The organism is Clostridium sp. FS41 (genome assembly GCF_000954015.1).
Lineage (GTDB): Bacteria > Bacillota > Clostridia > Lachnospirales > Lachnospiraceae > Enterocloster > Enterocloster citroniae.
Genome location: NZ_JYHN01000034.1, coordinates 1 through 43014 on the forward strand (window position 1 = coordinate 1; position 43014 = coordinate 43014).

40 protein-coding genes are annotated in these 43014 nt (G+C 46.8%); 32 read left to right on the forward strand and 8 right to left on the reverse strand.

Annotated elements, in window-relative coordinates; all coding sequences use genetic code 11:
- Window positions 1–166: 166 nt before the first annotated feature.
- From CLFS41_RS04765 to CLFS41_RS04780, 4 genes are all read left to right on the forward strand, one after another.
- Window positions 167–1072 (forward strand): AAA family ATPase, encoded by a 906-nt coding sequence (locus CLFS41_RS04765; RefSeq protein ID WP_330376853.1) that lies wholly within the window; start codon window positions 167–169, stop codon window positions 1070–1072.
- 98 nt (window positions 1073–1170) lie between these two features.
- Complete coding sequence (locus CLFS41_RS04770) at window positions 1171–1425, forward strand: hypothetical protein (protein ID WP_045091625.1); 255 nt, start codon at window positions 1171–1173, stop codon at window positions 1423–1425.
- A gap of 361 nt (window positions 1426–1786) precedes the next feature.
- Window positions 1787–3016, forward strand: coding sequence for a plasmid recombination protein (locus CLFS41_RS04775; protein ID WP_045091626.1), 1230 nt, complete (start codon window positions 1787–1789; stop codon window positions 3014–3016).
- A gap of 177 nt (window positions 3017–3193) precedes the next feature.
- The gene (locus CLFS41_RS04780; protein WP_045091627.1) at window positions 3194–3469 is read left to right on the forward strand and encodes a hypothetical protein; all 276 of its coding nucleotides are present in this window, start codon (window positions 3194–3196) and stop codon (window positions 3467–3469) included.
- Window positions 3470–3476: 7 nt separating this feature from the next.
- Here the strand turns inward: CLFS41_RS04780 and CLFS41_RS04785 are convergent, their stop codons facing one another.
- Together CLFS41_RS04785 and CLFS41_RS04790 are read right to left on the reverse strand one after the other, a co-directional pair.
- A complete protein-coding gene (locus CLFS41_RS04785) occupies window positions 3477–4628 on the reverse strand; it encodes a HAMP domain-containing sensor histidine kinase (RefSeq protein WP_045091628.1) in 1152 nt (383 codons plus the stop codon).
- A complete protein-coding gene (locus tag CLFS41_RS04790) occupies window positions 4625–5302 on the reverse strand; it encodes a response regulator transcription factor (protein WP_045091629.1) in 678 nt (225 codons plus the stop codon). The genes CLFS41_RS04785 and CLFS41_RS04790 overlap by 4 nt, the downstream gene beginning before the upstream one ends.
- 142 nt (window positions 5303–5444) lie before the next feature.
- Here CLFS41_RS04790 and CLFS41_RS30975 point away from each other — a divergent pair, with 142 nt between their 5' ends.
- Both CLFS41_RS30975 and CLFS41_RS04795 read left to right on the forward strand, forming a co-directional pair.
- The gene (locus CLFS41_RS30975; RefSeq protein WP_252208481.1) at window positions 5445–5597 is read left to right on the forward strand and encodes a CD1871A family CXXC motif-containing protein; all 153 of its coding nucleotides are present in this window, start codon (window positions 5445–5447) and stop codon (window positions 5595–5597) included.
- A gap of 25 nt (window positions 5598–5622) precedes the next feature.
- Window positions 5623–6531, forward strand: a complete 909-nt coding sequence (locus CLFS41_RS04795) for a 4Fe-4S binding protein (protein WP_118020222.1) — start codon at window positions 5623–5625, stop codon at window positions 6529–6531.
- A gap of 98 nt (window positions 6532–6629) precedes the next feature.
- Here the strand turns inward: CLFS41_RS04795 and CLFS41_RS04800 are convergent, their stop codons facing one another.
- Window positions 6630–7844 carry an IS110 family transposase gene (locus CLFS41_RS04800; protein WP_200895079.1) on the reverse strand — a complete coding sequence of 405 codons (1215 nt, stop codon included), beginning with the start codon at window positions 7842–7844 and terminating at the stop codon, window positions 6630–6632.
- 310 nt (window positions 7845–8154) lie between these two features.
- On the opposite strand from CLFS41_RS04800, the gene CLFS41_RS04805 reads away from it, so the two are divergent.
- Window positions 8155–9105, forward strand: a complete 951-nt coding sequence (locus CLFS41_RS04805; RefSeq protein WP_045091647.1) for a TlpA disulfide reductase family protein — start codon at window positions 8155–8157, stop codon at window positions 9103–9105.
- Between the two features lie 40 nt (window positions 9106–9145).
- Window positions 9146–10249: a peptide-methionine (R)-S-oxide reductase MsrB gene (gene msrB / locus CLFS41_RS04810; protein WP_045091632.1), complete on the forward strand. Its 1104-nt coding sequence runs from the start codon at window positions 9146–9148 to the stop codon at window positions 10247–10249.
- Window positions 10250–10328: 79 nt separating this feature from the next.
- Here msrB and CLFS41_RS04815 read toward each other — a convergent pair whose 3' ends face one another.
- Entirely contained in the window at window positions 10329–10547 is a 219-nt protein-coding gene (locus CLFS41_RS04815) for a DUF6061 family protein (RefSeq protein ID WP_045091633.1), read from the reverse strand.
- Window positions 10548–11330: 783 nt separating this feature from the next.
- Between CLFS41_RS04815 and CLFS41_RS04820 the strand changes: the two genes are divergently transcribed.
- Window positions 11331–11630: a hypothetical protein gene (locus CLFS41_RS04820; RefSeq protein WP_045091634.1), complete on the forward strand. Its 300-nt coding sequence runs from the start codon at window positions 11331–11333 to the stop codon at window positions 11628–11630.
- A 71-nt stretch (window positions 11631–11701) separates the two neighbouring features.
- Here CLFS41_RS04820 and CLFS41_RS04825 read toward each other — a convergent pair whose 3' ends face one another.
- Window positions 11702–12868 (reverse strand): IS110 family transposase, encoded by a 1167-nt coding sequence (locus CLFS41_RS04825; protein ID WP_045091635.1) that lies wholly within the window; start codon window positions 12866–12868, stop codon window positions 11702–11704.
- Window positions 12869–13219: 351 nt separating this feature from the next.
- On the opposite strand from CLFS41_RS04825, the gene CLFS41_RS04830 reads away from it, so the two are divergent.
- Complete coding sequence (locus CLFS41_RS04830; RefSeq protein WP_045091636.1) at window positions 13220–13459, forward strand: hypothetical protein; 240 nt, start codon at window positions 13220–13222, stop codon at window positions 13457–13459.
- A 359-nt stretch (window positions 13460–13818) separates the two neighbouring features.
- On the opposite strand, the gene bsh is transcribed toward CLFS41_RS04830, so the two are convergent.
- Window positions 13819–14793, reverse strand: a complete 975-nt coding sequence (bsh, locus tag CLFS41_RS04835; protein WP_045091637.1) for a choloylglycine hydrolase — start codon at window positions 14791–14793, stop codon at window positions 13819–13821.
- 394 nt (window positions 14794–15187) lie between these two features.
- Complete coding sequence (locus CLFS41_RS31115) at window positions 15188–15478, reverse strand: hypothetical protein (RefSeq protein WP_319638389.1); 291 nt, start codon at window positions 15476–15478, stop codon at window positions 15188–15190.
- A gap of 430 nt (window positions 15479–15908) precedes the next feature.
- Between CLFS41_RS31115 and CLFS41_RS04845 the strand changes: the two genes are divergently transcribed.
- Window positions 15909–16349, forward strand: a complete 441-nt coding sequence (locus tag CLFS41_RS04845) for a DNA starvation/stationary phase protection protein (protein ID WP_082082497.1) — start codon at window positions 15909–15911, stop codon at window positions 16347–16349.
- A gap of 291 nt (window positions 16350–16640) precedes the next feature.
- On the opposite strand, the gene CLFS41_RS04850 is transcribed toward CLFS41_RS04845, so the two are convergent.
- Complete coding sequence (locus CLFS41_RS04850; protein WP_045091639.1) at window positions 16641–17855, reverse strand: IS110 family transposase; 1215 nt, start codon at window positions 17853–17855, stop codon at window positions 16641–16643.
- Between the two features lie 285 nt (window positions 17856–18140).
- On the opposite strand from CLFS41_RS04850, the gene CLFS41_RS04855 reads away from it, so the two are divergent.
- The 21 genes from CLFS41_RS04855 (at window position 18141) to CLFS41_RS04945 (ending at window position 42789) form a co-directional block, all read left to right on the forward strand.
- Window positions 18141–19886: an ABC transporter ATP-binding protein gene (locus CLFS41_RS04855; protein WP_045091640.1), complete on the forward strand. Its 1746-nt coding sequence runs from the start codon at window positions 18141–18143 to the stop codon at window positions 19884–19886.
- Window positions 19883–21604 (forward strand): ABC transporter ATP-binding protein, encoded by a 1722-nt coding sequence (locus tag CLFS41_RS04860; RefSeq protein WP_045091641.1) that lies wholly within the window; start codon window positions 19883–19885, stop codon window positions 21602–21604. Before CLFS41_RS04855 ends, CLFS41_RS04860 begins: the two co-directional genes overlap by 4 nt.
- A gap of 58 nt (window positions 21605–21662) precedes the next feature.
- Window positions 21663–21938 (forward strand): MptD family putative ECF transporter S component, encoded by a 276-nt coding sequence (locus CLFS41_RS29310; protein ID WP_321010104.1) that lies wholly within the window; start codon window positions 21663–21665, stop codon window positions 21936–21938.
- 24 nt (window positions 21939–21962) lie between these two features.
- Window positions 21963–22523 (forward strand): DUF6176 family protein, encoded by a 561-nt coding sequence (locus CLFS41_RS30670; protein ID WP_242849324.1) that lies wholly within the window; start codon window positions 21963–21965, stop codon window positions 22521–22523.
- A 1489-nt stretch (window positions 22524–24012) separates the two neighbouring features.
- Window positions 24013–25134: an ABC transporter substrate-binding protein gene (locus CLFS41_RS04875; RefSeq protein ID WP_002565661.1), complete on the forward strand. Its 1122-nt coding sequence runs from the start codon at window positions 24013–24015 to the stop codon at window positions 25132–25134.
- Window positions 25135–25174: 40 nt separating this feature from the next.
- Complete coding sequence (locus tag CLFS41_RS04880) at window positions 25175–25951, forward strand: AAA family ATPase (protein ID WP_002565660.1); 777 nt, start codon at window positions 25175–25177, stop codon at window positions 25949–25951.
- Window positions 25948–27273 (forward strand): nitrogenase component 1, encoded by a 1326-nt coding sequence (locus tag CLFS41_RS04885; RefSeq protein WP_002571340.1) that lies wholly within the window; start codon window positions 25948–25950, stop codon window positions 27271–27273. Before CLFS41_RS04880 ends, CLFS41_RS04885 begins: the two co-directional genes overlap by 4 nt.
- 39 nt (window positions 27274–27312) lie before the next feature.
- Window positions 27313–28497 (forward strand): nitrogenase component 1, encoded by a 1185-nt coding sequence (locus tag CLFS41_RS04890; protein ID WP_002565658.1) that lies wholly within the window; start codon window positions 27313–27315, stop codon window positions 28495–28497.
- The gene (locus tag CLFS41_RS04895) at window positions 28497–29543 is read left to right on the forward strand and encodes an iron ABC transporter permease (RefSeq protein ID WP_002565657.1); all 1047 of its coding nucleotides are present in this window, start codon (window positions 28497–28499) and stop codon (window positions 29541–29543) included. The genes CLFS41_RS04890 and CLFS41_RS04895 overlap by 1 nt, the downstream gene beginning before the upstream one ends.
- On the forward strand, window positions 29540–30352 hold the full coding sequence (locus CLFS41_RS04900) for an ABC transporter ATP-binding protein (RefSeq protein WP_002571339.1): 813 nt from the start codon (window positions 29540–29542) through the stop codon (window positions 30350–30352). The genes CLFS41_RS04895 and CLFS41_RS04900 overlap by 4 nt, the downstream gene beginning before the upstream one ends.
- A complete protein-coding gene (locus CLFS41_RS04905) occupies window positions 30349–30942 on the forward strand; it encodes a class I SAM-dependent methyltransferase (protein WP_002571338.1) in 594 nt (197 codons plus the stop codon). Before CLFS41_RS04900 ends, CLFS41_RS04905 begins: the two co-directional genes overlap by 4 nt.
- The gene (locus tag CLFS41_RS29320; RefSeq protein WP_002571337.1) at window positions 30918–31208 is read left to right on the forward strand and encodes a hypothetical protein; all 291 of its coding nucleotides are present in this window, start codon (window positions 30918–30920) and stop codon (window positions 31206–31208) included. The genes CLFS41_RS04905 and CLFS41_RS29320 overlap by 25 nt, the downstream gene beginning before the upstream one ends.
- A 2639-nt stretch (window positions 31209–33847) precedes the next feature.
- Window positions 33848–34258 (forward strand): sigma-70 family RNA polymerase sigma factor, encoded by a 411-nt coding sequence (locus CLFS41_RS04910; RefSeq protein ID WP_002571334.1) that lies wholly within the window; start codon window positions 33848–33850, stop codon window positions 34256–34258.
- 944 nt (window positions 34259–35202) lie between these two features.
- Window positions 35203–35592, forward strand: a complete 390-nt coding sequence (locus CLFS41_RS04915) for a type II toxin-antitoxin system PemK/MazF family toxin (RefSeq protein ID WP_002571332.1) — start codon at window positions 35203–35205, stop codon at window positions 35590–35592.
- A gap of 51 nt (window positions 35593–35643) precedes the next feature.
- Entirely contained in the window at window positions 35644–36054 is a 411-nt protein-coding gene (locus CLFS41_RS04920; RefSeq protein ID WP_002571331.1) for a recombinase family protein, read from the forward strand.
- Between the two features lie 11 nt (window positions 36055–36065).
- The gene (locus tag CLFS41_RS30395; protein ID WP_002571330.1) at window positions 36066–36227 is read left to right on the forward strand and encodes an SHOCT domain-containing protein; all 162 of its coding nucleotides are present in this window, start codon (window positions 36066–36068) and stop codon (window positions 36225–36227) included.
- Window positions 36228–36304: 77 nt separating this feature from the next.
- Complete coding sequence (locus CLFS41_RS04925; RefSeq protein WP_045091643.1) at window positions 36305–37918, forward strand: recombinase family protein; 1614 nt, start codon at window positions 36305–36307, stop codon at window positions 37916–37918.
- A complete protein-coding gene (locus tag CLFS41_RS04930; RefSeq protein ID WP_002571328.1) occupies window positions 37915–38916 on the forward strand; it encodes a recombinase family protein in 1002 nt (333 codons plus the stop codon). Before CLFS41_RS04925 ends, CLFS41_RS04930 begins: the two co-directional genes overlap by 4 nt.
- The gene (locus CLFS41_RS04935; RefSeq protein ID WP_045091644.1) at window positions 38840–40495 is read left to right on the forward strand and encodes a recombinase family protein; all 1656 of its coding nucleotides are present in this window, start codon (window positions 38840–38842) and stop codon (window positions 40493–40495) included. Before CLFS41_RS04930 ends, CLFS41_RS04935 begins: the two co-directional genes overlap by 77 nt.
- Before the next feature lie 156 nt (window positions 40496–40651).
- The gene (locus tag CLFS41_RS04940) at window positions 40652–41113 is read left to right on the forward strand and encodes a hypothetical protein (RefSeq protein WP_002571326.1); all 462 of its coding nucleotides are present in this window, start codon (window positions 40652–40654) and stop codon (window positions 41111–41113) included.
- A gap of 53 nt (window positions 41114–41166) precedes the next feature.
- Entirely contained in the window at window positions 41167–42789 is a 1623-nt protein-coding gene (locus CLFS41_RS04945; protein ID WP_045091645.1) for an antirestriction protein ArdA, read from the forward strand.
- The last annotated feature ends 225 nt before the right edge of the window (window positions 42790–43014 follow it).

Sequence of the window (43014 nt, forward strand, 5' to 3'; positions counted from 1 at the left end):
CAAACAAGGGTGTTTTGCGCCCTGAAATAGGAGCAAGAAAAAGGAAGAGACAGTCACGTAGAGAATTTTGCCTTAGAAAAGGCCCGAATTCTCTGGGATTGTCTCTTTCTATCATGTTAGGGGTTAAAAGTCGGTATTAACCGATACCCCCTACTCCGGGGCATATATCCTCGCAGGAGCGCCCAAAATCGGAAAATCATTTCTGGTAGCGCAGCTTGCCTACCATGTCAGCACAGGGCAAAGGCTGTGGGGTTATGAAGTCCATCAGGGTACGGTTCTGTACCTTGCACTGGAGGATGATTTCCAGAGAATCCAGAGCCGAATGTTTATGATGTACGGCGTGGCGGATACCGCCAGCCTGCATTTTGCAACGGCAGCAAACAAAATCGGAAACGGTCTTGACGAGCAGCTTGAGAATTTCATAAAGGAACATCCCGACACGAAGCTGGTTATCATTGACACCATGCAGAAGATCAGAGAAGCTGGCGGCGAGGCTTACAGCTACGCCAGCGACTATGAGATCATCGGAAAGCTCAAGCGTTTTGCGGACAGACACAGCATTTGCATCGTTACCGTCCATCACACAAGAAAGCAGCCAGCCGGGGACAGCTTTGAAACGATCTCCGGCACAACAGGACTTCTCGGTTGTGCAGACGGAGCACTCCTGATGCAGAAGAAGAAACGGACAGCATTGGAGGCCACGGTCGATGCTGTGGGGCGAGATCAACAGGATCAGATTCTATATCTGAAAAAAGATGCCGACACGCAGATATGGAGCCTTGAACGGACAGAGAACGAGCCGTATCAGGAGCCGCCCGACCCGGTATTGGATACGGTTTCCCAGCTTGTTTCCTCCGAAAGCAGAGAATGGACAGGCAGCCCGACCGAGCTTGCGGAGACGGTCAATACAGGCATGGCGGCAAACGCTCTCACCAAATACCTGAACGTTAAATCCGGCAGGCTACTGGACGAGTATCATGTGAAGTACGAGAACAGAGCAAAACACTCCGGGCGGCAGGTGAAACTCACCTATATGGTAATCGACAATGTAGAGTACGAAGTAATCGACTGAGGACGGCGCGATGGCTGCAACGGTTGCAACGGTGAAAATGATGCCATCAGAGCAACCATCGCTATCGTTGCGACCATCGCGGAAAGGAGCGAAACAGAATGAAAACTGTACAAATTCCCTATGACCTGTTTCTCGACCTCGCCATATATCACCTGCGGGGTGAGGATGACTACGAAGAAGAAATCTGTCAGGGCTTGGAACAGAAGCTCGATGCCATACTGAACCGACAGCTCTATTCCAGCTATAAGACTGCCCCTACCGAGGAAGAACGGGGGCAGGCGCGGCAGGAATACCTTGACCGGCGCGGCGTTCCGCAGAGCTATCGCTGGACTGTTCCTCCTTGGGAGCTGTGACAGGAGCGTGCCACGCTCCTGTGGCTGGCAGACAAGGCAATGCATTGGCTGCTGTCTCCTCGCGTTTCCCGTCCCCATCGAAAAATCCGCAGAGTTTGAGATGGACGTGGGCAGAAAATTATGCGCAGAGGTTGTCTGCAAATAAGCTGCTGACCACGCCGGTTTTTGCGGTTTGTATCCACACTGCAGACTGCAAAACCGGCAGAGGCTTCCGCAGAAGCCGCATACCCCCTCGGAGAGCCCACGATACTTTGCAGCCGCAGGATGAAAGTATCATAGTGGGTTTATTACACTTCCGCAGAAGTGCCTCCCCGAAAGCTGCCCCGTCCTGCACAATCTGAAATCAGGAGGTAAACTGCCTATGGCAAGAGGCGATGGTATTCACCGTACCAACGCAAGAAATATGAGGCTGACGGCTGCCAGAATCGGCAATGCGCAGCAGCACAACGAACGGGAAAAAGAATCCTATGTCAATCAGGATATTGTCCCGGAGAGAACACGGCTCAATGTTCATTTCAAGAAACCGACCGCTGGATATGCGGAGATGTTTGAGCAGATGAAAAAGGACGGGATCATCTCCACCCGTGGACTGAAAGAGGACGCCTTTCTCTACGGCGAACTGATTTTTGACGTAAACACCGCCTACTTTCACAACCACGGCGGATATGACTTTGCAAAACAATTTTACACCGATGCCTACAAAGCTGCAATAGAAATTGTAGGCGGCGAGCAATATATTCTGTCTGCGGTCATGCACGCCAACGAGCGCAACCGCGCCATGTCCGATGCGCTGGGGCAGGACGTGTACCACTATCACCTTCATGTGGTCTATATCCCCGTTGTGGAAAAACAGATTCTATGGACGAAACGCTGCAAGGATAAATCGCTGGTGGGGACGGTCAAGGAAACGATACAGCAGGTCAGTATGAGCAAAAAGTGGGATTCCAAGCCCGCACTGGACGAGCATGGGAAACCGCTGCTGAACGCAAACGGGAAAACCGTGCTCCGAAAATCCTATTCCGTTCTGCAAGATGATTTCTTCGCCACCATGCGAAAGGCAGGGTATGACGATGTGGAGCGAGGCGAACGCGGCAGCTCCGAGGATCACCTGACCGTGACGCAGTTCAAAGTGCAGCAGGAGCAGGCGCGGCTGGAATCGATCGAGGATAAGATTGATAAGAAGAAGCAAACGATGGAAAAGTACAATGAGAAGATCAGGGAGCAGAAGGGAGCGGCAGCTTCCTTCCACGAGATCGACAGCATTGGGAAAAAGACCATCTCCGGCAACATCTCCATGACGCCGCAGGACGCGCAGTTTCTCAAGGAGCTTGCCAAGGAGGGCATCGCTTCTCGCGGGCTGATCGGAGATTTGAAGAATAAAGTGGAAACGCTCAAGCGCGATGTCAGCGTATGGAAACGCAAATATGAAAAGCTGCAAGAGCAGACAAAGGATTTCATGGAGGCACTCAAACGAGCGCCCCGCAAGGTCAAGGAGTTCATACAATTCATGCTCCACACCGAGCCAGAGAAGCCGGAGCAGTCCAGAAACCGTGATATGCCGCGCTGCAAGAAGTGTGACATGGAACTGTGAGCAACTACGGTGTAGAGCCGTAAAAATACGAAAATAGCCAACAGGAGCGCGTCGGACGAACCGGGCCTTGTCCGGCGTGCTCCTGTCTGAAAATCTCCGTTTTCCCCAAGTCAAGAGCCGGAGAAAACACCCGAAAAACACCCCTATTGCGTAACAGAGGCGCAGAAAGGAGCTTGCATGAGAACAGGGCTTACCAAGCAGGAAAAAACCACCGATATATGGTTTGACGAGAAAGAGCCGCTGATCTATATCCGCACACACAACACCGACCTCAAGAACAGGCTGACCGCCTACGCCGCAGTTCACCCCGGCGAGTGCCGCCAGACCAACGCAGACCCGGATACGGGCTGCATGGAGTTTGAAATACGCAAGGGGCGGTTCTCCTTTCGGCTGACTGCCCCATACAGCGCAGAACGCCGCAGGGCGGCAAGCGAAGCAGCGAAAAACGAATAAAAGGGTTTTAGGGCTTCGTTGATTGTTGCGTTGGCAACCCCACCGCAATGGTAGTGCCCTTCTCCGAACTTTTCTCTACCCAAACGGAGCCGCCGTGGAGGTCGGCGATCTCCCATACCAGTGAGAGCCCCAGTCCTGCGCCACCGTATTCCCGGCTGCGAGACTTGTCCACCCGGAAGAAGGGCTGGAAGATACTGCGCTGATACACCTCCGGGATGCCGCAGCCGGTGTCGGAGACGCGGAGCAGGAGCTTTTCCAGCTCCTGAGTGACAGAAACCCGTACCGAGCCGCCCGGCCAGTTGTACTTGACAGCATTCTCCGTCAGGTTGAAGATCAGCCGGTAGATCAGTGTATCGCTGCCAGTCATAATGCCGTCACCCTCCGCCTCCAGCGTGATGCCGTTTTTCTCCGCCAGCGGGGCGAGGTCCGTGAAGATCTCCTCGATCATGGGGGCGAGCTGGATTTGCTCGTTCCGCGCCACCTGCCGCAGATTGCTCATTTCCAGCAGCGTTCTGGTCATTTGGGTCAGCCGCTCCGTCTGCTCCCGCAGAAGGGTGAGAAACTCCGCCGTCTCTGGCCGCACATCGGGATGCTCCGCGGAAAACAGCTCCAGCCGCGCCTGCATCAGCGCCAGCGGCGTGCGCAGCTCGTGGGCGGCGTTGCCGGTGAACTGCCGTTGGGCGGCAAAGGCGTTGTTCAGCCGCTCCAGCATCTGGTTGAAGGAGCGGCTGAGCCGCCGGAACTCCGGCAGCGCGTCCTCATCGATCCTCATATCCGCCAGATTGTTCATCTGCACCTTTTCCACCTGCGAAGCAAAGCTGCGCAGGGACTTGAGAGCGCGTCCACTGACGAAGTAGGCAAGAATGCCGCTGAGCAGTGTTACCGCAGCCGTGATGTACCAGTTGGTGGTACGGAAGCGCCCTTGCGCCCCAACAACGATGATGGTCAGCTCCTCGTTGTGTGCTATGAGCTGCGGGTCGAAGCTCGCCGTGCCTTCCTCATTCAGGATCACATTGCCGCTGCCCTGCAAAGCGTCCGCAATTTTGTCCATATAGTACACACCGGATGAACAGAGCAACAGATTCATAGCCACGCAGGTGACGCCGATAAGCAGAACAGTCATCAGCGTGATGCGCCACTGTAGGGAAATCTTTCTCACGCCTCATCGCCTCCCATCAGATAGCCTTCGCCGATGCGGTTGCGGATGGGATCGTAGCCCTGCGCGGCGCGCAGCTTTTTGCGCAGGGCGGAGATATGCACCCGGATGGAGTTGCTGAAGCTGTCCACGCTGTTGTCCCAGACGTGATCCATCAGCTCCTCCTGACTCACCGGCCGCCCCTGATGTACCATTAAATATTCCAATATCCCCGTCTCCTTGCGGGTGAGCGTCAGGGGCTGTCCGCCAACGGCGGCAGAGCGGGAGCGGGTGTCAAAGGTCAGTGCCCCGCAGGTCAATATCACATCCTGCTGGGTGAACTGCCGCAGGGTCAGACTGCGGATGCGGGCCTCCAATTCAGCTAAGTGGAAGGGCTTGGCCAGATAGTCGTTGGCTCCCGCGTCCAGTCCCTCCACCTTGTCCTCCACCTCGCTGCGGGCGGAGAGGATCAGCACCCGCGTCTCACGGTCGGTCTGCCGCAGGGTACGCAGCACCGTCATGCCGTCCTTCCCCGGCAGGTTCAGATCCAGCAGGATGAGATCGTATTTCTCAACGGCGATCAGCTCCAGTGCTTTTTCTCCATCGTAGCAGTAGTCCACGCTGTAGGCCAGCCGCCGCAGACTGCGGACGATGGTCTCGCACAGAGCGCACTCGTCTTCTATGACCAAAAGGTGCATAAGAACCCTCCTTTTTTATTTCTTCATTTTCACGTTGTTCTTAATTATAGCAAAAACAGATAAGGTTTACGTTAAATTTTCGTTCTTAACAAGGACTTTAACTCTCCCGCGCTATGATGATGGCAGAAAAAATGAAGGGGTGATGGAATTGAGCCATGTGAAAAAGTCAACAGCGCAGGCCGTGCTGCTGATAGTGGGAGTCGTCATGCTGTGCTTCGGCGTCTGGCGAGGCGAGGCGTTGACGGTACTGAGCAAGGCCATTAAATTGTGTCTGGAGTGTGTGGGTATTGGGTAAGAATTTTTCAGGCGTTTCACAGACCATGTCCCGCTTCCGAGGATGGATACAGGCGGGGGCAGCTTTACTTACCAATTTGCACCTGCCCAACTTCCTCAAGGGCGGACTGTATCAGGGTGCGGGAAAGACCGTCTGCGTGCCGGGACTGAACTGCTATTCCTGCCCGGCAGCCTCCGGCGCCTGTCCTATCGGTGCATTTCAGGCGGTGGTGGGCTCGTCAAAGTTCAGCTTCTCCTATTATATCACAGGTTTCCTCATTTTGCTGGGAGTCCTGTTGGGACGCTTCATCTGCGGTTTTCTGTGCCCCTTTGGCTGGTTTCAGGAGCTGCTGCACAAAATCCCCACGAAGAAGCTTTCCACAAAGAGGCTGAAGCCGCTGCGATACCTCAAGTACGCCATTCTGTTGGTGATGGTCTTCTTGCTGCCGGCGTTCCTTGTGAACGATGTAGGCATGGGTGACCCGTTCTTCTGTAAATACCTCTGCCCACAGGGCGTGCTGGAGGGGGCCATCCCGCTGTCCCTTGCCAATTCAGGCATCCGGGCGGCGCTGGGGAGCCTGTTTACATGGAAATTCGGCATCTTGCTGGCGGTGATCGTGCTGAGCGTGCTGTTTTACCGACCCTTTTGTAAGTGGCTCTGCCCGCTGGGCGCGTTCTGCGCCCTGCTGAATAAGGCGTCCCTCTTCCAGATGAAGGTGGACAAAAACAAATGTGTCTCCTGCGGGAAATGCGCCAGAGCCTGCAAGATGGATGTGGATGTGACAAAGACGCCCAACCACACCGAGTGCATCCGCTGTGGGATGTGCATACGCGCCTGTCCCACAAACGCCGTGTGTTTCCGCTACGGCTTTGGAGACGGTAAAGATAAGGCAAAAGCAGCGGAAACGCTGCAGACAAATAACAATAACAAGCCTGCAAATAAAAAGTCAAGCTAAATTTTAAAGAACATTGAAAAATTTATACAGGTTGAAAAGTGGGTATCAAAATAAGACCGCCAGGATATGCCGGTCTAAAAACAGGTTTTACGTGTTGGTTATTCCGATGCCGGAAGAGAAGCAAGATATTCTTTCACTCGCCCATAGTAAATACGTAAAAATTTATTGGCACCTGCGGTCATGTAAACATAGTAAGGTTTACCTTGTGCGCGCTTCTTGTCCATGAATAGATAAACGGGATCATCCGGTTTGGTTTTAATTAGAACATCCATGACCTGGTACAGTGTTTTGCGTAAAGCGGGTGAGCCATGCTTGGAAACATGCACACTCTTCTGAGAATAATCCCCGGAATCGTTCACACCGGGGTCTACTTCGGCAAATGCCGTGATAGCGCCCTTGTGGGTGAAACGTGCGACATCTCCGATCTCAGCCATAAGCTGGGGACCGAGAGAGGGGCCTACCCCCTTCATTGCCATAACAATCGGATATTCCGGCAGTTTAGCAGCGGTTTCATTCATCAGTATACGCAGTTGTTCCACGGTCTGTGAAGCGGCGTTTAATTGTTGTATTGCCTGTTTGATGATGCGTTTGGTAAAGTCATCCTTTGGAAGTACGGGAATCAGTTCCTTTGCTGTCTCGTAGATTTCTTCAGCTTTTAAACGGCTAAAGTTGTACTTCTTACGGCAACACCATTTTTGATAGTGCAGGGTAAAGGCATTGCAGGACATTTTGCGGACGCAATCGACATGCCAGTAAGTATCAAGGAAATCCACCCATTTCTGGCTGCCGTCCTCACGGGCGGGGCTGTCGAAGTAGGTGTTAGCTCCCGGATAGGCCAGATCGATCAGACCGATCAGGTTATTTTTCATGGCAGTCTTATGTTTCATGTAAAAATCGAACTGGCGGTTCATAGTTTTAAGCTGTGTGCGTAGTTCATCCATAAGAGTATACTGTTTCAAATTCGCCCAGTTGTCAAGAGTGTAGCGTGCGATTTTTATGGAATCTGCTTTATCGGTTTTTACTCTTCGAAGGGGATTGTCCTGGCCTTGAAAGCCATGGATGATCTGTGGATTAACAGCGCAGACGAAGAATCCGGCTTGAGAGAGTTGGCGGGCAACAGGTTCGTAGTAACGGCCCGTACATTCCATAACGATGCGTGTTTGGCCGTTTAAGGCTCTGATGTGTTGAATAAGAGGCTGGAAACAGCCTGATAGATGGGGAACATCAAAGGGACTGGCGACAACTTCACCGCCGGGACGTAGGATAGCCACGGTGCTCTTTCGTTTGGAAACATCAATACCTACTGCGTTCATGCTCATAAAAATGTCACTCCTTTATCTTAGGTAGCAATTGGTCAATACCAGTTTTACTCATTGCCCATTCAATCTACTGTGGTGTGACACGAACGCATTCCAAAGGACGGCTCAACCTGCATAAAACGAATGCTGCGAATGAAGAGCTGGTTAGCAGACTTATTTACGGGCGCAAAGCCCAAGGAGGAATCCGCTATACCGATTGCTCTTACATTCTAACAGCTTAAGCAACAAGATGGATAATTCCTTACTGGATGTAAGGGATATTAACCATAAATATATTGTAGTAGGAGGAATAAAACGAATGAAGATGAATAGGACGAATACTACCAGCAGATTACTGGCACTGCTGCTTATTGCACTGATGGTGCTCTCTCTGGCGGCCTGCGGCACAAAGGGCGGAGACAAAATGGACGGAATGAGCAGCGAACCGAAGAATGCTGAGGAAGCGGCTGCCATGCACAAGGAGCTGATGGCGCAAGAAAATGCCATTCTCTCGGAGAACACAGCGCTTTGGGAAAAGGTTTTCATGGCGGCCGACAAGGGCATGACCATGCAGGAGGACGGCAAAAACTACGGTGATTTCCTGCTCAGTACAATTGAATCCGCCAAGGATCAGTTTACGGCGGATGAGCTGAAACTGATTCAGGGAGAGGCGGAGAAGATTCGCGACATCGAAGATAAGCTGACCATGATTGAGAAAAAGTATCCCGCAGCGGCACAGGAGTCCTTGGACGGCAACATGAGCATGCCTGCGGGCAACGATATGACCACGCCGCCGGACGATGGCAGCATGCAGAAGTTCCCTGCCTTTGAGGGCAAGGATCTGGACGGAAACACGGTGAAAAGCGATGAGCTGTTCTCCGGCAACGCCGTCACCGTAGTGAATTTCTGGTTCACCACCTGCAATCCCTGCGTGGGTGAGCTTGCCGAACTGGACGCGCTGAACAAGGAGCTTGCGGAGAAGGGCGGCGAGATCATCGGCATCAACGCCTTCACGCTGGACGGCAACGAAGCGGCAATTTCCGAGGCGAAGGATGTGCTGTCCAAGAAGGGCGCGACCTATAGGAACGTGTATTTTCCCTCCGGCGGCGAGGCGGGAAGATTTACCACGAACGTCTTTGCCTATCCCACCACCTATGTGGTAGACCGTAACGGCAACATCGTGGGCGACCCCATCGTAGGCGCCATCACCGGCAAGGCGCAGGCGGAGGCGCTGCAAGCTCAAATCGACAAGGCACTGTCCGCCGATATGGGCTGAGCGAGAACCCTTTTTACCTGTTGGAAAGGAGGACGACACCATGTATCGGAGAGTATTGCCGCTTCTTCTAACTGCGGTACTGATGCTGAGCGGCTGCACCGCGGGGCAGATGGGTATGCCGCAGAAAACGGAAAGGACCGGACAATCCACTGGTATGTCCGGTGAGGAGGGTATGTATATGGATACCACGGAGAATGTCATCTATCTGGCGGGCGGCTGCTTCTGGGGAATGGAACAGCTGATGCAGTCTATTCCCGGCGTCATCGATGCTCAGAGCGGCTACGCCAACGGCACCTGTGAGGAGGATGCCGACTACCAGACCGTATGCAAGGGCAACACCGGCTTTCGGGAAACGATTCGGGTGGAGTACGACCCGGAACAGGTGAGCCTTGACGCTCTGCTGCTGGCCTACTTCTATGTAATCGACCCCACGGTGGAGAACCGGCAGGGCAACGATGTGGGCAGCCAGTATCAGACCGGCGTCTACTACACCAACGAAAGCGCGAAGGAGACGGTGGAGCGCATCGCGGAGATCGAGCGGGGACGCAGAGAGAAGTTCTTCGTGGAGATCGGCCCGCTGAAAAACTACTATCCCGCCGAGGAGTACCACCAGGACTATCTGGAGAAGAATCCAAACGGCTACTGCCATATTCCAAAAGCGGAGATGGAGCTGTTCTCCAGGCTGCGCATCGACCCAGGCGACTACCAAAAGCCCGCAGCAGAGTCCATTCGGGACAAACTGACGGAGGAGCAGTACCGCGTCACCCAGGAGAACGGCACGGAACGTCCATTCAGCAATGAGTTCTGGGATCAGCTCGAGAAGGGCATCTATGTGGATATCGTCACCGGCGAGCCGCTGTTTTCCTCCACGGATAAGTTTGAGAGCGGCTGCGGCTGGCCGGCTTTCACAAAGCCCATTGAAGAGCCCGCCGTGGTGGAACTGGAGGACCTGAGCCACGGCATGCGCCGCACAGAGGTCAGAAGCCGTGCCGGAGATTCTCACCTTGGTCATTTGTTCACCGGCGATCCGGAGTCCCCCAATGGCGTGCGCTACTGCATCAACAGCACGTCCCTCCGCTTTGTGCCTTACGCAAAGATGAAAGCAGAGGGTTACGGATATCTTCTGTATCTGTTCGAGGAATGAGTTCGCAAAATACAATGATATAATAAGCAGCGTCCCAATCATTATGAACCGGGACGCTGTCGTTTATGCTCATGTCGGTTTATTCAAACAGGACGTTCAGCTTGCTGTTCAGAATCAGATCGGCATAGGCAAGCGGGTCCTTGTAGATCAGATAGTTCAGCTCTGACCGCTGGAAGCGGTTGTCGGCAACTTCGTTTTCAACGGCTGTGCAGTCAATGGAAATCCGGCTTCCATCGTCAGAAACCAGTTCTACGCTGGCTGTGTCGATGTTGAATTGACAGAAAATAAGTTTACTCATAGTCATATCTCCAAGATGTTTTTTTAGGTGAATCAGGTGGTCAATTTTGTCTGATGATTGGCGGGAATCATATTGAAACCCACCGCAGATTATTCAAATCAAGTCGTTGCGAACGGTTAGTACGTATAAAATAGCTGGCTACAAAACGGCTACAAAATTCGTAAGGAACCTATGTACAGCCCGAAATACGTGGATTATTTGGACGAAAAGCGTATCGAGAGTGCATTTTATAACCCTAAATCAAAGCCCAAGACTTGAGTGGGAATGCGATTGTGGTCATACTGAGCGATCAGAAGTAGCTGCAACAGGGCATCAGTGGGATGAAGGCAAGGTAACGAAAGAAGCGACAAAGAATTCTTATGGTGTCAGAACATTCACTTGCACGGTATGTAAAAAGACAAGGATAGAAGTAATCAAAGCGGATGCGGCGGTCAGTGAACCATCTGACCATGTAGATACATCGGAGGTCACTCAAAGCAAAAGCTTGCCCGAAAAAAATGAATCAACCTGGAATACAGATTCACGGGAGGACATCAAAAATCCGAGTTTGCCCGAAAAAGGTGAATCCGCAGGAGAACTGTAGTCCTCAAATACGGAGCAGTTTTTTAGGCTCTCCTGGTGGATAATAGCTGCAATTGCGCTAATTCTTATTGTCGGAGTTTTCGTTGGAACAATAATTCTTAGGAGAAGGAAAAAGTCTTGTTAATACTGACTCCTAAGAAAACTCTGATGTTACTGCCTATCCGTATGAAAAAGATCTTGGGACGGAAGGAGTGAGGTGATTTGAAAAAGGGACATAAGGCCATGTTTCTTGCCTTTGTTCTCCTGCTTACCACCTTGTGCGCCTGCGGACAGCAAGCGGAACAGGCGGGGCAGTCGGAGGGCAGTAGCGGGGAACCCACCAAGGGCTTTGTAACACGGGAACCGGAAAAACCTTCATCTAAACAATCGAAGGAGATTGCCGTCACCGAGCTTTACAACGAGGAAGGAGAGGGCGATTGCGGTGATGGCTTCTCATACAAGACCAGCTATGAAAAGTCAAGTATAAATCAGCAAAAAATTCCGTTTCTATATCGATGGTAAAAAAGGGTAACTTTAATAGAAACTCCCTAAAGGTGCTTTTTCAAAATCTATCGATATTAGTATACAGGCCTCTATTCGAGGTTGAATTCCACTTCATCAGTGAGCATCTTCCAGATGACCCTGACAAGTTTTCCGGCGCAATGTCCAAGGGCATTGTAGTGTGTCCGGCCTTCGGCTCTCTTGGTGTCGTAATAAGCCTTGAAAGTCGCATTGTTCTTTACAACATTATGAGCTGCGTTCATAAGGGCGTAACGAAGTACACGTGACCCCCGCTTGGACATATGGGTTCTTTTAGCCTGAAAGTTTCCAGACTGGTATACAGTTGGATCCAGTCCAGCGAATGCAAGCAGTTTACCTAGTGTTGAGAAACGGTGAATATCACCGATCTCACCCAGTATCATCCCGCCATTTACGGTTCCAATGCCGGGAATGGTCATGAGTACAGAGTGCAGGCAGGTGACAAGATTCGCCATTTCAAGCTCTGTCTCGAATAACTGTGAATCCAATAACTCGATCTGTGCAATGGTCTGAGTTATCTGGATAGATAAAGAACTGTCATTTAAGCCGACAGACCTCTGTGCGAGAACTCTTAATTCTCTGGCCATATCTTTTGTGAAGTGTCCATGGGAGGATTTGACAAGGAGATTGGAGAGATGAGTCAGGTGCAGGGAAGCAATGTCTTTTGGCATAGGAGCCTCTTTTAAGAGTGCATAGACAGCTTTCTGATGCAGACCGGATTTGAAAAAATACTGAAGTTCCGGAAAGACCTGATCCATATAGGAAGTCAGTTGAATTTTCAAACGGGTACGCTGTTTCATGGTCTTCTGTCGGAACCTGCCGAGTTCCTTCAGTTCAATGTAATCCAGATCTTCCAGGGTAGAAAACCTGAGAGAGTCCTGCATCATAAGGGTTTTAGCAATCACTAAAGTGTCGACTTTATCGGTCTTCATCTTGCGTACATTGTTTTTACGCATGGACGAAGTCATGATAGGGTTGAGAACACACACTTTAAAATCCTTGCAGATTAGGAAACGAACAAGGTTGTCACCGTAGTGTGCCGTAGATTCAAGACCTATGATGATGCTGTGCTGGTCAAGTGGTGCCAGCTTAGACAGCAGCAGATAGAAGCCATCATAGTCATTTGAGAATTGGAACGGCTCGATGAGTATCTCGCCTTCCAAAGAAACGGCAGCGGCAAAATGGTTGAGTTTGGCAATATCAATGCCTACATAAATCATGAGGTTATACCTCCCTTTCAAAAAGTCTGATACCGTGATATCCACCAACGATTATCATCGTAGACTTGATTGAAATAAGTACTCATTGGAACAGACGCTCCGGTACATCCAGCTAATAAACAATTCAGATAAAGGCAGCGGCAATACACTCCTGTTGAGTAGTCAAGGCTACAGGAAAAAATCAAAAGTCCACAGTATCTGAATGTATTAAACCACGATATTAAAACGAAAGGAAAGTAGATGTTTTCGCTTCTATAAACATCATACAAGGAAAGAAATGACATTTTAAGGAATCCATACGACAATACACCAGTGTTTTACGAGAAGAACGGGCATGGAGAAGAAATTCCTGTGAGAATACGGTTTTTCAGCCCCGTCAGGATTTTGTCTATCATAACCAATGTCGTTGCAACTGTACTGCTTCCTCTTATCATTGCTACAGCAGTGCGACTGGTTGACATATCGGGAACTTCGCAGAAATTTTTTGACGGATTTAGACCGATGTACGATGCGGCCTGGTATGTTTTTGCCGGGCTGATTGCCATTATTTATTTCGCAAAAGGCGTAAGAAAAGATAAATCCATTTCATGAGGTATTTTTGCATTCCTCCTCTCACGGAACAAAATAGAAAGACTGGCAAAACAAGGTTACTTATACCGTTTTATCAGTCTTTTAAGGCCTAATGCTGTTACCGATAAGAGGCATTCTTTCATCGCTTTTTGAAAGCCCCTTTTCTGTATATTATTCAGTTTGTGTTCTCGTTTTTAGAATAACAAATGTTTCTTTCCGCCCATATCTGTCTGAGTCGCAGTACTCTCAGATAAGTGCTGGTTCTTGCCTTCTGATTTTATAGAATCAAATCAGAAGGCAAGCTTGAAGAGAAAGTGGCGCGTAACCTTTCCTATCACTTGTTTGCGGGCTTTGCTCTCTTCTCGATAAACTGGAATCTATCAATTTTGCATTTCCAACGCTTTGTCCGTCATAAGCTTATAGCTGATGAGTGCCTCACCGTTAAGCTCCTCCCGATTCATATCTACACCAACAATGCTGTGATGATCATAAGTTTTATAGTAGTAAATACCCTTGTCGGCATTGCAGCAAGAAGTGTAAATGGAAATTTCATATTTCTCGTTAGCCAAACGGCAACATCCTCTTTGCTGTTCAACGGAGCCTAATATATGGAAAAATTGGCTTACGCTTGATTTTTCATCATTCTCGGATAGTGAATTCATTTTTGTAAAAGCCACACGTACAAATCTTGACATAGATGACAAGTCTCCGGGGAGCCCGATAGCGCCCATGCCCCTGCTGTATGCATTTAGACTGAGATGTTCGGAAAAACAATTTTTAGGGGTGTCGATGGATAATCCCATATAGTTGTTCAAGTTGAAAATTTGAACCGGAAAAGGCGGATTATTGGTGAGAACACCTACAGGATTATCATAAACAAAGATACCGTCCTTAACACTTTCTACCGTAATGGAGCTGTTTTTATCCGAAATGATCCAATGGAGCTGTGCTATAGGAAAATGTGGACTAAACGGTTCAGCCAAGAAGTTGATTCTGTCAAGCAGTTTTCTCGCCTCATTCACCGTTGCACACTGACCCATGATCCAAGGAATAAATTCCCATTGGGCAATGTTGTCCTTACCTTTTTCTTTTTCACAATAATGTGCATTTTCCACAAAATTTAGACCGGCAATACACAGACCCTTTTCGTTTACAGCATCGTAATACAGTGGATAATTTTCTGTTATATGAGCCATTCCTATAAAGGCAAAATGATGCTCCATTGTTCCCACACTTCGAAACACCAATTTGAAATTTCTTGGTGTGACTGTAACAGTCTCACCGTAGGAGATTTCGTAATCTAGTGTCCGTCCAAAATAGAAATCTTTTGTTTTATAAGTTGCTGCTGTACACATAATTCTTCCTCCTTCATTGCGTTACATAATATTTCATCATAAGATTCGTATGCCTAATCATCGCAAATCCTGACTTGTTTGCCTCACTGAATTGGAAATTGTTTAACTCGTTTTATCGAATAGTGCCCCACGGTTTTTAGTTTCACGGTTGCTAGCTTGCGAGGATTGGACAAATAAATCTCATGGTGATAGAGTATCCGTAATGTCAATAGTATAATCATATTTCCCGGTATATTCAAGCTTAGCGGAAATGGTTTCGGATTCATCATCATAAGAACTGAGGTGAATACATTACACACACTAACCCTCGTCATAGGTAAAAACTCAATCTTTGTAAGATCTTGTTTGTTCTTCTAAGCTGTTTCTTCAATCTCCCAATCAAAATCCGCCTTTGTTACGAAATCAGGCAAACAAATGATAAAAATAAAATAAATTCAAAATTACCCTTGTGGGCATAGTCAATTCTGGTAATGGCGTTCTGAAACCAAAATCCATCAAGGGGAAGAACAATGGTAAATGCAATATCGCACAGCAAACTGCGGGATGCTACACACTCACCGTTTTCATCGCTGAGATTATCTTTGCCCCTCACAGCCATACAGTTTATTTTCGCAACCGTTACGATAGATGATTTGTTCTGCAGTATATAAAAATATTTATACTCTTTTTTATAGTCAAATGACATAATTGCCTCTTCATAAAGGATAATTTTTCAATTGCTCAACTTTGGTCAAACATAAATTTCTATAGAAAAGGCAGGCATACATGATACCACAGAAGGCAGGATTGTCACAATAAATCATCTTTTTTACATTTTCGATAGCAGTTTCACGAGTACGAAAGTGTGGACGGGGAAAGTGATGGATAGCGGTATGAATCAAGGTAACGCTGCTATTTTGGATTGGGGACGTTCACCTTTCCTGACCGTTCCTACTGTGGCCCATTCTATAAAATTATTTTAGCGAATAAAAGGTGAAAAACTTGCCCCAATATGGATAATAGGGTAAATAGCGTGAATAGGAAAATGAATTGACATTTTCTTTTGGTTAGTTTATACTAACTTCGTAAGAGCAGTTAGACTAACCATGTATTTCAAATCAAAGGAGGCTGTTATTTTGAAAAAAGAACTCGCAACTCAGGTGAATGCATATCTTGCAAACATTGGTGTCTCATACATCAAATTACACAATCTTCATTGGAATGTAGTAGGGAGCCAGTTTAAAGCGGCACATGAATATCTGGAAACCTTGTATGATGCCCTTGCAGATGTGCTCGATGCTATCGCAGAACTTTTAAAAATGAACGGAGAAGCCCCTTTGGCAAGTATGAAGGGTTACTTGTCAGTTGCCACAATTCCAGAGTTGGAAAGTGTCGAGTTGGATGTCAAGAGTGCGATGCAGACGGTTCTGAAAGATATGGAATCTCTCAGAACCCAGGCTTCTTTCATTCGTGAGCAGGCCGACAAGGAGAATCAATTTGATGTGGTTGCCCACATGGAAGACGATGTGGCAAATTACAACAAAACAATTTGGTTCATTCAATCTATGTTGAAATAATAAGCAAATGTTCAAATAGAGAACTATCGTAGAACGTGAATAGTTCTCTATTTGATTGTCAATGATTGAATCTTGCATCTAGTTCTTTTTTTTCTTTAAAAATAAATGAGATAATATTATACGTGAGTTAGTCTTAACTAACATTGATTTCAGCATCCATCTAGAAAGCCTGCTAATAAAAAGTCAAGTGTTTTTTGAAGAAAATTTCAAAAAGCCGATTTGATATTTTAGGGTATAACTTTTAAGCCGCCAGAACTGCCGGCTTTGAAAGGGGTGATATAGAGACGGGTGTTACTCTGCCTGCTCCAAGTTCCGCAGGCACTCTTTGACCTTGCCATAATAAATGCGGAGAAACTTATTCGCTCCGGCGGTCATGTAGACATAGTAAGGCTTTCCCTGTGCCCGCTTTTTATCAAGGAAACGATAGACCGGATCGTCCACAGGGGCATTCTGGAGCAGGGTCGTCATGATCTGAAATAAGGTCTTGCGCAGTCTGGCAGAGCCAACTTTGGAAGCCCTGTTGCTCTTGGACTTGTGATGGCCGGACTCATCCACACCGGGGTCAACGCCTGCAAAGGCGGTCAATGCCTCCCTGTGGGTAAATCTGGACACGTTGCCAATCTCAGCAATGAGCTGCGGGCCATAAGTCTTCCCAACGCCATAGATGCCCATCACGGTGTTGTATTCAGGAAGGGTGGATGCCAACGCGTTCATTTCCTGACGGAGACGCTCCACATGTCCGGAAGCAAGGTTTAACTGCTGGATGCTTTGCTGGATCAACAGCTTATAGGTCTTCTCCTTTGGAAAGACGGCAACCAATTCCTTTGAGGCATTGAACAGTTTTTCGGGCTTGTCCTGTTGGAAGATGTAGTGGTGCTTCTTGCAGAAAGCCTTGTAGCGCTCCGTAAAGGTTTTTAAGCCAATCTTGCGGACACAGTCCACATGCCAGAAAGAATAAGCATAATCAACCCATTTTTCGCTTCCGTCCTCACGTGTCGGGCTGTCAAAGAGTTTGTTAACACCGGGATAAGTATTATCCAACAGGGCAATCAGGTTTGCTTTTGCGGCAACCTTCTGCTTCATAAAAAAGCTGAATTGAGAGTTTAAAGTTTTTAACTGAGTACGTGTATCGTCCATATCTGAATATTGGCGCAGTTCTGCCCAGTTGTCAAGAGTATAGCGTGCAATCTTGCGGGCATCTGCCGGGTCAGATTTGACCTTGCGCAGGGAGTTGTTGCCGAAGTTTTTGATTAGGTGAGGATTCACAACGGAAACGAATAATCCGGCTTCGTACAGAACCTTAAGCATGGGCTCATGGTATCTGCCCGTACATTCCATAACGATTTTGGATGGGCCCTCTAATGACCCAAGGTAATCTGCAAGTTCATTGAGGTTCTGGGATGTATGGGAAACATCGAAAGGTTTGCGGATTACAGTGCCGCCGGGTTGCAGAACTGCGATGGTGCTCTTGCCTTTTGAGACATCAATCCCTACTGCGTTGTACATTCTACGTACCTCCAAAAGTGAATTTGCATGGATTCCAGCATTCCTCATTGCCGATTCAATCTCCTGGGGTATCAAACGAACGTGGTGTGGTAGTTCAATCTGCATAAATCGAACGGCTGCAATGACAGGCTGGCTGACTGGCTTTCTAACGGACGCTAATGGTCCAAGGAGAACTCTGTCATACCGATGCCTAATCATTATACAGCTTAAACAATGAGAGGATTAAGTCCCAACTGGCTGTTGGGTACTGAAACCATACACTTATATATTAGGAGGAGAGTATCTATGTTTGGGGTATACAAAAAACTGCTATATTATGTACCAAAGCAGCGACCTTTGGCCTATTTTGCAATCGGCCTGACGGTGGTATCCACATTGTTCAATGTAGGTGCTTATTACTACCTCTATGAGTTTTTGAAACGATTGGTGGTAGACGAAGATATGGGGCATGCTCAATATAATGCGTTCCTGATTGCGGGGCTGTTGATTGGCGGTTCGCTCTTGTATTTTGCAGCCGTGCTTTTAACGCATATGTTGGTCTTCCGACTGGAGACCAACTTGCGCAAGCGTGGAATTGACGGCCTGACCAATGCCAGCTTCCGCTACTTTGATCTGAACTCATCGGGAAAGACACGTAAACTCATTGATGACAACGCAGCCCAAACTCATTCTATTGTAGCCCATCTGATTCCTGACAATGTCGGAGCAATTCTGACACCGCTTTTGGCGCTTGTGGTGGGCTTTTTGATCAGTCTGAGGGTAGGCATTGTTCTATTGGTTCTGTTCATGCTGAGTGGCGTGCTCCTTGTCCTGATGACCGGGGAAAAGAAGTTTATGGAAATCTACCAAAAGGCGCTGGAGACAATGAGCAGCGAGGCCGTGGAGTACATACGCGGGATACAGGTGCTCAAGATTTTTGGCATAGACGCTACATCTTTCAAGACGCTGCATCGGGCAATCACGGATTATGCACGACATGCCTTGAACTATTCTATGAGTTGCCGCACGCCATATGTGTTATTCCAGATGATCCTATTTGGCTCTATTGCCATACTCGTTTCAGTGACAGCCTTAACGCTGAATCGGATTCAAGACCCTGCCGTGTTGGCGGTGGAACTCATTATGACATTATTCCTGGGTGGAGTACTGTTTACCGCCTTTATGAAAGTGATGTATGTAGGTATGTATGCATTCATGGGGACTTCGGCGGTTGAGAAACTGGAGCAAGTGTTTTCGGATATGCAAAAGGATCGGCTTACATTTGGAAACAAGAGCACATTCAAAAACTATGACATTGAATTTGAACGGGTATGCTTTGGGTATACAGACCAGATGGTGTTGGAGGATGTTAGCTTCACTCTGAAAGAAGGCCGGAGTTATGCTCTGGTGGGATCTTCTGGAGGAGGAAAGTCCACGATTGCCAAATTGATTTCTGGTTTTTACAAAGTGGATGGAGGAGAGGTCAAGATTGGGGGAGAGCCCATCGAAGCCTATACAGAGGACGCCTTAATCCGCAATATCGCCTTTGTGTTCCAGAATGTCCGTTTGTTTCACATCAGTATTTACGAGAATGTCCGTCTGGCGAACCCAGGCGCTCAAAGAACGGAGGTCATGGAAGCGCTGCATCAGGCAGGTTGTAACAGCATTCTGAATAAGTTCAAAGATCGGGAAAATACGGTGATTGGCTCCAAAGGCGTATACCTGTCGGGCGGTGAGAAGCAGCGGATCGCAATCGCACGGGCAATGCTAAAGAATGCGAAGATCGTGATCCTTGACGAGGCCAGCGCGGCAATCGACCCGGAGAATGAGCATGAGCTGCAAAAGGCGTTTGCCCACTTAATGAAGGGGAAGACTGTCATTATGATTGCACACCGGCTGTCCAGCATTCGAAATGTGGATGAAATTCTGGTTTTGGAGGACGGGAAAATAGCAGAGCGAGGAACGGACGCGGCGTTGATGGCGACCGATACCAAGTACAGAGAATATCAAACGCTCTATGAACAGGCAAATGAATGGAGGGTTGTAAGATGAGAGAACTGTTTAAAAAGCATTTTGCCCTGACCGACAAGGGGGCCAAAGATTTGCAAAAGGCCAGCGCGGCCTCCTTCTTTGCCTATGTGATTAACTTTTTCCCCGCAATGCTGCTGCTTCTCCTGGTGGATGAGTTGCTGTTGAACAATGTCAAGGAAACAGGGTTGTATTTGTGGGGATCTATCCTGGTTCTGGCTGTGATGTGGATTCTGCTCCGAATTGAATATGATGCACTGTATAACACCACTTACCAGGAGAGCGCGAATCTTCGCACGGAGATTGCAGATATTCTGACCAAGTTGCCCTTATCTTACTTTTCCAGGCATGACCTTTCGGATCTGGCGCAAACCATCATGGCGGATGTGGCAGCTATTGAGCATGCTATGAGTCACGCTATGGCAAAGGCAGTGGGATTCCTGTTCTTTTTTCCGTTGCTTTCGGTTCTGCTGCTCCTTGGCAATGTTAAATTGGGGCTTGCTATCATTCTGCCGATTCTGCTTGGATTCGGGCTTCTTTTATTGTCGAAAAACCTTCAGATTCGGGAGTCATTCAAACATTATCAAAAGCTCCGGGACAACTCTGAGAGTTTTCAGGAGGCCATTGAAAATCAGCAGGAAATCAAGAGCTTTGGCTTGACTCAGAAGATCCGGCAGACTCTTTATCAAAAGATGGAAGAAAGTGAGAAAATCCATCTTCGTGCAGAGATTTCAGCGGGTATTCCTATGTTGTGCTCGAATGTCATTCTGCAATTTGCCTTTGTTCTTGTAATCCTCATAGGCGTCCAAATGCTGCATACAGGAGAGTTCAATATCCTGTACTTTCTGGGATATGTACTGGCCTCCATTAAGGTGAGGGAGAGCGTAGAAGCGGTCAGCATGAATGTGGCAGAGCTGTATTATCTGGATTCCATGTGCAAACGTATCCGGGAGATTCGGGAGACAAAGATACAGCAGGGCAAGGATCAGACAATCTCAAGTTATGATATTGAATTTGATCAGGTGTCTTTTTCTTACGATAAGGATACAGAAGTGCTCAAGAATATCAGTTTCGCCGCGAAGCAAAACGAAGTGACTGCCTTAGTGGGGGTGTCTGGCTGCGGGAAAACCAGTATCCTGCGTCTGATGTCAAGACTTTATGATTATGACAGCGGAAGCATCCGGATCGGCGGGCTGGATATCAAAGAAATCTCTACAAAATCCTTGTTTGAAAAGATAGCCATCGTCTTCCAGGATGTAACGTTGTTTAATGCATCTGTTCTGGAAAATATCCGCATTGGGAAAAAGACGGCCACAGACGAGGAGGTCATTCAGGCGGCACGATTGGCCAACTGCGAAGAATTTATTCGGAGGCTTCCGGAAGGGTACAAAACGATGATTGGAGAAAACGGAGCAACACTCTCCGGAGGAGAACGCCAACGGCTATCCATCGCCAGAGCCTTTTTGAAAGATTCACCTATTATCATTCTGGATGAAATTGCAGCCTCTTTGGATGTGGAAAACGAAAAAAAGATCCAGGACAGCTTGAACCGCCTCATTCTGGATAAGACCGTTGTCATTATTTCCCACCGTCTCAAATCCGTTGAAAATGCAGATAAAATCGTGGTGATCGACTGCGGCAGAGTGGAGGCGTCCGGTACTCATCTTGAACTGCTCAAAACTTCTCCAACCTATAACAATTTGGTGGAGAAAGCAAAACTGACGGAAGAATTCCAATATTAGCGTAAAGGGGACAGGGTGACTGTTTTTGAACACGGCGCTTATTAGTATTTAGTTCGTTGTGGATACCATCTGCATAGTGAATGGTTTTCTAAACAGGGTGCTGTCCGTTAAAATTCTCATGTTCCTCAGTACTCCGGTTTACATGCGGATGGTTAGCGGGGAAAATAAAAGATTTGTCCTTCTGACCTATAAGACTATCCTTGGTCTCTGCTTCTTTATGTTTGGCAACTGGTTTATTGTCCCGTATTGTATGTTTATCGGGTTACTCAGTGAAACATTTTATGGAAACAGAGGCATTGTCATAATACCAAGAAATTTGATGCAACCTTTGTAGGAGGAGCGAGTAGAGAAGATACGGTTGCTATTAAAGAATATGGGGCTGTACGAATATCACATTGTACATCTGGCTATTTTGTCTGATGCATTGAAAGTGGCTAGTAGAAATGAAAAACTGTGCTCATACATGCTCCGAGGGTTATGGAAGAGCGCTGTAAATATTGTTTTTCATTCTGAGGGAAGAAAACATATCAAACAAAGAGTTAAAACCAATATAGAAAGAGGTGTTTCCATGGATATTGTGTTATGGCGTATGAGAATCAAAGATGGCAAGGAAGAAATGGCCCAGGAGTGGATTGCTTTTCTTCAAGAACATCAGGAGGAAGGAAATAAAACACTAAAAAATGAAAAAGAGCATTTGGAGATTTATTTTTTAAATCAAGAAAATGGGGCCGCATATGCCTATATGTTTGTATTGGCCGATGACTTGGACTATGCCGCTAAGACTGCAGAAAACAGCGGCAATCCATTGGATGCAAAACACATGGAATACATGAGCGTTTGTGTCGATTTGGAGGATTGTACACAATTGAGTCCTGTCTTGGCTTTGGGAGATTTTTCTGTGTTTCATTCGAAAAAATGATAAAAACAACGGATCATCCTTTTTTGCGATGGTCCGTTGTTTAATTATATGCAAAAGCCACTACGGTAATTGATGCGAAAATATCATTTAGAAGAGTTTATACCGTTGCCAGATATCCTCAGAAAAATAAACACACTCTACTCTTTGGAACATTGTAAAAGTACCTTTCAATTGCAGTTGAAGTCTGGAGATAGCATACCCATAATAATTCAAAAAAACAGTCAACAAGTTTAGCGCTCAACTTGTTTGACTCATTTTGGAGTATAGGTTATGACAACTACTCATAACAAACGTGTTCTTATGCAGGAACAGATAAAACTTATTAATGAATGCCGCACTGACTGGTGTCATAAAAAAGGCATTGTGCTAAGTACTTTTTACAACTGGGTTAGCAAATGCTGTAAAGAATCCACTGATATCCTGGAACCTAATTATGGCCACCATGAGACTCCTCTGCCTAAATAGGATGTAGTCTTGATATAGTTTCGGATGTAGTTCTGGAATCGGCTGCAGCATTTCAGTAGCAGACTCCATTGAACTTTGACAATTCACATATGATCGAGGTTATTGTAAATGGTATTATAATCTGGCTCACGAATAATACAGATCCCATTCTCCTTACACATACAATAAAGTTACTGAAGATGCTGCCGTGTTAGGAGATATCTACGGTCTGTAAAGATCTGCATTGTCTGTGTCTGCATCTACATGATGAAGTCCATTGATGGTCTCTGTGCTATTGTGCAAGAGTACAGAAAGTTGGATACAAAAAAGAGAATTGTGCTGTTCTTGGCAACCTATATAATGTTTGGAAATCGCATTTTTGTGAGGACCTTCTCGTAGTACGGTATTTTCCACTACCACATCTTCGTACCTTTGGGCTATGAAACACTAACCCTTCTTTTAATAAACGTGGCCGACATTAGCATCGGTAATAAAAAAGCAATTGCCAACATGATTGATGGAAATATCTATATATCAGACATAAGAGACTTGAGAGCACAGAGAATGAGCGCTGTGTTTGTCAATGACAGAGCTAACGCAGTAAATATAAAGAAACTTCAAAGAATCATACAATTGTTGCCAACCACATATAAGTAAAACTACTCACCAGTATAAGTCTGGAGTTTTTATGGCTGCTCTGGTTTGTATATTTTGCGTTGCTGAAATCAATAAAAGTAAGCAATTTTTATATAATCTGACAACATGATAATTTCCCTTATAGAGATGCCACGTTCTTAAATGTTGCTATCCCGAGTTTTTTGGACGGTTCCAGGATTGTTTTGTAGAATTCATTCGTGCGCCGATATATTAGATATTTGGTCAAAAACGAAATTAGGTATTGACATTTTTGGATGGAAGTGGTAAAGTCAAAAAAGTTAGTATAGACTAACTTATGGGGGTTATATTTCGTATTCCAAGTGAGAGACTTTTTTAACAGAATGGTTAGCTTAAACTAACCATTTGATTGACAGAAGGAGGACTATAGATGAAAACAAGAGTATTATCTCTGTTATTGGCGTGTGTACTGGGATTATCTCTGTGTGCCTGCTCCGGTGGAGGACAGATGGAAACTTCGATAGCAGAGGATTTGTTCACTCAGACAATTGATAAAGAGGATAGATCCGTGCAAGAGAGTGATAAAATTGTGATCACTGATCAGCTGGGACGCACCATTGAATTTGATGAACCACCCCAGAGGCTGGCTACAACAATCATGCCATTCCCTTATATCTTCTACGCTGTAATGGGGAATAATGATTACATGGTCGGTTGTAATCCTTCTTCCGTGATTGCCTACGAAGATAGTACGCTGCGGCATATGTATCCTACTATGGCTAAGGTTGACACAAGTTGGGTGGACACAAGCTTCGTAGTCAATATAGAGGAGTTACTGAAGCTGGAACCCGATGTGGTTTTTCAGTGGAACTATATGACCGAAGAGATCGAAAAGATGGAAAACGCAGGTCTGAAGGTCATTGCACTCCAATATGGCACTATGGACGATTTGGAAACTTGGATTCGCATTATTTCCTCTCTGTATCAGCAGGAAGAACGCGGAGAAGAGTTGATCGATTATTTCTATGCTCAGGTGGCGGAGGTAAGTGATAGAGTTGCCACTCTGAACACTTCTGAATTCAGAAGCATCCTACAGCTTTCCGACAATCTGAAGGTTGCTGGTCAGGGATTCGGCTACTACTTATGGGACAACAGCGGTGCCATCAATCCTGCGGCAGACCTGTCTGGCGAAGAGCTGAATGTTGATATGGAGCAGATCTATTTGTGGAACCCTGAGATCATATATATCGGTAACTTCACCGATCTGCAGCCCTCCGACTTGTTGGAAAACAAGCTGGAAGGTCAGGACTGGTCCCTTGTTCGGGCTGTCAAGGAAGGCGAGGTCTATAAAATTCCTATCGGTGGATACCGCTGGGATCCCCCTGGAGTTGAAACCCCTCTGACGATCAAATGGATGGCCAAAATCCAGCATCCTGAGCTTTTTGCCGATATGGATATGGAGACCGAACTGCGTGACTTTTATCAGGAGATGTACGGATTCACGCTGACAGATGAGATGGTGGTTGAGATTTTGGGTGATACTCAGAATTAAATAAAACTTACTTAAACTTTATGCGGGGAAGTGTGAATTTATGAGAAAGATTGCGTTTTACGGAAAAGGCGGTATTGGGAAGTCCACCCTAACCTCATCCATTGCCGCGGCGATTGCAGGAATGGACAAACGGGTCATGCAGATAGGCTGCGATCCCAAAGCGGACTCCACTTTAAATTTGAGAGCAGGTCAGGAACTTACCTCGGTAATGGACGTGCTGCAGGCATACGGCGGACTTTGCCCCAGTCTTGATGCGATTTCTGTCAAGGGGTATCGGGGGATCGTCTGCGTGGAAGCCGGTGGCCCCACGCCTGGAAGTGGTTGTGCTGGTCGCGGCATTATCAAGACCTTTGATACTCTGGACGATTTTAATGCATTTCAGGTTTATGCCCCGGAATATGTGTTCTTCGATGTGCTTGGCGATGTGGTATGCGGTGGGTTTGCAGTTCCCATTCGACAGGGATATGCTGATGAGGTGGTGATTGTGACCTCTGGCGAGAAAATGGCGCTATATGCTGCCGCCAATATCAAGAAGGCCTTGGACAACTTCCAGGAACGCGGTTATGCTAAGCTCCGCGGAATTGTTCTTAACTGTCGAAATGTCCCCGATGAGGTTGCCATCGTTGAGGATTTTGTGCAGCGGATTGGAACAGAGATTATTGGTGTTGTCCCGAGAGATTCAGACATTCAGAGAGCCGAGGAGCAAAACATGACCGTGGTCCAGATGGATTCTGAACTTCCTGTTTCTCAAACCATCATCGACATCGCCAAACGCATTATGGTACCTGTAGAGGAACAGAAGGAAGGTGCTGTATGAAAAAAGAACTATATCACCTGACAATCGCGAATCTTGACCCTGCCGCGCCGGAATTGGGCACTAAAGGCAAAGTGGTCAGTGGACCCTGCCTTCATTACAGCGCACCCAGTGCGGGAGGATGGGGAATTGTCCGAACCGCGATGCTGGTACCGGAAAGTGTATTGTTGTTCGTGGCACCGCATGGTTGTGGCCGACATGGCTCCGTTTCCAGCGTACAGCTGGGATTGCGCAGCCGCATTCGTTACATGGATATTACCGAGGAAGATTTGGTCTTGGGTAGCCATATGGACCGCATTCCTGCTGTTGTAGAAGACATTCTGAGTTGTCTACCGAAGCGTCCTCCTGCATTCTTTATCTGTGCCTCCTGTATCGATGATTTATTGGCCTCTGATTACAAAAATCTGTGTCTCCGTCTAACTGAACGGTATGGGTTGCCCTTTGTGGATTGCCACATGAATCCCATCACAGCCAATAGCAGTATGCCGCCAGCTCTGAATATACAGCGCAGTCTTTATGATTTTCTCTGTAAGGAGAAGAATACGCGTGTTCCGAAAGACACGCTCAATGTGGTTGGACACTTTTCACCTATTAATCCGAACAGTGAGTTTTTCTCCCTGATGAATGAGGCGGGGTTCGAAAAGGTGCTTCAGCTCAGCGCTTGCCAGACCTTTGAGCAGTTTATGGAAATGCGACACAGCAGTCACAATTTGCTCATCAAGCCCTTTGGTCGGGTCGCCTGCCAGGAGATGGAGCGTCATCTGGGTATTCCCTGGCATAAAGAGTTCATCCGCTACCATCCGGAAGGGATCCGCCGTGGCTATGAAGGGCTGGAGACCTTCCTGGAACGAAAAGTTTCCTGGCAGTCCTGCTACGAGAGTTGCATGGATAGTATCTCTCAGTGGCGGAGGCGTTTGAAAGGCTTGCGGGTAGGCGTTGGAATTGGAGTTAACGGCTCTCCCTTTGAAATCGCCATGGCACTGGCTCTATGTGGAGTGGAGATCAGCTTCCTGCTCAGTGATGCTATTATGGAATATGAATGGGAATCGATCGCTCAGTTGAAGCAGAGTTTTCCCGATGTGCCAGTATATACCAGCTATCATCCGAGTATGTCTATGGCGGAAGCTGTCCCGGAAGAAGCCGATGTTACAATTGGTTTTTCCGCCTCCTATGTGTGCCCGTCTTCAAAATTGTTTACATTGGACGCTGATGACCAACACTACGGTTTTGAGGCGTTTACTGCCCTCCTCCAGGGCGTGAAGGATGCTTTGAACAGTGATATTTCTGCCCGGGCTTTGCTCTACACCAAGGGACTTGTGGTGTAAAGCCATTTGTTTTCATAAACAATTGTTAGGAGGTTCTCTATGCGAGGTTTTTATTCGATTTTACCCACGCTGTCTCCGGATTTTTCTGGCGTATGTAGCACTCTGTTTGAATTGGGTGGTATTTTAGCTATCCATGATGCGGGTGGATGCACAGGCACTTACACTGGTTATGATGAACCTCGATGGTTTGACCAGCGCAGCCGGGTGTTTACATCTAATTTAGATGACGCCGAGGCAGTATTCGGAGATGATAGCATCTTTTTAAATAAACTTCTTTCTGCAGATGAATGGTTGGACAGCAAGTTTTTTGCACTGCTAGGTAGTCCTTCTCCTGCCGTGCTAGGAACGGATTATCGTGCTCTTGCCAAATTGGTTGAAAACAGAACAGGCAAGAAAGCAATGAGTTTTCCTACCAAAGGGACGGATTTTTACGATCGCGGCGTTTCAATGGCGCTTTTGAGGTTGGCTAAAACCTTTTTGCCTGAACACCGGACAGACGTGCTTCCTCGCTCGGTAAATCTCATTGGAGCCACTCCTTTGGACTTGACCCATCAGCGGAATGTGGATGTCCTTCGCAAGGTTTTGGAAGATGCAGGATTCACTGTTTGCTCTGTATGGGCTATGGGTAGCACTTTGGAGGAGATTAGCGGCAGTGTAAGCGCGGCCTGCAACATTGCTCTTACGGTTTCAGCCTTGCCCGTCTGCCGATACTTGGAGAGCAAGTATGCAATGTCCTGGCTGGCGGGAAGTTTCTCTGGCCGGAAACCCTTGCAACGGTTCCTGATTCAGTTAGAAAATCTCCTATCCGAGGTTCCTGTTCAGGAAGCAGAGGAGAAGACTGTTGAAAAATATGAAGGGCTTTGTGCATTGGTCATCGGTGAACAGCTTATGGCAAACAGTGTGCGGGAATCCCTAGAACTGGATAGAGAATTTACTTCCGTGGACGTTTGCACCCTGTTTGACGCAGACCAGCAGCTGATGCGTTCTGGAGATCAGGCTCATATCAGCGAAGCGCAGCTTGAAGAAAGAATTCGTTCTGGGCGCTATGATTTGGTTATCGGTGATGGCTTTTTCCGAGAATTGGATTGGGTCGACAGCCCCACCGGTTATGTGGAACTTCCTCATGTCGCAGTCTCCAGTCGCCTTGGATGGACCAGTCAGGTCTGCCCCTTTGGTGATAAGTTCCTGGAACTGCTGGATGCCGCTTTACAGGAGGGCGTGTGATGAGAAGTGCGCAACTGAGTCGAGCGAAACAATGTGCTATGGTATTGCTGTTGGCGATGGCATTGACCGGCGTGTTTCTGATTTTGTTATGTGTGGGGCGCTATTCGGTGCCTCCTTTGGAAGCCTTCCGAATTATGGGAGTAGCCCTCTTTCGGGATGGACAGGCATTGGAGGCGTTGAAGGCGGAGAATCCTTTTGGGGTTAGTGTTATTCTGGGCTCACGCCTTCCACGTCTGTTGATGGGGATGATTGTTGGCGCGGGGCTTTCTGTGGCGGGAGCTACATATCAGGCTATTTTCGGGAATCCGCTGGTTAGCCCGGACATTCTGGGGGTCTCCTCCGGCGCGGGTTTTGGAGCTTCTTTAGGTATTCTCCTGTCTACCAGCACCCTCATTATTCAGGGCTCCGCTTTAACGTTTGGACTGCTGGCTGTACTTATGGTTTTTCTGGTTTCAAAAGTAAATGGTCGGACGGAGTTGTTTACTCTGGTACTCTCGGGTGTTATTATTCAGGCATTGTTTGACGCACTGGTTTCCCTTATTAAATATGTTTCGGATCCCCAGGAAAAATTGCCAGCCATTACAGTTTGGTTGATGGGAAGTCTGGCCAGTTCTTCTTATAAAGATATCATCGTTTCGTGCGTGATCATCCTGCCCTGCATTGCAGTCCTTCTGACGCTGCGCTGGAAAATGAATCTTCTGTCTTTGGATGAAGAAGAGGCTCGTTCGTTGGGGGTCAACGTTCATCGTCTGCGCTCTGTTGTTATCGTGCTTTCCACACTGATGACCGGTGTGACGGTTTCTCTGTGCGGTGTGATCGGATGGATCGGTTTGGTTATTCCTCATGTTGGACGGATGCTTGTTGGCAATGACCATCGTGCATTATTGCCAGCCAGCGCGCTTCTTGGTGCACTCTACCTGCTATTGATTGACACTATTGCCCGTACTGCCACCGCGGCGGAGATCCCGCTTTCCATTCTAACCGCGATCATTGGAGCGCCTTTTTTTGCGTGGATGCTACGAAAGACTTCAGGAGGTTCCACATGATTTTAGAGGTAAAAAACGGTTGCTTTTCTTACAACAGCCGGTCTATATTGTCCGATATCTCCTTCGAGCTGGAAGAGCATAAGGTCATGACGGTTCTGGGCCCAAACGGAGTTGGAAAAACCACGTTGCTCAAATGCATTATGGACTTTCTCCATTGGAAGCAAGGGGAAACCTTTATTGCGGGCCAACCCCTGCGGACTTATAAAGAAAAGGAACTTTGGCAAGTGCTCAGCTATGTACCGCAGGCGAAGCGGAGCGTGTTTTCTTACCGTGTGCTCGACATGGTGGTAATGGGCCTGAACGCGAGCCAAAACTTTTTTAAGGTTCCTGATCAATCGCAGTACGATCAGGCAGAGGAGCTTCTGAACTTGCTAGGGTGTCAGAAACTTATTGACCGATACTGCAATCAGCTCTCGGGAGGAGAGCTTCAGATGGTGATGATCGCCAGAGCGCTAATTTCCAGACCTCAGCTTTTGGTGTTAGATGAGCCGGAATCGAATCTGGACATGAAAAACCAACTTCGCATTCTGGATGCCATTGAGCGTGCTTCGCGTGAAATGAACACCGCTTGCCTGATCAACACGCATTTTCCAAATCATGCCCTTAATATATCGGATCAGACTCTAATGCTGGGACTGGGACAGAAAAAACTGTTTGGTGCGACAAAGGATTTGCTTAACGAGGAAAATATTGAGCGATTCTTTTCTGTACGTTCCAAAATTGTTTCTTTTCAAGCAGATGGCCAGGAACACCAGACCATTTTTCCTTACCGTATTGCTTCTCACAGCAGAGGAGGTGGAATAACATGATTCCGTTTAGCTATGATTTTATGCAACCAATGTATCCGCTCCTGATACAGCAATTTCTGGACGATTACAATCTGTCTGCCGGTGTGGCTTTAGATATTGGAACAGGACCTGGAAATCTGGCGGTTGAGCTGGCAAAAGTAACAGCAATGGACCTGATTTTGGTGGACATTGACGGCGAAGCGCTTCGGACCGCACAGAGCCGCCTGTTTGAATTGGGGGTGGATAACCGAATTTCTACCCTGTGCGCTGATGTGGAAAAACTGCCTTTACGGGATAATCTGGCGGATTTTATCATGTGTCGTGGTTCTATCGGCTTTTGGCCGGTTCCCGTTCAGGGAATAACTGAAATTTATCGGGTACTGAAGCCTGGTGGATGTGCCATTGTGGGCGTGGGTGCCGGACGGTATATGCCGGAAACCATGCGCCGCAGGATCTATGAGTCCATGTCTGCTTCAGATAGAACAACTTCCCCCCGCCAATATACTCTTGAAGATTACGATGCCTTTGCCCGTCAGGCCATGCTGTCGGATTACCGCGTCATTATCGAGGATGATATATCCAAAGGATGTTGGTTGGAAGTAAAAAAATAGAAAACTCCATCGTTTCAGGAGCACTGCCCGACACCGATGGAGTTTTTTGTTTTTTTTACGAGATAGGAGAGGTTGTATCAAATATCCGCGCTTATGTTCGTCAGGATAAGTGGGAACGCGCGATGGATAAATTTGTGATGACCAGTGCTGAAGATTGGCAACAAGATAAGAATACTACAGGATGCATATCTGTACCGTTAGTGTCTGCTATCAAGGTATCCAAAATTATAGAAAGCTCCGTTAGCTATGCTCACACTAAACAGTAATGTTTTGACTCCTCGTAAAATTGCTTGGAACGGTTGTTTTGTGATCCATTCCCGTAGCGCCGAAGCCACAATTAGCAAGTTCAGAAAAGAGGGAAGACAATGACCAAAGTGGTGCAGATGACTCCAGCTAATCCTGTTAATGACCACTTATATATCTGGCAATATTGATCATAATGGGGACGGGAGAGTTTGGCTGAGCACGATCAAATCTATTAACACAGCCTCACTGAACTATCCGTTTCCCATGATCACGTCAGTATGCTCCTTTAAAGGCAAACACTCCGATTTTTAAAATTGCACGAATAGTTTCCAATAAATCATATTCTGGGGAAGCTCTGATGTTCATTTTACTTCAAAACGTTATGGCATGAAAATTGATGGAGCTGCATATGTAACGGTGGCTTCGCAGATCGCGTATGCAATGGCTTCTCTTTGGTATTTTAAGCGAAAAAATAAGAATTAATGCAATTCGCATTGAAAAAACGCTTTTCTCGGGAATCATTTGGAGTAGGTTTTTCTACGATGCTGATGCAGGTGACGATACTGGTACAGCAAACTGTACTTTATAATCTTGCGGCGCAGCATGGCGGAGATACATGGCAGATTATACTCGGCGTGGCATACCGGGTAGTGCCTTTTGCATTTATTCCTTTATAGGACTTTCTCAGGTATATCAGCCAGCGTTCGGAACCAATTACAATACAAAACAGTGCGACAGGGTAAAGGATATTACGAAAGTATTTGCAATCACAGCAATTTTATTAGTGTTTATTTGCTAACTGACGATTATGTTAGTACCGAAGACAATTCTCTCTCTGTTTATTACAACGCCGTCCGTAGTGGAACTGGGAGTAAGAGATTTCCGTCTGTTTCTACTGTAATATATTTTGTTGGGAGTCTGAACTGTGATTCTGCCTCTGATGCAGTCTCTTGGCAGAGCTACGCGAGTGTTCTGGTTATTTTTCGCCAGATAGCCATCTACAACCTGCGGCCTATCATCATGCCTTATATTGCCGGATTTGGTGTATATAGCGTATTTGCCATTTCGCTTATTATTGATATGACAGTTTTTATTGTTGTGGATGGTATGATGCTAACTGAATTTAGAAGAATGGATGTTTTAAAATCTATTGGAAGATAAAAAAATTTATGGAATCATTTATACAACGTTACGAATTTTTATGGTCGAAACAAGTACATAAAAAGGAGGATTATTTTATGTGTGGAATAAAAGGTTTTAGATGATTTGGAGAGCAAGTGTAGTGCTGGTTTGGTCAATAGACAAGGAGTATTATCCCATAATAGTAGGGAAGGTTATACTGCTTTTCTTGATAATTACCAGGTTGCTCTACAAAAATTATTTTTATTTGTGAAGACATTGGTATGAGTAAAAAGGTTGATATATACATAATTTTGAGATTTTATACATTTATATATTGCGCAACAAAGATTATTATTAAATATAATGATTTATAAGTGCCTTGCTTAACAAAATACTATTTTAGAACTCCATAGCCAGAGAAAGTTTCTGGGCTGGAATGATTCTAAAATAAAAAATTATAATTACGTATTTGCATTTAGCTTTGGGAATGCAGGATAAAATAATCCGTATAATAACTACAGACTTTATCAAATTTTTAAAAGAGCAATTGTTAAATAAAAGACTATCCTCTACAGGGATAATGAAAGGTACACTACCCTCCAATAACCCATTAGATGGTGAGTAGGCATTAAGAAAAGACTTAAAAAGCTCCGTGATAAAACTAAATTTTTGTTATATGAGGTTGTGGGCCCCTTCACTTTTTCCTTTATAGGAGTGAAGGGGCTTGTTTAGTTCCTGTTGTTCCTTGAAAACTTTATATTCAACGATTTCACTACGTTAGCTGTCTAGCGCAAATACGGCAATTGGTATAGAAAAAAGACTTCTCTGTCAGCTTACAGGAGCTATGGTGTCCTGTTACTCTATTTATATGTGTAGATTGAGACAGAATAATTTAACTACGAAAAGTTATTCTGTTTGTTAAAAAGTAATATGAAAATATAGAATTCGTCATCTTATTATGAAGATTATATAGTAGTTTGCAGAGATGCATTATTTGTTAATATTTAGTCTGAGCGATCGTTATACCGTTATTCAAGTTTTATAAATAATAGATTAGAGTAAAAAACAGGTTTTTAAAATGTTAATGAATGTGATTTTGACATATAAAAGAATCGATAATAAATAGGAAATATAATTAGGTAGGTGGCTTATTTATATAGTAGTTAAAAAAGTTTAATTTGAGCACCTTACCTTATTTGTAATGGTTGGTCATTTTTCATACATTGGATTTAGTAGATAAAAAACATGAACAGGTTTTACTGACATGGTCATAAAGAACAGATCTCCTTGAGTACAGCTGATGTACGGGAAGTTTGATATGTTGGTTTTTCGCTGCTTCTGTTAGATGTAGAGATGTCTAATGTTTGAAAATTGAATGTATTTAAAACAGACAAAAGATAAGAAAAAAAGGCAGGAATCCAGGGCTGATAATTTACTCAATCAGCATTTTCTTTGCATTTTTGTTCAAAATACCAGGTGTCGTTCACCTCCGGATTTGTTCTTCATTTCATATTTTAAGAATTGGAGGACAAGCCCTATGGCGGAAGAAAGGATTTATACCATTATTGTACAGAGAGAACGTGTGGAAGTGAGCCGAGAAGTTTATTATGCCTATCATAAAGCACGTGAGGCGGAACGATATCAGAATCGTGTCATCCGGCAGATCGAGATGTCGCTGGAACGGTTTCAGGAGGAAGGCGTGAGTGCGGAATATCATGTGGTCCGTTCGGCTCCGGGAATTGAGGAGGAAATAATCCGAGCTGAGGATAACCGCAGGCTGTACCAGGCGCTGGATGAACTGAACGTGGAGGAACGGCTGTTAATTGATGCGTTGTTCTTTTCTGGGATTACGGAAGGCGAGCTGGCAGCCCGTCTCGGAGTTACCCAGCAGGCAGTGAGTAAGCGGAAGAAACGGCTTCTGAGAAAGCTCCGTGAAAAAATAGAATAAATTTTTTGTTTTCTGAGGTTGTGAGCCCCTTCACTTTTTCCTTTATAGGAGTGAAGGGGCTTATTCAGTCCCCGTTGTTCCTTGAAAACTTCATATCCAGCGATTACGATACGTTAGCTGTTCAGCGCGAAAGCGAAAGCGGCATAGAAAGATACGCCACGACCACCTGCAGGATCTCTAGTGTCCTGTCAATCCGATCATATCGAAGGTGCAGAGCGGTTTTTTCTGTTCTTTAAATGGCCCGTGGTCGGGCCATCCCGCCATGACCTGGGCAGCCTATGATGATACTTCCGTCCAGTCACAGCCCCTCTTGACCGAGGGATCACGCAATGAGGACGGCAGCCGGAGATCCCGGCTGGGGCAGCAAAAGAAGCTGTGCCCATGACGGCCTTGCCAGGGCCGGTTGTAATCGACTGCCAGGCTCCGGGGAGGTGTGCCGAATAGGAGCATGATGTATCAAATAAAAATGAAATGAAGAACAAGTACGCTTTTATACTGTGTGGCGGCGGCTGTTTTTTTAACCGCCGCCATCAGATACAGTTTATCGAAACAGTGAGCTTTTGTCAGATTGGCTAAGAATACCATCCATTTTTATTGGATATTGTGATAGCTGTTTTAGGATAATTCAGATATGTTGTGGTATAGAAAGAATAAACCATCAGAGGAGGAAGCAAATCATGAGGGATGGTAACAAAAGGACCATGGCAATGTATATTCGATTTGGGAGAGCAGAATCGTCCAATCACAGCTCTTGCAAACGCGACAGCATCGACTGGAAACAGATGTGGGAGGATTATCGAAAGGAGCAGAAAAAATATCCCTTGAGTAAAGTCCGGCTTTAAAAGAGAACTGGAAAAACTACATAGAGTTTCATCCCCTTGCTAAATACGAGTGAGGGGATTTTTTTGTTTCCAGAAAATTAGGCAGGAGAGGGGAGAATCAAAGTGAATATTTTAAGAGGCGATTTATACTATGCAGACCTGACACCGGTAACCGGCAGCGAACAGGGCGGCGTAAGGCCGGTGCTGATGATCCAGAATGATATGGGGAACCGGTTCAGTCCAACTGTAATTGTAGCGGCCGTAACCAGCAGGCAGGACAAGCATCCGCTGCCGACCCATGTCCCAATCAGTCCCAACCATTGCGGCCTGAAAGAGCACTCCGTTGTACTTCTGGAGCAGATCCGGACCATCGACCATATCCGTCTGCGGGAGTACATAGGACGATTGACGGAAAAGGATATGAAGCAGGTGGATCATGCGCTGCGAATCAGTATCGGCCTTAGCATGACGGAGAATTACGAAGCGGCAAAAGGAGCCAAAACGAAAATATAGATTTAAAGTTCGATTGAACGTTGTAGTCCAGAATAGGAGGGAGAGGAACTTATGAACGAAAAGAAAAAAGCATGGATATATACCCGGATTGATGCGCCGGAGGACCAGTATGGGAGCTTGAAGCGGCAGGACCAGAAGCTAACCGAATATGCCTCACGCATGGGATGGGAGGTAATCGGACATTCCCAGGACACCGGTTCCTGCCGGGATATGAATCGGCCCGGACTCCAGGCATTGACCGATGCGGCATCACAGGGATGTGTGAATATTCTGGTGGTGAGCGGTCCCGACCGCTTGAGCCGCAATGCAAAGGATATCATTGCTTATGCAGAGTTTTTACAGAACTTTGATGTGGAGACTTATTCGCCGGAACAGGGGAAGATTGAAGTGCTTTGCACTTCTGTGTTAAAGGACTCGGCATTAGCGGTACCGGAAGACAGTCCGAATTTATCCATTCATTAGGAGGCAGGCTCATGGGACAGAAAAAAGAAACAAACGAAGTCCGGTATAGTGTAGCCCGGAAACTGTTGAATCTGATGCTGGAAAATGGCTTTATCACAGAGGAGGAATACAAAAAAATCGATGCTTTAAACCGGGAAACATTTTCTCCGGAATTGTCGAAAGTATATGGGTAAAAACACTAGATATATCTGAAAACTTATGGTATTATGTGGTGCTAACAGGAGAACAAAGAAAGGAAGGAGAGAAGCCTATGGCAAAGAAGGTTGTAAAGAAAATTACAAAAATTGAGCCTGTTAGCAACGGTTTCACCGCCAATGCGGTGGAAGTCAAACGTGTCTGCGCCTACTGCCGCGTCAGTACGAACTTGGCGGACCAGAAGAATTCCTTTGAAGCCCAGGTAGACTACTACACCCGGCTGATTGGGGAAAAGGAGGGATGGGTGCTGGCCGGTATCTATGCAGACGAAGGCCGGACCGGTACAAAGCTGTACCGGAGAGATGACTTCCAACAGATGATGGAGGACTGCCGGCAGGGAAAAATTGATTTGATCCTGACAAAGTCTGTGACCCGGTTTGCCAGAAACACGTTGGACAGCATCAAAGCCATCCGGGAACTGAAGGCCCTTGGAATAGGCGTTTATTTTGAGAAGGAGAGGCTCAACACCCTAATGGAAAAGAGCGAGCAGATGATAACCATCTTAAGTTCTATCGCCCAGGGAGAATCCGAGAGCATTTCCACCAATAATAAGTGGTCGGTAGTACGGAGGTTCCGAAAAGGTACATTCATTATAAGCAGCCCACCGTATGGTTATGAGAATAATGAGTACGGAGAGTTGGTTATAAAAAAAGAGGAGGCGGAGATCGTGCGTTGGATTTTTGATGAATACCTGGGAGGGAAAGGATCCTACACCATTGCCGCAGAACTGGAAACAGCAGGGATTCCCACGATCCGTGGAGCAAAGGAATGGCAGGACAGTGTGGTAAAGGGGATTCTTCGGAACTGTGCATATGAAGGGGATCTGCTGCTTCAGAAAACCTATACGACCGATGGAGTCCCATTCATTCGCAAAAACAACCGAGGAGAACTGCCCCAGTATCTGATAGCAGATGACCATGAGGCCATTATTACCAGAGAGGAGGCTGTGGCTATCCGCCAGATTTATGAGTATCGGAGGGAACGGCAGTGTGTGGAGGATACCAGTGTATATCAGAACCGGTATGCATTCAGCAGTCGGATTCTCTGTGGGGAGTGTGGAACAAAATTTCGCAGGCAGAAAATCTACATCGGAAAGCCATATGAAAAAATCCAGTGGTGTTGTTACCAGCATATTAAAGACAGTAAGAAATGCAGCCAGAAGGCAGTCCGTGAGGACGTCATCCAGGCTGCATTTCTTACGCTCTGGAACCGGCTTGCCAGCAACTATGAGGAAATCCTGATCCCCATGCTTGCGGCGCTGAAGGCAATCCAAGGTAACCCAGAGCAGGACCGGGAGATGCAGGAGATAGAACAGAATATCCAGGAACTAAAGCGGCAGGGCTACAGGCTGGGCAGGGTATTAACCGAAGGCAGCATAAGCTCTGCCATTTTTATCGAGAGACAAAACCAGATTGAGGCACAGCTGGAAGCGCACCGGAGGCGGCTGCGGCAGCTGCAGGGGCAGAAAGCCTTTGAATGGGAGATATCCCAGACCGAATATCTGATAAGCGTCTTCCGCAATCGTCCTGCCATTCTGGAGGCATATGACGAGGAGTTGTTCCTGCTGTTGGTAGACCATATCACGGTGCTGCCCGGACGCCGGCTGGTATTCTGGCTGAAGAACGGTCTGGAACTGGAAGAAAATGGACAGGAGGTGAGCGGAGTATGAGACAGCGCCATATGCCGCTGGGGTACCGGATGGCGGGAGGAAAAATAGTAATTGCTCCAGAACAGGCAGAGATTATAAAAGAAATCTTCCAGGAGTATTCAGAAGGAGCTTCCCTGTACCAACTTGCAAGGAAACTCACTGATCTGGGAGCGCTCAATGCAAACCATAAGCCGGTCTGGAACCATGGGACAGTTGGAAAAATCCTGGAGAACCGAAAGTATCTGGGAGACGAATTCTATCCCAAAATAATAGAATCGGAACTGTTCACCCAGGTACAGGAGCGCAGGAAAGAAAAGAGCAGAGAGTTGGGACGCGTCATGCAGCCTAACAGCTTCGGGAATCGCTCTATGTTCGCAGACAGTCTGGTCTGTGGAGTCTGCGGGCAGCCTTACCGCCGATACGTGGAGCACTGCGGACAGCCGGGAGAAAAAATCGTCTGGAAATGTAAGCACTACATAAATGAAAACAAGGTGTGTTGCCGGAATATATTCCTGGTAAACAGCCAGATCATCCAAGCATTTATGGATTTGATGAGAGGGGTGAAGGATGGGAGCTTTCAAACAGAGCCGGAAACCATCGTGCAAGGCCTGCCCTATAGCCGTGAGGCTGCAGAACTGACCAGAAAGCTGCAGGAATTGGAGGAAAAGCCGGAGTATCCATCCGAGGAGATGGTACGGCTGATTTATGAGCGGGCCAGATTACAATACCGAGTGTCCAGAATCCAGGACCAGAATTACCAGACTGAAAAACTGAAAATAGCCCTGGAAGAAAACCCACTCCAAAAAGAATTTAATAGTGAACTTTTTAAGGCAACGATACATCGGATTACGGTTCACAAGGACGGTCGGTTCGAATTTGAATTAATAAATGGTGTAAAAATCGATCTTCCTATCAGGGAAGCAGCAGAAGGGAGGAAACCGGATGAGACGGGCCAGAACAGCAACCGTTGTAAAGAAAAACATCTCTGTAATTCCAGCCAATCCGGAATACAGCCGTGATACAATAGCCCAATATAAGCGGCTGCGGGTAGCCGCCTACTGCCGGGTCAGTACCTTGCAGGAACAGCAGGAGACCAGCTATGAAGCACAGGTGAATTATTATACAGAAAAAATCAACAGCAACCCGGAATGGGTGTTTGCAGGAATCTATGCAGATGACGGGAAGAGCGCCACCATGACTCGTAAGCGGAATGACTTTCAAGCAATGATTGATGACTGCATGGCGGGGAAAATTGATATGGTCATCACAAAATCCATCAGCCGATTTGCCAGGAACACGGTAGACTCCCTTACCCATATCCGAAAATTAAAGGCAAAGAATATCGCCGTGTATTTTGAAAAGGAGAACATCAATACCCTGGGGGATGGCGGGGAAATGCTGATCACCATTCTAAGCAGCCAGGCCCAGGAGGAAAGCCGGAACTTGAGCGAAAATGTACACTGGGGGTATGTGCGGCAGTTTGAAAACGGAGTGGTGTATGTAAATCACAATAAATTTCTGGGATACACCAAGGATGAAGAAGGAAATCTGGTCATCGTGCCGGATGAGGCAAAGCTGGTCCGAAGGATCTTCCGATTATACCTGGAAGGAAACAGCATTAACAAAATTGCAGAGACGCTTACCAAGGAGGGAATCCGGACTGTGACGGGAAACACCGTGTGGCATGCCACGGTGATTTCCAAGATGCTGATGAATGAAAAATATATGGGGGATGCGCTGCTGCAAAAAACTTATACCGTGGATTTCCTGGAGAAAAAAAGAGCAGTCAATAAAGGAATTGTACCACAGTATTACATCGAGGGCAACCATGAGGCGATTATTCCTCGGGAATTGTTCTATCAGGTACAGGAGGAGCGGGCCCGGCGAGCGAATGTTTACCGCCCGGCAAAAAAGAAGGAAACCACCATCCGAGGAAAATATAGTTCCAAGTATGTGCTGGCCGACATCATGTACTGCAAAGAGTGCGGACAGCCTTACCGCAGGCAGGTATGGGTGAACGGCGGAACCAAGAAGCCGGTGTGGCGCTGTTACAGCCGCTTGAAGAGCGGAACCAAAAAGTGCAAACATTCCCCCAGTCTGGAAGAAAAAGCGCTTCACGAAGCGATTATGGAGGCCGTCAACTCTGTGGTAAAGGATGAAGGGGAGTTCATCGATTCCTTCCGGGATAATGTCATCCGGATCCTGGGTAGCTACTCGGATAACGTGGAACCAACCGAATATGATGAGAAGATCGATGCGCTGCAGAAACAGATGCTGGCATTAATCGAGGACAGCGCCAAAACGGAGAGCGCCGATGAAGAGTTCGACCGGGCGTACCGGGAGATCGCGGACCAGATCCGGGCCTTCAAGAAAAAAAGGACGGAGTTGATTCGGGAAAAGCAGCTGGCCGAAGCTTACGATCAGAGAGTGGAAGGCATGGGCCAGTACATCCAAAAGACCAACTATTTAAAGCGCCAGTTTGATGATGAACTGGTCAGGCGGTTGATTAAAGCCATCAAGGTAATCAGCGAAGATAAGCTTGAAATCCAGTTCCACTCAGGGATTGTGATGACACAGACAATCAACGATTATGACTAAGACCGGCGGCAGAATCAAAGGATTCCTGCCTGCCGGGATCCTGACAGTGGCAAGAATAAAGTCCCCAGACACTGTGTGATATCCCAATCACGGCTGGGGGTTTTATTGTTGGCATTACAGGGATTACAGGAACGATAGAAGTGGAGGAGCAGCAGAATGGTATCGGAAGAGTTGAAAAAGATGTTTGAAGGGCGGATTGCAATGCAGGATATGCACTATGTGGGGAAAGCCTGCTATGGGAGACTGGAGGAGAATCTCAGAGGGAAGATTGAGTTGGGGCAAGGCTTCCTGGACAGTGGATATACCCGTCTTACCGTTTCAGTGCTAGAACGGACCAATGGGCTGGTGGACCAGATGAAGTTTTTAATCAGTGATGTGACCGGTCTGAAACAAGAAACGGAAGGGGAACGGATGACAGGACCGGAACTGAGCTCGTATAAGGATTCTGTCTGGTGGAATTGTGAGATAGATGAGGCGGACTACCAGAAGATAGCAGAGGCGGTCAATGGATATTTGTCTCTGTTTCAGTCGGAAGAACTGGTTCAGGGGCAGAAGGAAGGAGAATCTCAGAGGCAGAATGAACAGGCGGGAGCGCTGCCGGGTAATATTCTTACTTAAATCATCGGAACCATATTTTATATAGAAGGAATAAGGAAGGGAGTGGGGCTTAAATGAAAGTGTTTGTAAAGCGTGAAAACTGGGATGGTGGAATTTGGATAAAGCTGCCGGCCTCGGAGGAACAGGCAGAGCATGTCCTGGAGGAGCTGGCCGGGTACCATCCTTCCAGGATGATTCCATTCATAGGGGATGTGAAAGCGCCGGTGGCCGGTCTGGCACGTCTGTTAATTGGAGAATTTGTGTTCCAGAATTCAAACCTTGGGCAGTTAAACTACCTTGCTGCAAAGATTGGTTCCTGGTCGGAACAGGAGCGGGCTATCTTCGAGACTGTGCTGCAGAATGAAAAGCCGGATTCTTTGCTGCGGATTGTGGAGGCAATGGATCATTTAGATCAGTACGAATGCTATCCAGAGATAAAATCGCTGGAGCAGTATGGGTATTATCTGTTTGAGCGGGAGGGAAGAAGGCTGCCGGTGGAACTGACCGGCTATTTTGATTATGAGACATATGGCCGTTTGAATATGAAAGCCAGTGAGCGATTGACAGATGAGGGACTCATAACAAGAATCAAGGCGCCAAAACCGGCAGTGGGAACGAAGCAGAATCCGGAAGTGGTGCAGCCTGGAGCGGCAGTATTCCGGATGTATCTGGCATTTGATAAGAGGTATTCGGAAAAGAGCTGTTTTTACTTCCCCATGACGGAGAAACAGCTGGAGGCCCTGGAGGAGAAGTGCAGAACATATGACGTTGATGAGGTGGCAGACTATCTCAGCAATATCTGGGAGTTGGATCAGTTCTTGCCACCGCGGCTCACATTTAGGGAGCTGAACCAGATTGCAATGGAGATACAGAACCTGGTGGATAAAACCACTGTGTCAAGAAAGAAACTTCTGGCTTCCTTGGAGGCGGAGGTTCCCAGGGATGCAGATGCAGCGTGTCAGATTATCCGTAATTATAAAGATTATGAATTCCTCCCGGTTCAGGAGTTGTCAGCGGAGGGCTATGCAAAGTATCTGCTGAATTTGCATCAGATTTACATCGAGAAAGAGCTGGAACCATATGTCCGTCTCCAAGAATTTGGTTTGCAGAAAATGAAAGAGAATGGGCCGGTGGAGACAACATTTGGTACGCTGATCTGTAAGGCGCATCCGATACAGGAACTGAGTCCATCTATTCAGGAGCTCCGTCTGTACAATTCATTGGCTGTAACTGCCTATTGGAATGGAAGTGAATCCTTTGTGCCGGACCTTTTAAGCGGGGAGGAGCTTCTCTCATATGAAAGCATGATTCGGGAAAAGATCCAGGCCAGCTTAAAAAGCTGTCCCGAGAGTGGGCTGGCAGAATATCTGTTTTCTGAACTGCTTAAAAAAAGGGTTGCTTCTATGATGCCAGATGTAGAGACATATGCCGGCAGCCTTTGGGGTGTGCTTACAATACGAACTTACGGAGAATTAAATGACCGGGAGCTGGCGGCTGTGATGGAAGAGTGGAAGGCGATGGCAGATAGCGGCTGGGGAGAAGAACTGTTTTACCGACCTATTCGGACGGAAAAGGGTGAGATTTATATTGGGTTCTGGGATACAGATAATAATGACAACCTGTTCATAAAAACGGAAGAGGAGTTTCGGCGGGACTGCCTGGGAGGAAGTCAGATTGGACAGGAGCTGCAGATTTGAGTCTTTAATACAAGTTTTCAATGCAAGACACTTAAATGAAAAACTAAATTCCAGTTGTGGACTATTCCAGTAAATTTGCGGAATTAACTTCCACTTTGCACCTTAACAAATTCATATATTTGCCTTATAATGAATCTATAAGCACCCAGTTTTGATGTTTTTTGCATGCCAACGGGGCATCTGAAAATAGTGTGCGAGACTAAATTCCACATGCCTTTGTGCAAG

What these genes read in the sequence shown, in the direction of transcription:
- CLFS41_RS04940 (WP_002571326.1), top strand. Translation starts at nt 40,652, where the DNA reads ATGGTATCGGAAGAGTTGAAAAAGATGTTTGAAGGGCGGATTGCAATG.
- CLFS41_RS04815 (WP_045091633.1), bottom strand. Translation starts at nt 10,547, where the DNA reads ATGAGTAAACTTATTTTCTGTCAATTCAACATCGACACAGCCAGCGTA.
- CLFS41_RS04795 (WP_118020222.1), top strand. Translation starts at nt 5,623, where the DNA reads ATGTCCCGCTTCCGAGGATGGATACAGGCGGGGGCAGCTTTACTTACC.
- CLFS41_RS04855 (WP_045091640.1), top strand. Translation starts at nt 18,141, where the DNA reads ATGTTTGGGGTATACAAAAAACTGCTATATTATGTACCAAAGCAGCGA.
- CLFS41_RS04905 (WP_002571338.1), top strand. Translation starts at nt 30,349, where the DNA reads ATGATTCCGTTTAGCTATGATTTTATGCAACCAATGTATCCGCTCCTG.
- CLFS41_RS31115 (WP_319638389.1), bottom strand. Translation starts at nt 15,478, where the DNA reads ATGTCATTTGACTATAAAAAAGAGTATAAATATTTTTATATACTGCAG.
- CLFS41_RS04885 (WP_002571340.1), top strand. Translation starts at nt 25,948, where the DNA reads ATGAAAAAAGAACTATATCACCTGACAATCGCGAATCTTGACCCTGCC.
- bsh (WP_045091637.1), bottom strand. Translation starts at nt 14,793, where the DNA reads ATGTGTACAGCAGCAACTTATAAAACAAAAGATTTCTATTTTGGACGG.
- CLFS41_RS04925 (WP_045091643.1), top strand. Translation starts at nt 36,305, where the DNA reads ATGGCAAAGAAGGTTGTAAAGAAAATTACAAAAATTGAGCCTGTTAGC.
- CLFS41_RS04910 (WP_002571334.1), top strand. Translation starts at nt 33,848, where the DNA reads ATGGCGGAAGAAAGGATTTATACCATTATTGTACAGAGAGAACGTGTG.
- CLFS41_RS04775 (WP_045091626.1), top strand. Translation starts at nt 1,787, where the DNA reads ATGGCAAGAGGCGATGGTATTCACCGTACCAACGCAAGAAATATGAGG.
- CLFS41_RS04800 (WP_200895079.1), bottom strand. Translation starts at nt 7,844, where the DNA reads ATGAACGCAGTAGGTATTGATGTTTCCAAACGAAAGAGCACCGTGGCT.
- CLFS41_RS04945 (WP_045091645.1), top strand. Translation starts at nt 41,167, where the DNA reads ATGAAAGTGTTTGTAAAGCGTGAAAACTGGGATGGTGGAATTTGGATA.
- CLFS41_RS04920 (WP_002571331.1), top strand. Translation starts at nt 35,644, where the DNA reads ATGAACGAAAAGAAAAAAGCATGGATATATACCCGGATTGATGCGCCG.
- CLFS41_RS30975 (WP_252208481.1), top strand. Translation starts at nt 5,445, where the DNA reads ATGGAATTGAGCCATGTGAAAAAGTCAACAGCGCAGGCCGTGCTGCTG.
- msrB (WP_045091632.1), top strand. Translation starts at nt 9,146, where the DNA reads ATGTATCGGAGAGTATTGCCGCTTCTTCTAACTGCGGTACTGATGCTG.
- CLFS41_RS04900 (WP_002571339.1), top strand. Translation starts at nt 29,540, where the DNA reads ATGATTTTAGAGGTAAAAAACGGTTGCTTTTCTTACAACAGCCGGTCT.
- CLFS41_RS04860 (WP_045091641.1), top strand. Translation starts at nt 19,883, where the DNA reads ATGAGAGAACTGTTTAAAAAGCATTTTGCCCTGACCGACAAGGGGGCC.
- CLFS41_RS04790 (WP_045091629.1), bottom strand. Translation starts at nt 5,302, where the DNA reads ATGCACCTTTTGGTCATAGAAGACGAGTGCGCTCTGTGCGAGACCATC.
- CLFS41_RS04935 (WP_045091644.1), top strand. Translation starts at nt 38,840, where the DNA reads ATGAGACGGGCCAGAACAGCAACCGTTGTAAAGAAAAACATCTCTGTA.
- CLFS41_RS04890 (WP_002565658.1), top strand. Translation starts at nt 27,313, where the DNA reads ATGCGAGGTTTTTATTCGATTTTACCCACGCTGTCTCCGGATTTTTCT.
- CLFS41_RS04770 (WP_045091625.1), top strand. Translation starts at nt 1,171, where the DNA reads ATGAAAACTGTACAAATTCCCTATGACCTGTTTCTCGACCTCGCCATA.
- CLFS41_RS04930 (WP_002571328.1), top strand. Translation starts at nt 37,915, where the DNA reads ATGAGACAGCGCCATATGCCGCTGGGGTACCGGATGGCGGGAGGAAAA.
- CLFS41_RS04825 (WP_045091635.1), bottom strand. Translation starts at nt 12,868, where the DNA reads ATGATTTATGTAGGCATTGATATTGCCAAACTCAACCATTTTGCCGCT.
- CLFS41_RS04780 (WP_045091627.1), top strand. Translation starts at nt 3,194, where the DNA reads ATGAGAACAGGGCTTACCAAGCAGGAAAAAACCACCGATATATGGTTT.
- CLFS41_RS29320 (WP_002571337.1), top strand. Translation starts at nt 30,918, where the DNA reads ATGTTGGTTGGAAGTAAAAAAATAGAAAACTCCATCGTTTCAGGAGCA.
- CLFS41_RS04850 (WP_045091639.1), bottom strand. Translation starts at nt 17,855, where the DNA reads ATGTACAACGCAGTAGGGATTGATGTCTCAAAAGGCAAGAGCACCATC.
- CLFS41_RS04805 (WP_045091647.1), top strand. Translation starts at nt 8,155, where the DNA reads ATGAATAGGACGAATACTACCAGCAGATTACTGGCACTGCTGCTTATT.
- CLFS41_RS04875 (WP_002565661.1), top strand. Translation starts at nt 24,013, where the DNA reads ATGAAAACAAGAGTATTATCTCTGTTATTGGCGTGTGTACTGGGATTA.
- CLFS41_RS04880 (WP_002565660.1), top strand. Translation starts at nt 25,175, where the DNA reads ATGAGAAAGATTGCGTTTTACGGAAAAGGCGGTATTGGGAAGTCCACC.
- CLFS41_RS04895 (WP_002565657.1), top strand. Translation starts at nt 28,497, where the DNA reads ATGAGAAGTGCGCAACTGAGTCGAGCGAAACAATGTGCTATGGTATTG.
- CLFS41_RS30395 (WP_002571330.1), top strand. Translation starts at nt 36,066, where the DNA reads ATGGGACAGAAAAAAGAAACAAACGAAGTCCGGTATAGTGTAGCCCGG.